We start from the raw sequence: 57671 nt of genomic DNA, 5'->3' as shown, positions 1-57671 counted from the left end.
GATCTTGAGTAATTTGTCCGTGCAGATAAGATAATTTATCAACGCCGTTAAGGCTAATAAGTTGATGAGATAATGGACATGCATAAACGCTCGACATAAAAACCTTCTTTGCAAAATAAATGAAGTGACATAATAACGCAGTTGTTACGTATGGTACAGACAAGCGCCTACTGCTGTGGGTTTATTATTTAATGAGAGATTAATAGCTGCTAAATTGCTGTGTATTTGTTAAACTCGAGTCAATTAAGTATGAGGTTTAAAATGGTTGAAATTCATAGTAAAGCACGTATTCGTTGGGCTTGTCGTCGTGGTATGTTAGAGCTAGACGTTTTGTTTATGCCGTTTGTTGAAGACGCGTACGATTCTTTAAATGCAGAGCAGCAAGCTATTTTTCAGCGTTTGCTAACTGAAGAAGACCCTGATTTATTCGCATGGTTTATGGGCCATCAAGAATGTAAAGATGAGCAGTTAAATGCCATGGTTCAACTTATTCTAGATAGAGTTCGTGTATAGATTTACTGTTACAAATAACAAAATAGACCACAAACCGATTGTGGTCTTTTTTTGTACGCTCACTTTAGTTTTGTGTTTGTTTTTAAACTCCATATTAGCCATGTTTTTTTGTGTGGTTGTTTGTTCGGTGGCAGGGCTATTTGTTTGGCGTAAAACTGTCGATTCGCATCCGGTGCAGGGGGTTGTCATTTTAGAGTCAAATTTATTTAGATTTGAAAGTGACTCACTTAAGATTCAAGGCGAAATAAGTTCTAAAAGCCGTATTATTGGCAACAGTGTGTGGCTATATATTAAAGGTTTTAGTAATAACCGTTGGCTAATTATTTCAGCCAACGGCGTTAATGAGCAAAGTTATACCCGCTTAAAGCGGGCTACGCTAAGCGCGATTAATCGCGCTGCGGATTCAAAATAGTCGGTGTTGGGTTTTCATTTTGCTCTGGGTAGTCAATCGTGTAATGCAAACCACGGCTTTCTTTTCGCTCCATTGCACTTCTTATTATTAATTCAGCAACTTGCACTAAGTTACGTAGCTCTAATAAGTTATTACTTACTCTAAAATTAGCGTAATAGTCGTGTATTTCTTGCTGTAATAATTCGACACGATGCAGCGCCCGTTCTAAGCGCTTAGTTGAGCGTACAATACCGACGTAATCCCACATAAATAATCGCAGTTCATGCCAGTTGTGAGTAATTACAATTTCTTCATCGGAGTTACTAACACGGCTTTCATCCCAATTTGGTAATACCATCGGCTCTGGTGCATGCTCTAATTTACTTAAAATGTCTTTTGCAGCGGCATGGGCAAAAACAATGCACTCTAGTAATGAATTACTCGCCATCCGATTTGCACCATGTAGGCCCGTATAAGCAACTTCACCTACAGCGTATAAGTTATCTAAATCGGTTTTGCCATTAAAGTCGGTCATTACACCGCCACACGTGTAATGTGCGGCCGGTACAACCGGAATTGCTTCTTTGGTTATATCAAGCCCTACACTTAAGCATTTTGCGTAAATAGTCGGAAAGTGCTCAATAATAAATTCTTTGTCTTTGTGGCTAATGTCTAGGTATACGCAGTTTGCACCAAGGCGTTTCATTTCAAAGTCGATTGCCCGCGCGACTATATCTCGAGGTGCTAGTTCTTCACGGCTGTCAAAGTCTTTCATAAAGCGGGTACCATCAGGGCGTTTTAGGTAGGCACCTTCGCCACGCATCGCTTCAGTAATTAAAAAGTTTTGCAGTTCAGGGTGATACAGGCTTGTTGGATGAAATTGATTAAACTCCATATTAGCTACTTTACAGCCTGCCCGCCACGCCATTGCAATGCCATCACCGCTTGATACATCTGGGTTTGATGTATAAAGGTACACTTTACTAGCACCGCCAGTTGCAAGGGCTACAAATTTAGCTGAAATAGTTTCTACTTTTTTCGCTTTTTTGTTCCACACATACATACCTTCAATGTGTGAGCCCGCTTTACCCGCGCTTTTATCTGAAATCAAATCAATTGCGTTATACTGCTCAAGTAGAGTGATGTTTTTATGTAACTTTACTTGGCTTATAAGTGTCGTTTGCACAGCTTTACCAGTTGCGTCAGCGGCATGCAAAATACGACGATGGCTGTGGCCGCCTTCTCGTGTTAAATGAAAACGCTCTTTACCTTTGCTGTCAAACTCCATATCAAAAGGCACGCCTTGGTCAATCAACCATTGTAAGCAGTCATGTGCATTACTTGCAGTATAATGAACAGCTTCCCTGTCGCACAAACCACCGCCAGCATCTAATGTATCTTCAACATGCGATTCAATACTGTCATTTTGTTTATCAAATACAGCCGCTATACCGCCTTGCGCATAAAGAGTGGAGCCTTCAGTGAGTGCGCCTTTGCTGATCACGGTAACGTTACAATAGTTAGCTAAAGACAAGGCAAGTGATAATCCAGCTGCGCCGCTACCGATAATAGCGACATCTGCAATGTGATGTTTATTTTGGTTCATGTCAGGGGTACTTTGCGGTTACAATGCCCTAATAGAGCAATATTTGTTTTCAATATCTGTAGTTGTATCATATTTGTCATATTACTACGTAGTGATTTTAATAGCTTAGTGCTGTTATTTATCAACTATTTTATATAAAAATAATATTAAGCAGAACTTTTTATTCATGTCGGGGTCAGAGTACTTGTGAACAATGGCGATAATATGAATAACAAGCAAAAATCAGACATAGGAGTACCGGCTCGAATGAGCGAGCAGGAATTAGATTTAGTGCTGGTAAAAAGGGTTCAGCAAGGCGATAAAAATGCCTTTAACCTATTGGTAAAGAAGTATCAAAACAAAATTGCAGGCTTGATCTCACGTTATGTATCGAATCAAGGTGATGTTGCTGATGTAGCACAAGAAGCATTTATTAAAGCTTATCGTGCGCTTCCTAACTTTAGAGGTGATAGCGCCTTTTATACTTGGTTATACCGTATTGCCGTTAATTGTGCTAAAAATTACTTAGTAGCGCAGGGCCGTAAACCGCCAGCAAATGATATAGATGCTGAAGAAGCTGAATTTTATGATTGTGCGGATTCGATGCGTTCAAATGCATCCCCTGAAAACCTTCTTTTAAGCGAAGAGGTGCGCGCTGTTATTTTTAATACGATTGATAGTTTGCCTGAAGATCTTAAAACCGCAATTACCCTCAGAGAAATCGAAGGGATGAGCTATGAAGAAATAGCCGTGGTAATGGATTGCCCAGTCGGGACGGTACGTTCGCGTATATTTCGTGCCCGTGAAGCAATTGATAACAAATTAAACCCATTAATAGGCGAGTCTTAGTATGACAAAAGCACACCTCAACAAGTTAGATAACGAAACGTTATCAGCACTACTTGATGGCGAGCAACATCTAACAGATGCAAAAGTTGCAGATCACGATGTCGCTACGTTTGGTCGTTATGCGTTAATTGGTGATGCAATGCGTGCTCAAAAAAATAATCAGGACATACATATTGATATTAGCGATCGCGTTGCATTAGCATTAGAAAACGAGCCTGTTTATGCTGACTTCAACCAGCCAAATACAGAGCCTCAAGCAATTACTGAAACAATGCAAGGTAACAATGTTGTTGCGTTTAATTGGCGTAAGCCGGTGGCTCAGTTAGCAATTGCAGCAAGTGTCGCGATGTTTGCTATTGTGGGAGTTAATACACTTCCTCAAAATAACGAGCAGCAAAATGAAATCCCGTTATTGCAAACCACACCTTTAACAGGAATGGCGTCTCCAGTGAGTTATTCATCTGAACCTGCGCTTGAAAATGCTGAACAAGGTTTACGCGAATTACAACAGCAACGTATTGGTGCATTAGTTTTAGAACATCAACGTCAAGCACGTGTTGCTAACTCGCTCCAAACAGCGCAAAATGATACGAAAGCGCAAGACGGAAAAAACTAATTAAATGAAAGTAATCACTTTTGTTCTGTCGTTAGCATTAAGTTTTAATGTACTTGCTAGCGACACAAATCCTGCAAAAAACCTATTACTCGAAATGGCTAATGCCGTTCATAATCGTAACTTTGATGCTTCGTTTGTTGTTGTGAAAGGTAAAACGATGGAGCCGTATCGCTGGGTCCATGCCAAACAAGGCAATACAGAACTTGAGCATTTAAGCTTACTCAATGGCGCTGGCCTTGAAATGGTTCGCGTTAATGATCAGGTGACTTATTTCGAGCCACAATCAGAACCCTATTCCCTTAAAACAGACTCGATTGCGGGTCCAATTCCTGAAGTACTATTTAAAAATATTGAACGATTAAGTGCACATTATGACTTTGTACTTGGTGGAAAAGGTCGTATTGCAGGTCGAGCGGCTCAATTAGTGCGTATTGAATCCAAAGATGAGTACAAATATAACTACTGGATTTGGCTTGATATGGAGTCGTCGTTATTATTAAAAGCGGCGTATGTTAATCATAAAGGCGAAGCGTTGGAGCAACTGCAGTTAACACATATTAGTGTTACAGAGCAGCCTGCACCTATGTTACTTGAGGTTCTTAATCGCGATTTTCCGACTCCTTTACCTGAAAGTACTATCGAAAATACAGATAGTGCAGTAACAAACTGGAAAATCAGTTGGTTACCTGATGGTTTTAAGCTATTAAAATCTGATAGACATAAATTAGATTTAAATAATGAGTTAACAGATTACTACTTGTTTTCAGATGGTTTTGTTGATGTATCGGTATTTATACAGCGCCCGTTACCAGGTAAGCGCTTAAGCGGTGCATTAACGTCTGGCGCAACGACTGTATACGTGCATAATGGTGGTAATTTTGATGTATCGGTTGTTGGTAATGTCCCGAGCATGACTGCAAAAGCAATTGCTGAGTCAGTGACTCGCGCATTATAAGCGATTCGTAAGGATTGTTATGATTGAACAAACTCTCACCATTGTGGCCTTAAATGGCCACACTGCACATTTAGAAGCACAGCAAAAACAAGCTTGCGAAGGGTGTAATGGTCGTTGTGGCTCACAAGTATTTAGCAAATTGTTTGGTACAGAAAAAAAAACACTTCCCTATAAATTTGACTCACCTGTTGAGATCGGTCAAAAGATTACCCTTTCCTTAGATGATAGCTATGTTGTAAAGCACGCTTTTGCTGTGTATATGCTTCCACTATTTTTTAGTCTCATCTTTGCATTGATTACATCAGAGTTGTTTTTATTATCTGAAGGCTGGCAAATACTTGCTGCGATTATTGGTGGAATGTTTGGCTTTTTTATAGCTAAAACACGCGTTAAATCACTTAAACACGATATAAAAGTAATAAAAATTCACCCAATTAGTATCCCTTTAACTCAAATAGATGGTGATTGACGCCAATTAAATGTAAAATTGCCGTTTTACACCAAAGTAACTTGGAAATACAGGGGACAGTGGTTTTTAAAATTATTTTATCTGGTTGAACCATTTAATTTAGTTAAGTCTAAATTATTGTTATTAAAAGAATAAATTATTTTAAACCCATCTTAAAAAACATGAGTTAAGTCTGTTACACACACGCTGAATTCATCGCATCCTAAAGTAAGTATTTTCAAGTCACTTAGGTATTCATAGTTAGTCCATTAAAATAGAAGTATAGAATCCAGTTTATGAAGCATATCCGTAATTTTTCGATCATCGCCCATATTGATCATGGTAAATCGACCCTTTCAGATCGTTTGATCCAAGTTTGTGGCGGTTTAACCGACCGTGAAATGCAAAAACAGGTTTTGGATTCAATGGATATTGAGCGCGAACGTGGTATTACCATTAAAGCGCAAAGTGTAACGTTGAATTATAAAGCGAATGATGGTGAAACTTACCAACTTAATTTCATCGATACTCCAGGGCATGTTGATTTTACTTATGAAGTATCGCGTTCTTTAGCTGCTTGTGAAGGTGCACTGCTTGTTGTTGATGCCGGCCAAGGTGTGGAAGCACAAACATTAGCTAACTGCTACACGGCTATTGAAATGGAATTAGAGGTAATCCCTGTACTGAACAAAATCGATTTACCGCAGGCAGATCCACTTCGAGTTGCAGAAGAAATTGAAGAAATAATTGGTATTGACGCACTTGATGCCGTGCAATGTAGCGCTAAAACTGGTGTAGGTATTGCCGAAGTGCTCGAAATGATTGTTAGAGATGTTCCACCGCCAGTAGGCGATAAAGATGGGCCTCTACAAGCACTTATTATTGATTCTTGGTTTGACCCATACCAGGGCGTTGTATCACTAGTGCGTATTAAGCATGGTGAATTACGCACTGGCGACAAAATAAAAATAATGTCGAACGAGCATATACATACCGCTGACCAAGTGGGTGTATTTACACCTAAGCAAACTAACACGGGTATTTTAAGAACTGGCGAAGTAGGGTTTGTTATTGCTGGCATTAAAGAGATACATGGTGCGCCAGTGGGCGACACGATAACTCATCAAAAAAATGCGGCACCACTTCGTTTACCTGGCTTTCAAAAAATTAAGCCACAGGTTTATGCGGGTATGTTTCCAATTGCATCAGATGAGTATGAATCATTCCGTGATGCACTTAACAAATTAAGCTTAAACGATGCGTCGTTATTCTTTGAACCAGAGAATTCAACGGCACTTGGTTTTGGTTTCCGCTGTGGCTTTTTAGGCATGCTGCACATGGAAATCATTCAAGAGCGTTTAGAGCGCGAATACGATATTGATTTAATTACAACAGCACCAACGGTAATCTACGAGATCGTTACTAAAGAAGGTACTTTTCAGATTGATAATCCATCTGACTTACCCGCAGTAAACGATATTGTAGAAATTCGTGAGCCGATTGTTGAAGCTAATATTTTGGTACCACAAGAATACCTAGGTAATGTTATTACTTTGTGTATCGAAAAGCGCGGTAGCCAAACAAAAATGACTTATCACGGTAAGCAAGTAGCTGTTACGTACGAGCTACCTATGGCTGAAGTGGTCATGGACTTTTTTGATAAATTAAAATCAACTAGCCGTGGTTTTGCATCACTTGATTATAACTTTAAACACTTCCAAACATCAGATATGGTACGTGTTGATATTTTAATAAACAGTGAACGTGTTGATGCACTTGCGATTATTGTTCACAGAGATGGTGCACAGTCTCGTGGTCGTCAGTTAGCTGATGCATTAAAAGAGCTTATTCCTCGTCAGATGTTTGATATTGCGATTCAAGCAGCGATAGGGCAGCATGTTATCGCACGTACCACGGTAAAACAGTTGCGTAAAAACGTAATTGCAAAGTGTTACGGTGGTGATGTAAGTCGTAAGAAAAAACTACTTAAAAAGCAAAAAGATGGTAAAAAACGCATGAAGCAAGTGGGCAATGTAGAAGTGCCTCAAGAAGCGTTTTTAGCTATTTTAAAAGTTGGTAAATAAAAACAAAGGATTATAAATGGCCGGTTACTTTTCAGTTTTATTGGTGCTATTAACCCTAGGCTCAGGTTTGATATGGTTAATAGATCACTTAATGTTTGCACCTAAAAGGCAAGCGCGTTTAGCAATAGCGCAAACGTCTGCCGGTGCTCCGTTAGATGAAGAAACAGCGGCATTAATAGCGCCAGAGCCAGTAATAACAGAAACTGCAAAGTCGATATTTCCGATGATTGCTGCTATTACTATTTTTAGATCATTCATTTTTGAACCGTTTCAAATTCCATCCGGTTCGATGATGCCTACTTTGCTTGTAGGTGATTTTATTTTAGTACAAAAATATTCATACGGTATAAAAGACCCTGTCTGGCGTACTCAGTTGGTTGAAATGGACGAACCTGAGCGTGGTGACATTGTTGTATTTAAATACCCGCTAGATGATAAAGTTGACTATATTAAACGTACAATAGGCTTGCCTGGAGATAAAGTTGTTTATCGTGATAAACGCTTATATATCCAGCCAAACTGCAATGAAGGTGAAACCCGAAAAGGTGAGCTTTTATGTAATGAATTTAACAAAATTGATTTTAAATTAATTAATGATGACGAATTTAAGCAAGGCCCGATGCCTCTTGCACGTGTAAGTGAAAATTTGACCACGGTTACGCATGATATTTTAATTAACCCACAAACACCTGAAAGAAAAGGGCGTTATTATCAGCAACCAGGTACGCCTGCAGATGAATGGGTTGTTCCTGCTGATCATTATTTTATGATGGGTGATAACCGCGACAACAGCCAAGATGGTCGCTTTTGGGGCTTTGTACCAAAAGAAAACTTGGTGGGTAAAGCTGTCTTTATATGGATGAGTTTTGAATTTGAGAATGGCCCAGATGATATTTTACCAGGATGGGTTCCAACTGGTGTTCGTTTTGAACGCCTAGGTAATATTCAGTAACAATGAAAAAAAATGTAACCGAACTATACAATAAAATTGGCTATGAATTTGCTGATCAAGGTTTACTTGAACAGGCAATGACGCATCGCAGTCATAAAGGTCAACATAATGAACGACTAGAGTTTTTAGGCGATTCTATTTTGAGCTTTGTAATAGCGAATGCGCTTTATGCTAAATTTCCTAAAGCGCGTGAAGGCGATTTAAGTCGCATGCGCTCAACGCTTGTACGTGGTCAAACACTCGCTGAATTTGGACTTGAATTTGGTCTTGGTGATTACCTGCGCCTAGGTCCAGGTGAGCTTAAAAGTGGTGGATTCCGCCGTGAGTCAACCCTTGCTGATGCTGTAGAGGCTATTATTGGCGCTGCATTTTTAGATTCAGGTATTGAGCGCTGTGGCGAACTAATATTGGCGTGGTATGAATCACGCTTGGATGCTATTTCACCAGGGCTTAATCAAAAAGATCCGAAGACCTTGCTGCAAGAGCATCTACAGGGCCGTAAGTTACCTTTGCCAGGCTATACTGTGGTTGATACACAAGGCCAAGCACACAATCAAACATTCACGGTTGAATGTATTGTTGATGGAATGGATAGCATAATTTCTGTTGGTAGCTCGCGCCGTAAAGCCGAACAAAAAGCTGCTGAAAAAGCATTGAAGATAATTAAAAATGAATCTTGATACTCTAATACAACCTCATGACGGCGATGTAGATACGTTTTGTGGCATGGTCGCTATTGTAGGACGTCCAAACGTTGGTAAATCAACTTTACTTAATGAAATCATTGAGCAAAAGGTGAGCATTACCTCTCGCAAACCGCAAACCACCCGCCATCGTATTATGGGTATTCATACCGAAGGTAAATACCAAGCAATTTATATCGATACGCCAGGGTTACATGTTGAAGAAAAGCGTGCCATTAACCGTTTAATGAACCGTGCAGCATCAAGTTCAATTGGTGACGTAGAGCTTATTATATTTGTTGTCGAAGGCACTCACTGGAATGCTGATGACGATATGGTACTTAACAAAGTATCACAAAGTGGTAAGCCGGTATTATTAGTTATTAATAAAATTGACCAAGTTAAAGACCGCGATCTTGTGTTACCGCACATGAAGTGGCTAGGTGATAAGTTTGATTTTGTAGGCATCATGCCGGTATCTGCAAAACAAGGTAAGAACATAGACTTGATTAAGGCTGAAGTAACTAAACGTTTACAGCCATGTGAATTTTACTTCCCTGATGATTATGTAACCGATCGTTCAATGCGCTTTATGGCGGCTGAAGTTATTCGTGAAAAGCTAATGCGCTTCATGGGTGAAGAGCTTCCATATTCAGTTACTGTTGAAATAGAGCAGTTTAAATGGCAAGAAAATGGTATTTGGCACATCAACGGCTTAATATTAGTCGAACGTGAAACTCAAAAGCGCATGGTTATTGGTAATAAGGGCGAAAAGCTTAAAGTTATTGGCCGTGAAGCGCGTAAAGATCTCGAAGAAATGCTTGATAATAAAGTGTTTTTAGAGCTTTGGGTAAAAGTTAAATCAGGTTGGGCTGATGACGAGCGAGCACTTCGAAGCTTAGGTTACGGTGAAGACTAAACTAAAAAGCTACCTAGTATATGGATAGCGATTTCTACACTGCCTATTTATTACATCGACGTCCTTATAGTGACTCGCAAGTAATGCTTGATATGTTAGTAGAAGGTGTTGGTCAGCTTAGAATGATTGCACGAATTAGTGGCCGCCAGGCCACTAAACACAAAGCCCAGTTACAACCTTTTCAACCCCTGCTTGTTCATTACAGTGGCAAGTACGATCTAAAGTACATCAATAAATTTGAGCTACACGGCGCACCACTTTTTTTAAAAGGTGATGAACTTTATTGCGGCTTTTATTTAAATGAGTTAACTAACCGGATTGTGCCTATAAACGAGCCTATAGAGCAGGTTTTTGAACTTTATAAAACACATTTAGAAAATTTAAACAGTGGTGCTAATTTACAAGCAGTGCTTCGTTCGTACGAATTTCAATTATTAGAACTACTTGGTTATGGAGTCGATTTTAGTTTTGACGCCAGTGGTGAGCCAATAGATGAAAAGCAAACGTATAGCTATTTCCCTGAGTTTGGATTTTTAGTGCAAGATGATAATCGCTCTGGTTTTAGTGGTTTACAACTAAATGCAATAGCAAATCATGACTTTAGCCAAACTGATGTGTTATATATGGCAAAACAATTAAGTCGATATTTGTTAAAGCCTTTATTAGGTAATAAGCCATTAAAAAGTCGTGAGCTATTTGCGGCTACTCAATAAACGTAATTTTACAGGTAAAATAATGAAAGATATTCTTTTGGGTGTAAACGTTGACCATATTGCAACGCTTCGCCAAGCGCGTGGAACGACTTATCCTGATCCTGCTCATGCAGCCAGTGTTGCTGAGCATGCTGGTGCTGATGGCATCACCATTCATTTACGTGAAGATCGTCGCCACATTCAAGATCGCGATGTTTATGTAATGGCTAAAACGATTCAAACACGGATGAATTTTGAAATTGCTGTTACCGATGAAATGATAAAAATAGCGCTTGAAGTAAAGCCTGAGTACGTGTGTTTAGTACCTGAAAAGCGCGAAGAGTTAACCACCGAGGGCGGCTTAGATGTAGCGGGTAATATAGATAAAATTAAAGCCGCAACAAAAACGCTTACCGATGCGGGTATTAAAGTATCGCTATTTATTGATGCGGATATTGCACAATTAGATGCGGCAAAAGTATGCGGTGCGCCTTATGTAGAAATACACACTGGCGCATATGCTGATGCAACAAATGATACTGATTTACACAAAGAGTTAGAGCATATTCGTGAAGGCGTGAAATATGCAGCCAGTATTGGCTTAATTGTAAATGCAGGACATGGCCTTCATTATCACAATGTAAAACCAATTGCAGCGATGCCAGAGATTTATGAGCTAAACATTGGCCACGCTATTATTGCCCGCGCAGCCATTGATGGTTTAGATAAAGCGGTTCGTGATATGAAACGCTTAATGCTTGAAGCACGTACTTAATTAACCTGAACTCTGGATAATAAATCTATCTCAAGCAGCTATTTTCAGCGCTAACTACGTTGAATTTACTTGCAATAGGCCAGCTATTGACGCGTAAGTTCGCCTTGTTTTCACTGAAAATCTCTGGCTAGAGAAAAATAAATTTAAATATCATTATGATTCAATATATTAGTAAATATCTTAACCAGAGTTCAGGTTAATTATTTTTTAAAAGACGCGCTTACTTATAGTGCGTCTTTTTTGCTTTTGTCATTAATTTTTGCATCAATCAATAAATTTTCAAGCTCATCTTGCAGTTCAAAAAGCTCAGGCTCAATATTATCTAAAGTACATTCACTTTTAAGTGATGTTTCTATTGTTTCAGCTAATGATTTAAGCTTTGGCACGCCTGTGTAGCAACATGCACCATGAAATTTATGAACGATAGTGAGTACTTGCTGGCAATCTTTGTCATCAATAGCTTTAATGAGTAAATTAAGGGTCTCTGGTACGCTTAACAACAGCATATTAAGCATTTCTAACGCGAGCTCACTTTTCCCACCTGCGCGCTGTAATGCAAGAGTCCAGTCAATACGATTACTTTCAAATGGTGCAGGGCTCTGTGGAGTATTCTTTTTACTTTTATCGCGATTGATTGGTGTTTGTGGGCTGTGATCGCTAATAATCTGTCTTAACATATCTTCATCAATTGGCTTTGTTAGGTAGCCTTTAAAGCCATCTTTAAGCAGCTGTTCTTTTTCACTATGCAGTGCATGAGCTGTGACGGCAATAATAGGGGTATCTTCATTCAATGATGATTCTTGTATTAGTTTGCATGCCGTGATGCCGTCCATAATCGGCATTTGAATATCCATAAAGATGACATCGTATTTATGACTTTTGCTCAAACTATAGGCCTGAGAGCCATTATGAGCTGTGTCCATTGCTTCAATTTGCTCTGCAAGTAAGGTGCAAATTAGTTTTAAGTTCGCATCGTTATCATCTACTATAAGCACTTTAAGTGGCAGTAACTGCTGCTCATTTTGTTCGATGTTATGAACAGGGTGATCAAGGCGGTAAGGCGCTGCCAGCACTTCACACAATTTGCGATGATTGAGAGGCTTACTTAAGCAGGCGTCTGCACCACTGCCAATAAATGCTTCACGCATATTATGCGAAACAGTATTTAGCATTAGATACAAGTAATCAGTTGAGTCGCGCACTGCTTTAACGTAGCTTTTTAGTCTTTGCATGTCATCAACAGACGCCATGTGTCCAATTAAGCAAACATCGTATTTAAACTCTTGATTTTTTATCGCATCTAAAAAGCTTGTTTCGTTAAAGCAAGCGGTAACATTGGTTTGCCATTGTGTTAATAACGACAACACTGCGTGATGCGTGTGTTCGTGAGGCTCTAAATATAAAATACGCTTACCAACAAGCGATTTACTAGGCAAATCATTTGTGAATACATGATTGGGTAATCTAAATATGCTGTTGAAAGTAAAGCATGTTCCGTTACCAGGCGCTGAGTTGAGTGTTATACGCCCGCTCATTGCTTCAACAATATGCTTGGTAATAATAAGCCCTAAGCCTGTTCCACCAAACTTACGCGTTATGCTTGAATCGGCTTGACCAAATGGAGTGAATAGAGAATCTTGCTTATCCATTGGGATGCCTACGCCGGTATCGGTTACGGCGACTAATACCGATGCGCGTTCTTCATCGAGTAATCGGTAACTTATATCGACTTTAATTGAGCCCTTTTCGGTGAATTTTATGGCATTACTTAAGAGGTTAATGAGTATTTGTTTAAAGCGAGTAGGGTCGCCAGTTAAATCATCAGGCACTTGTGAGTTTATATAGATTGATAACTCAAGCTGCTTATCGTGAGCACTTGGTGCTAGCAACGTCATTACTTCGTTAACAGCATCTCGTAATTGAAACTGAATTGACTCAAGTTCCATTGCGCCGGCTTCTAATTTAGAAAAGTCTAAAATATCGCTAATAATGGTCATTAGACTATTGGCTGAAAGCATAATTGTATCGAGGTAATCTTTTTGATGCTTATTAAGTGGCGTCTTATAAAGTTGGCGAGTAAAGCCCATTACCCCATTTAAGGGGGTGCGCAATTCGTGACTCATTTTGGCTAGAAAATCAGATTTAACACGGTTAGCATCTTGCGCTTCTTTTTTTGCCATTGTGAGCTCAATATTTTGAGTCTCGTATTGTTCTAGTGTTTCACGGTAGTCACTGGTTGCTTGATCTATGTTTTTTTGCATTTCATCTTTTTGCATCACCATAGTATGGGCAATAGTATTTAAACCTTCTCGAAGTAATTCAAACTCGCCAATCATACTCTCGTTTAGGCCGGTACTTCTTTTTCCTTCAACAAGCTTGTCGGTTGCGAGTACTAACTTATTAAGCGGCGTCATAAACATACGGCTTAATCTAAATGCTAAAATAGCGGCAAATATCAAAGATAAAATAATGACAATACCGCTCACTAGTAATGCTTGCTGTTGCCCTATTACAGCTTGGTCTTTGTTTAGCTGTAAAATAACCGTTCCTAACGGAGAGTGAAATGCAGATGGATCCCATTTTGAGTCATGGGTGGAGTGGTTAATAATTGGAGTGAAAAAAGTAACTAATTTTTCTGAAACTTGTATTTGAGTTGTATTTAAATTTTGCATCACTTTTTGATTAATCAACTTATCAAAAGAGCGGTGATAGTTGCTGGTCATTATTAATTGGTTATTATTATCAAAAATAGCTATGGATTTTACCGTTGGCGAATGTTTATTGTGCGTATAGCTAATTAAGCGACTGAGCAGTTGTTTGTTTTTTTCAAATAAGGGTTGCTCTAGCGCAATCGCAAGAGGCTCAGAAATTGTGGCGCCTTGCTGATATAAAATTTCATCAAGCTCAATGTAACGATTTATTGTAAAATAACCACCAAGCAATAATCCAATGATCACCGTCGGGATCAGGGTCAGTGTTAAAACAGAATCGCGTAAGCCTAATTTAGTCATAATGGGAACGTTTATCATTATTAGTATGTTTCGAGTATATACGTTTCAACACCTATTCTCAAAGCCTCTGCTATAGCAGTACATTTATTGTTTTAACCTATAACCATTTTAAGGTAATGCCAAATGGCACAAATTTTTAAAGCAAAAAAAAAGCCACTACAACAAAAGTCAGTAGTGCTTGATATTACTGCAATGGATCATCAAGGACGTGGTATCGCAAAATACAATAACAAAGTGTGTTTTGTAAGCGGTGCATTACCAAGTGAACAAGTAAAAGCAACGCTTGTTGATGATAAAGCACGTTATAGTAGTGCAATTACACACAAGGTTATTAAAGCAAGTGGTGCACGAGTAGCGCCTTTTTGTGAACACTATAATCATTGCGGCGGATGCCAATTACAGCATTTAGAGGCAAGCCAACAGGTTGCTGAAAAACAAACTGCGGTTAATCAGTTATTTGAAAAGTTCGCAAAACAAAAAAACTTAAACTGGCAAACCCCGTTATTAAGTAAATCAACACACTATAGGCGCAGTGCGCGTATTGCTGTGATGTTTGATAAAGCTGCTAAAAAAATGCGTGTGGGCTACAGAGCAAGCGGCTCAAAAAATATTGTAAGTATTAATCAATGTGCCGTGTTAAGTGAGGCATTCGCAGATATATTTACACTTTTTGATGATTTAATTAATCAATATAAGCCGCTGCACAGTATAAGCCACCTGCAATTGTGCGAAAGTGATGACCATAGCTTTGTTATTATTCGTCATACAAAAGTGATTTCTGATGAATTTAAAGCATTAGTAGAGCAGGCAGCTTCGCATTATAAGTATGACATTGTATGGCAAGGCGAGAGTGATGTCATTGAGCATTCGCATTTAGCAATGCCGTTTTACTATCTTGAAGAATTTAATCTTAAGTTTGAATTCGGTTTAGATAATTTTATCCAAGTAAATTCACAAGTTAACCAAGCTATGCTGAAGCAATCAGTAGATTGGCTTAATTTAAATGGCGATGAAAATATCTTGGATTTATTTTGCGGTATTGGCAACTTTTCGCTCGTGCTGGCAAAACAAGCAAAAACAGTAACAGGTGTAGAAGGGGTTACTTCAGCGGTTGCAATGGCGGCGCAAAATGCGCAAACTAACTCTATTGCAAATGCGCAGTTTCATTGTTTTGATTTAACGCAGAAAATTCAAAATGCGCTGTGGTTTAGTAAAGATTTAGATGTACTCGTATTAGATCCATCTCGTACTGGTGCAATGGCTGTATTGGAGCAGCTACCTTTAAAGCAGTTTAAAACAATTTTATACGTCTCTTGCGACCCTGTTACTTTAGCCCGTGACAGCGCTATTATATCGCAAGCAGGTTTTGATCTTAATAAAATAGGGCTAATGAATATGTTTCCTCATACAGGGCATATTGAAACTATGGCGTTATTTCAACGGAGGTAAAGCGCATTATGGTAGCTACACGTCAATCGCATCAACAAGATGAAACGGGGGATTTTGCCACTCGTCTAAAAGCACTCGGATTGTCTGCTGAAAAAGCTGAATTACTTAATCAGGCGCAAGCACTGTGTGTAAACTGCAATAACGAAAAGCAACAAAATACAGCCATTGAAATGGTTGAAATTTTGGCTGAGCTAAACCTTGATGCCGAATCGTTAGCGACTGCGTATTTAACACCGTATTTTTTAAATGATGTTGTGTCGCTCGACACCGTTGAAGAGTTGCTAGGTAATAACGTGGCAATACTTTTAACAGGTGTTGCGCAAATGGCCACAATTAGTACCTTATCGCATCAAGGTAAAGGGTCAGTTCAAGTCGATAATATTCGAAAAATGCTGTTAACAATGGTTGAGGATGTACGTGCGGTGGTTATTAAATTGGCTGAGCAGGTATGTCATTTACGCAACGTAAAAGATGCCGATGAAGAAGACCGTGTTATTGCTGCCAAAGAAACCGCTGATATTTTTGCCCCATTAGCAAATAGATTAGGAATAGGGCAACTAAAATGGGAGCTTGAAGATTTATCGTTCAGATACTTACGCCCAGATATATACAAAAGTATAGCTAAACAACTCGATGATAAACGTTTAGCGCGTGAAGCTTATATGGAAGATATGGTGGAGCAAGTTAAAAGCCGTTTGGGTGAGGCGGGTATTGAAGCTGAAGTTTATGGCCGGCCCAAGCATATCTACAGTATTTATAAAAAAATGGCGCAAAAAAATTACGAGTTTGATCAATTATTTGATATTCGCGCTATGCGAATTGTGGTTGAACGCTTGCAAGATTGCTACGGTGCGCTGGGTATTGTGCACACTAATTGGCGTCATCTTAATAAAGAGTTTGATGATTACGTTGCTACGCCCAAACAAAATGGCTATCAATCTATTCATACCGTGGTATTTGGCCCTGAAGGTAAAACGGTAGAAATACAAATTCGCACTCAAGACATGCATCAAGATGCAGAGCTAGGTGTTGCAGCGCATTGGATATATAAAGAAGGTGCACTGCCTGGACGTGGCTCCGGTTATGAGCAAAAAATAAGCTGGCTGCGTAAACTACTGCAATGGCAAGAAGAAGTCGTTGATGGTGTCGATTTAGCTGAAGAGCTTAAAAATCAAGTAGTCGAAGACCGCGTGTACATATTTACCCCAAGCGGCGATATTATCGATTTACCCCTTGGCGCAACACCGCTTGATTTTGCTTACTATATTCATTCGAACGTTGGTCATCGTTGTATTGGTGCTAAAGTGTTTGGCAAAATAGTGCCATTTACGCATCAGCTTACAACTGGAGATCAAGTAGAAATACTTACCCAAAAGCAACCTAATCCTAGTCGTGATTGGTTAAACCCTTCATTAGGTTACATCAAATCGTCGCGTGCTAGAGCTAAAATACATCACTGGTTTAAACAACTCGATCGGGATAAAAACCTCAGTGCAGGTAAAGATATTCTTGATAACGAGCTGCAAAAGCTGGGTTTAAATTATAAAGACTTAGCACCCGCGATTAAGCGTTTTAATTTTAAAGAGCTTGATGACTTAATGGTTGCCATTGGCGCGGGAGATGTGCGTCTAAATCAAATGCTTAACTTTGTTACCGATCGTACAGAAGACGAGCCGGTAATACGTTTTAAAAATCCGACTAAAGTAAGCGGCGATAAAAATGGCATTGTAGTGGATGGCGTTGGTAGCTTAATGAGTCACGTGGCTAAGTGTTGTCGTCCAGTACCTGGTGATGCAATTATTGGTTATATTACTCAAGGACGTGGTATTGGCGTACATAAAGATGATTGCGATTCGTTTAATAACTTAAAAGAGCAGCATCCTGAGCGTGTGCTTTCTGTTAGTTGGTCTGATGATATAAACGGCTCGTACGCATTGAGTATTAAAATAGAAGCCACCGACCGTTCTGGGTTAATACGCGATATAAGCTCAGTGTTAGCAAATGAAAAAGTAAACGTACTTAATATGAATGTAAACACGGTAACAGATAATCAATTAGCAATTTTTACTATGCAAATAGAAGTGCATGATTTATCGGGGACCAACCGTGTTCTTTCGAAATTGCATCAAATAGAAGGTGTTCATGACGCCAAGCGTGGTCATTAAACATGAATGATAATACAGCACTTACGCAACTTCTTAGCATAATGAAAACACTGCGAGATCCCAAAAGCGGTTGCCCGTGGGATCTCAAGCAAGATTTTAAATCTATTGTGCCGCATACATTAGAAGAAGCTTATGAAGTGGCTGACTGTATTGAGTCAGGCAACTTAGGTGAGCTTAAAGGTGAATTGGGTGACTTGTTATTTCAAATCGTGTTTTATGCGCAATTAGCCCAAGAACAAAACTTATTTGATTTTAACGATGTAATTGAGCAACTAAACACTAAACTTACTCGTCGTCACCCGCATGTATTTGGTGATAAAAAAGAGCTAACAGACGAGCAATTATCACGGCAGTGGCAAGTAATAAAAGCACAAGAACGCAGTGCTAGAGCACAAACAAAATCCCCTTCTTTTTGGCAAGATATTCCAGCTAATATGCCGAGTTTAAGTAAAGCTAAAAAAATCCAACAACGTGTGGCTTCTCTTGGTTTTGATTGGCCAACGTATCATGGTGCGCTTGATAAAGTGAGCGAAGAAGTACTTGAGGTAAAAGAAGCGATTGAGCAAGACCCGTTATCTGATCACACAGCGGAAGAGCTCGGCGACTTACTTTTTGCCACTGTTAATGTTGTACGCCATGTTAAACGAGACCCCGAACAACTGCTTCGTAGCGCTAATGATAAGTTTTCAGCGCGTTTTGAAAAGGTAAATGCTTATTTGCATGTGCAAGGCAAAAGTTTAGATACAGCCACCTTTGAAGAAATGGATCGGGCATGGGATGCGATTAAAAAATTGTAATAAAATTATGCACATTTTTTGTGCGCACATTTACTATTTTTAGCTGGATTGATAAGCCGTGTTTTGGTACAATTTCGCCCCGTCTTGATGATATACCCTTAGGCTCTTCTTTGGGTGTTATATTCCTTTTAATTCCTGATATTCTAGGGTTCGCATGAGTACAAAATTTATCTTCGTTACTGGCGGAGTTGTTTCTTCGTTGGGTAAAGGTATTGCCGCAGCTTCACTGGCCGCTATTTTAGAAGCCCGTGGTTTAAATGTTACTATTTTAAAGCTGGATCCTTACATCAACGTTGACCCAGGCACAATGAGCCCAATTCAACACGGTGAAGTTTACGTTACAGAAGACGGCGCAGAAACTGACCTTGATTTAGGTCACTATGAACGTTTTATTCGCACCAAAATGACTAGTCGTAATAACTTCACACAAGGCCGTGTATATGAAGACGTATTACGTCGCGAGCGCCGAGGTGAATACCTAGGTGCAACTATTCAGGTTATTCCACATATCACTAACGATATTAAGCAACGTGTTTACGACGGTGCTGAAGGTTATGATATTGCTATTGTCGAAATTGGCGGCACTGTAGGTGATATAGAATCACAACCGTTTATTGAAGCAATTCGTCAGATGGGAACTGAAATTGGCCGTGAACGCGCGCTATTTATTCACTTAACGTTAGTGCCATTTTTAGGCCCTGCGGGCGAAGTGAAAACAAAACCAACTCAGCACTCTGTAAAAGAATTACGCTCAGTCGGTATTCAACCAGATATTCTTATTTGTCGTTCAGATCGTAAATTGCCAAATAATGAACGTGCAAAAATCTCATTATTTACAAACGTAGAAGAAAAAGCGGTTATTTCATTACCAGATGTAGACAGCATTTATAAAATTCCAGCGCTTTTAAAATCGCAAGAGCTAGATAACTTTGTATGTCGTCGTTTCCACCTAGATCCACCAGAGGCTGATTTAGCAGAGTGGGAACAAGTACTTTATCAAGAGTCTAACCCAACAGGTGAAGTGACTATTGGTATGGTCGGTAAATACATTGAATTACCAGATGCATATAAATCGGTTAATGAAGCATTAAAGCATGCAGGTCTTAAAAACCGTTTAACAATTAATATTGAATATGTAGATTCACAAGATCTTGAAAGTAAAGGTGTTGAGTTACTATCGCATTTAGATGCTATTTTAGTACCAGGCGGCTTTGGTGGTCGTGGTGTTGAAGGTAAAATATTAGCGGCTAAATATGCCCGTGAGAACAAAGTGCCTTACTTAGGTATTTGTTTAGGAATGCAAGTTGCGCTAATTGAATACGCACGAAATGTTGCTGGCCTTAGCGATGCTAACTCAACAGAGTTTAATGCAAAATCAGCAGCACCGGTAGTAGGTCTAATTACGGAGTGGTTAGATGCAGAAGGCAACGTTGAAACACGTAGCGAAAAATCTGACTTAGGTGGCACTATGCGTTTAGGCGCACAAAAATGTCACTTAACACCTGGCTCTAAAGTGCATGAAGTATACGGTAGTGACGAAATTGTTGAGCGCCATCGCCACCGCTACGAAGTTAACAATAACTTTGTAGAGCAATTAGAAAAAGCAGGTTTAAGCTTTACTGGTTTATCGGAAGATAAAAAACTGGTAGAAATTATCGAGAATAAAGATCACCCTTGGTTTATTGCCGCGCAATTCCACCCGGAATTTACGTCAACACCACGTGATGGTCATCCGCTATTTGAAGGGTTTGTAGCCGCAGCTCATATCCATCAAAAAGCGAATTCGTAATTTAAAAGAGGCCGTGCATATTGCACGGCTTTTTTGTTTTAAGGGCTGACTAATACCAACGTTATTAAAAAAATGAGCATTGTATCGCATTAAGTAACTCACTCACTGCGTTAAAAATTACTCATATAGAACAATTATATGTCATAATTTCTGGCTTGTTATTGAGCTGTTTTCTTAGCGCTATAATAGCTCACTAATTTAATGCAATTGGTATAAACTATACAAAACATAGTAAAGTTAGTTGAAATCACCATTTTGGGAATATAGAGGAATCAAGATGTCAAAAATCGTAAAAGTAATTGGTCGCGAAATTATGGACTCGCGTGGTAACCCAACTGTTGAAGCTGATGTACATTTAGCTGATGGTTCATGGGGCCGTGCTGCAGCACCCTCTGGTGCGTCTACAGGTACTCGCGAAGCATTAGAGTTACGTGATGGTGATAAAACTCGTTATTTAGGTAAAGGCGTATTAAAAGCAGTTGGTTATATTAACAAAGAAATTGCTGACGCTTTAGCTGGTCAAAATGCATTAGAGCAAAGCGCTGTTGATAAAGTGATGCTGGATTTAGATGGTACTGAAAATAAAGAAAAATTAGGTGCCAATGCAATCTTAGCTGTATCACTTGCGATAGCTAAAGCCGCTGCACAATCTAAAAAAGTTGAGCTTTACGAACACATTGCTGATTTAAACGGTACACCCGGTGTTTACTCAATGCCACTGCCAATGATGAATATCATCAATGGTGGTGAACACGCAGATAACTCGGTAGATATTCAAGAGTTCATGGTTCAGCCAGTTGGTGCTAAAAACTTTCGTGAAGCACTACGCATGGGCGCTGAAATATTCCATAGCCTTGCAAAAGTACTTAAAGCAGAAGGTCACTCAACATCTGTGGGTGATGAAGGCGGTTTTGCACCAAATCTAGCATCTAACGAAGCTGCACTTGCTGCAATTAAAGTGGCAGTTGCAAATGCAGGCTACGAGCTAGGTAAAGACATTACACTTGCATTAGATTGTGCTGCATCTGAGTTTTACGACAAAGAAGCAAATATCTACGACCTTAAAGGTGAAGGTAAAAAGTTCACTTCTGAAGAATTTAACTTCTTCTTAAAAGATCTAACTGAGCAGTACCCAATCGTATCTATTGAAGATGGTCTTGATGAGTCTGATTGGGATGGCTTTGCACACCAAACTAAACTAATGGGTGATAAAATCCAATTAGTTGGTGACGATTTATTTGTAACAAACACTAAGATTTTAAAACGCGGTATCGACAACGGTATTGCAAACTCAATCTTAATCAAGTTTAACCAAATCGGTTCTTTAACTGAAACGTTAGCTGCAATTAAAATGGCTAAAGACGCTGGTTTTACGGTTGTTATTTCTCATCGTTCAGGCGAGACAGAAGATTCAACCATTGCTGATTTAGCAGTGGGTACTGCGGCAGGTCAAATTAAAACGGGTTCATTGAGCCGATCTGACCGTGTTGCTAAGTACAACCAATTGCTACGTATTGAAGAGCAATTAGGTGATAAAGCACCGTACAACGGTTTAAAAGAAGTTAAAGGTCAGTAATTCTATTTTATATAGAATTTGATTTTTAGTTTAGACTGTAAAATCCTCGCATAGCGGGGATTTTTTATGCCAGATACTTTACTCAAAAAGATGAGTACAAGTTGTAGGCGTTAAGCTTGCTGACGCGAGCACGCAGTGCGAAAAGAGGGTACCCACAAAAATGGCTCAACAATTAATATTTTATAACACACTTAAAGCAGGCATTGATCAGACCCCTAGGCAACTTTTTGGATTTTATATAAATTCAACGCATGTCCACCAATGAGCCTTATTATTTTTTCCCTGAACTCATCAAAACCATCCAAGCTGATTTTGTCGCCTTGCTGGAGTAGATTAATTCCCTCAAAACACTGAAAGACCCAACGTAATGTTGGGTTAGATATTTCTTTATTGATTTGATTCGCTATCGTGGCTTTTTCTTTTTTCATATTCGCTCTCATTCGTCTTTGCGCAATTGAATAAACTAACAATGAAAGTGTCATCACCATCAACAGAGCATCTATTCTACTTGGCTTTTTGATAAATAATGATGAAACAAAAAACAAGGGGTCTTTTAAAAACCTAAACCCTTTTTCTACTTCAGATTGTGCTTTGTAATGCTTAAGTAAACCTACTGGTGAAAGGGCTTCTTTATCAATATTCGTTGCTAATACGAAGCATGACTTTTGTTCTACAATCTGTTTTATTGCGGTTTCGTTTTCTTCAATTTCTGCCGTGATTTGCCATTCAATATTTTTTACTGGCGCATCTTTTTTAGGTCGCCCTTTACCTTCATAGACTTTATGCTTAATAAATTGCTGAGTCGCTATTTGATGATGCTTCATCTTTTTCGCTAATTTATCTAATGCGCGTTGTGCGTCAGTTTGACAAGCGAAACGTTGAGCTTGTAAATGGAAGAGGTCTTTTTTGATGCCTGTGTGTGCTCGCTCAACTTGTCGAACAATGCTTTTTTGTGCTCGGCTATTAGCTGCTTTTGAATAAATAATCATCCATCTTTGCTCTATCCCCATATGATCAACCTCTTCAATAACATATTGATAATTATCATCAATATTAACCCATTGGTTGGCTGCTATGGCTGTACTTATAGAGGATTTTTCAAGAGAAATTGTTGAAGGTACTAGCGTGAGAAATTGAATTTTGGTTAAAAACTCAGCATTACTTTTATGATAAAGTTTACAGTCTGCCACAAGGTATTTAGGAGCTTGGCTTTTTGTGAACTCATCAACAAGCGCCTTACTTCGCGCTTTAAAAATAGCGGTGTCTGCGCTGTTACCATCCCAGTTTTTACATGCAAGCGGGATCCCACCATCTTGGCTAACAATGATTTCTTGTACGACTTGTTTTAAATCAGGACGGTGAGCCTTGCTATAGCCATGAGTAATTTTAATGACATTTTCATCACTATCTCCATCATCAAAAGCATATTCACCTGTCAGTGAATGACTCGTTGTATCAAGTGATTCAAAGGTTTTATCAACTTGCTCTATTTCACATGCTTGTCCGGAGACTAATGAAAATAAGCTTTCACAGCCAAACTCGAAGCATTGATCGAGAGTTCTACCAAGTTTGTGACGATTAAAATGTGATGCTTGAACCCCTTCACGAAATAAATGTTCAAGAGGCAAGTTAGTAAAAAATTGAGGGCTGAGTGATAAAGGTCGATTGGCAAAACCGAGTCCATTCATGATCATGCCTTTTACAGCTTCACCGGGGGTGATTTCTTGTTTATCGTCTTGAGGTAAGTATTGATCTAAAAGGCTGACAATTTTTAAGTCTTCTATAATACCTGAAACAATACCGTGATGGTCTAACCGTTTGATTTTTAGATTCATATACACCTCAAAGTTGAGATGTTATTTTATCAAATTAAAGAGAATTAAGCGTTTAAATTAAATCGAAATTTTTGAAATTGGTCTGATCAATGTCTGTTAAAGCTGAAACTGCTGCTTTAAAATATCACCAGTAAAGCTTGTTTTTAAATAAAACCCACGGGGTAGGGTTTTAATTATTTGCCCATTAGGACCAATGGCATCGGTTACTATTTTACTATGGGCGGCTTTTGGCCGAATTTGCATTGCATCACCTAAATGACCTGATATTTCATCAACTCTACCCAGTGCAATAAGCTCCATTTGCTCTTCCCAGTCACGCTGTAATAAAGCGTCTTGTTCTGGTGTGGGCTGCCATAAAAAGCCACTGCCAATTGTTCTATCAAATGGTGCTATATCGCGCTCACTTAAAATGGGTAACCACAGAACATGGTTTAGCTTTTTACGCACACTGCTAGCATGCCATGTCATTCCTGTAACATTCACTAATGGTGTGACCGATACAAATGTTGTTTCTAGCGGTTTTCCTTTGTATGAAATTGGCAGTGTTTTTAGCTCAATGCCTAGATCTTCAAAATCAGGAAGGGGTTTAGAGCCTGCTGTCGCGCCTAAAACATATTCTATTAGTTGACCCGTCCAGCCTTTTTCTCGTAATAAATCATCCGGTGTTTTGAAATTATATTCATTCGCTAATTGGCCAAGCGTAAGCCCTGCAATATTATTAACCCGCTTTATTAGATCATTAATTGAATGTGGTTTTGTTGGTCGCATATTACTAATTTAGGTTGAATAAATACCATTGCCATGATAGCAAATCAGCTAAGCCGTGGATATCTTTGCGTTTGTGTGTTTTTTGTACATGGTGTCGGTGGTGCAATTTTGCACACGATAAAAAGTGCTCTAATTAACTTAAGTGACTGAACTGCTTTGTAATTTTGTATTTTGCTATTCATCTGTAATTAAGTCTGAATAGAGTTATAGGGATAAATACAGATGTATGAACAAGTTTATCCACAGAATCTGTGGAGAAAGTCGTTTTTTAGATCCTATATTGTGGATTTGTTTGCAAAATGAGCGTGTTTTACAAAAGTTATGCACAAGCTGTGGGTAAGCAGAGTAAAACTCGTAATAGTATTTGCCGTATTGCGGGTTATGTGGAACAATCATAAAAAATCGACTTACAAATGAGGCACTAAGGTGATTGATGCCGAAGGTTTTCGTGCCAATGTCGGAATTGTAATTTGCAATAATCAGGGACAGGTCTTTTGGGCTAGACGTTATGGACAGCATTCTTGGCAATTTCCCCAAGGTGGTGTGGATGACGGCGAAACGCCAGAACAAACCATGTACCGTGAATTACACGAAGAAGTAGGGTTGCGACCAGAAGATGTAGAAATAGTCGCAAGCTCAAAACATTGGTTACGCTATAAATTACCCAAACGATTAATCCGCCGAGACTCAAGTCCGGTGTGTATTGGGCAAAAACAAAAATGGTTTTTATTAAAATTACGTTGTGAAGACGAAGATGTAAATTTACTTAAAACTCATCATCCTGAGTTTGATGATTGGCGCTGGGTCAGTTATTGGTACCCTGTAAGGCAGGTTGTATCGTTTAAACGGGATGTTTATCGACGCGTAATGAAAGAGTTTGCTCCTTTTGCGATGCCTTTTAATAAGCGAGAACAACATAAAGATCATTGGCGAAATAAAAGGTAGTTAACTAAGAATAGAGGAGCAGAATATGCTGGCTACACTCAGAGCTATTGTTGAGTCTGTTTCGCGACAAGCGAATTTAGACAGTGCTTTAGTGTGCTTTGTGCAAATGGTGAAAGATGCCATGAAAACCCAGTGCTGCTCTATTTATTTTGCTGATTACAGTCAAGATAACTTTATACTTATGGCTACCGAAGGGTTAAACCCTGATGCGGTTGGTAAGTTTAGAATAGGTTTTACAGAAGGTTTAGTGGGCCTCGTTGCACAGCGTGAAGAGCCAATTAATATCGCATTTGCTAAATCTCATCCACGATTTAAGCTCTCCCCAGAAGTGAATGAAGAAGGTTATAATGCTTTTTTATCTGTGCCAGTAGTGCATCAAAAAAAAGTATTAGGCGTTATTGTCGTTCAACAAAAAGTCGCTCGTGTATTTAGTCAAGACGAAGAATCGTTTTTAATTACACTTTCAGCGCAACTTGCTTCACAGTTAGCTCACGCAGAAATAAAAGAAGTACTACGTCAAGAAGAGTCATCTCATCAAACATCCGTTTTAAAAGGCGTATCAAGCGCACCAGGTATAGGAATTGGACAAGCATTTGTACTACTTCCCAAGCTTGATTTTAAATCGATTGAACTGCAAAAAAATAGCGATGTAGTAGAGCAACAGCGTTTATTTACGCAAGCAGTGGCTGCTACGCGCAAAGAGTTTAATACCCTATCAATGACGTTAAGTGATTCTATTCCACAAGAAGCACTCGCGGTATTTGATGTATACCAACAACTGCTTGATGCTAAAAGTTTAGGCCATAACGTAGAAATACAATTACAACAAGGCTGGTGTGCTAAGAGTGCATTAAAAATTGTAATAGAGCGTTTAATATCGCAATTTAACGCTATGCAAGACCCGTATATAAAAGAACGTGCTGTTGATGTTAAAGATATTGGTTTGCGAGTACTACATCATCTTGTAAACACAGAGCGTGCAGTAAAAGATTACCCATCAAATACAATACTTATCGCCAGTACGGTAACGCCTGCAATGCTGGCTGAAGTGCCTAAAGGATGTTTATCGGGGGTTGTCAGTGTTAGTGGCTCGGTCAATAGCCATGCGTCTATTTTAACGCGTGCAATGGGGATCCCTGCCATTTGGGGAATAGAAGATTTACCTTTGTTGCAGTTTAATGGCAAAACGATGATTTTAGATGCGTTTGCTGGGCGTTTATATATATCGCCTTCGCAAATGCTGGTTGATGAATATACGCGGTTGCAATATCAAGACAGCTTGCTTAATAACCGTTTTTTAAAAGAGCAATACTCAGAAGCGGTGACACTTGATGGTAAGCATATTAGTTTACGTTTAAACGCGGGGCTTGAGCTTAATACAGAGCAAAGCAGCGTTGATGTTTGTGATGGAGTTGGGCTTTACCGTACTGAAGCATGGTTTATGCAAAAGGGGCAGTTTCCTTCGCAACTAGAGCAAGAAAACTGGTATCGAGAAGTCCTAACAAGCTATTACCCAAAACCAGTGGTTATGCGCACGTTAGACATAGGTGGCGATAAAGTACTCGATTACTTTAATTTTACCGAAGAAAACCCGTTTTTAGGTTGGCGCGGTATTCGTATAAGCCTAGATCATCCCGAGCTATTTTTAGATCAACTCAAGGCCATGCTTAAAGCCAATATGGGGTTGGGTAACTTAAAAATTATGCTCCCGATGATCAGTGGCACTGAAGAAGTTGATGAATCACTTGCTTTATTTGAGCAAGCCTATTTTGAACTTAGTGAAAAATACCCAGCGCAAGTGATAGAAAAGCCCGCAGTGGGTATTATGCTTGAAGTACCATCGAGCCTATTTATGATCCCTGAATGGTCTAAAAAAGTCGATTTTTGCTCTGTTGGCAGTAACGATTTAACACAATATTTATTAGCGGTTGATAGATCAAATGCACGGGTTGCACAGTTATTTAACCCATATCACCCAGCAGTGCTCAGAGCGTTAAAGCAAATAGCGTCTGATTGCGAATACCATCAGATGCCATTTAGCTTATGCGGAGAGCTTGGTGGTGATCCCGAAGGCGCTATTTTACTTATTGCTATGGGATATAGGCGTTTAAGTATGAATTTATCGTCACTCAATAAAGTTAGGTGGGTGGTCAGGCGTTTAAATGCAAGTGACATGAAAACATTACTGGCAGCATGCTTAGCCCAGTCTAGTGCAAAACAGGTATTGCGCTTAACGCGCAACTTTATGATCGAGCACGGGCTTGGTGATTTGTTTTACACTCCCAAATAATAACGTATGGTCAAATAACTTTAATACACGGATGCTATTGTTTATATAATCCTTTAATATACACATCTCCAAAGGGTATTTGAGATCACTATGTATGACTTAGGGTTGTTGGTCGCAAGCTGCGCACTACTAGGCTGTATTGTCGGTTTTTTAGCCGGTTTATTAGGCATTGGTGGCGGTTTAATTATTGTGCCTGTACTTAGCGCTATGCTGCTCTCATTTGATGTAACGTCAGCGGATCATGTACTTGTGATTGCTATTGCAACATCGCTTGCCTCTATTTTATTTACCTCAACTTCTTCAGCGCTGGCTCATCATAAAAATGATAATGTGCCTTGGAGCATTGCCCCGTGGGTTATGTCGGGAGTCGGTCTCGGTGCGCTTATTAGTGGTTTTGCGGCAAGTTTTATTCCAGAGCAAATATTACGTATAGTGTTTGCTGCAAGTGTCGTTTTTATTGCAACAAGAATGGTGCTCTCTACACGCAATAAGCCGCTGTCAGAAAAGCCACTACCAGCGGGTCCTATTTTAGGTGCGTTTTCGGCAATCATGGGTGGCTTATCAGGATTAATCGGTATTGGCGGTGGGGCACTTATCGTTCCTATGCTTAATTACTTTTCGGTTGATATTAAAAAAGCAATTGGTTGTGCCGCTGCATGTGGAATTGTTATCGCATTTTTTGGCTCTATTGGCTACATAAGTGCAGGCTGGCAGGTTACAGATTTAGAACATGGTTTTGCTGGGTTTGTGTATCTTCCAGCATTATTTGGGATTGTAATTACATCGTGGTTTGTTGCGCCTATAGGGGCTAAAGCAACACATTACTTACCTGTAAATACAATAAAGAAAATTTTCGCGGTGCTGCTAGTGGTTATCGCAATTAGAATGATTTTTAGCTAAAGGTTTATTTTTATGGCACTTGAGTTTCCTCAAATTGATCCAATTATTTTTTCAGTTGGACCGCTAAGCGTGCGCTGGTACGGATTAATGTATTTAATAGGTTTTGCGTTTGCAATGTGGTTTGCTAACCGTCAAGCATCAAAACCAAACTCTGGTTGGACTAAAGACCAAGTCAGCGATTTACTCTTTTATGGCATGTTAGGTGTAATACTTGGCGGGCGTATTGGTTATGTGCTGTTTTATCAGTTTAGTTATTTTATAGAAAACCCACTGTATCTATTTAGAATAGATCAGGGAGGGATGTCGTTTCATGGCGGAACGTTAGGCGTGATCACTGCGGTTGCTATTTTTTCGTGGACGCGTAAAAAATCACTTCTTCAAGTCGGCGATTTTGTTGCACCATTGGTCCCAGTCGGATTGTTAGCTGGGCGAATTGGTAACTTTATTAACGGTGAGCTGTGGGGGCGAGTTTCAGATGTGCCATGGGCAATGGTATTTCCAACCGGCGGTCCTCTTGCGCGTCACCCATCGCAGCTCTACGAAGCGTTTTTTGAAGGCTTAGTATTGTTTTTAATAATGCTGTGGTTTATTAAAAAGCCTCGCCCAGCAGGTAGTGTCGCGGGTGTGTTTTTACTAGGTTATGGCGTGTTTAGGTTTTGCATTGAATATTTCCGTCAGCCGGATGCGCAGTTAGGATTATTTGCCGACTTTATTTCAATGGGGCAAATACTTTCACTTCCTATGATAATAGGTGGTTTAGGCTTATTAATTTGGGCATATAAACAACCACCACAAGTAACGGCAGCTAAGGCATAACAAGAAAAACATGAAACAATATTTAAAATTATGTCAGCGCATCGTTGACGAAGGACAGTGGGTAGAAAACAAACGTACGGGCACACGTTGTTTAACCGTTATTAATGCTGATTTAGAATACGATGTTGCTAATAATCAATTTCCGATGATTACCACGCGTAAAAGCTACTATAAAGCGGCGATTGCTGAGTTATTAGGTTACTTACGTGGTTACGACAGTGCCGAGCAGTTTCGTGATATCGGTTGTAAAACATGGGATGCTAACGCAAACGATAACAAGGCATGGCTCAATAACCCTCACCGTAAAGGCGAGGATGACATGGGCCGAGTGTATGGCGTACAAGGTCGTGCTTGGCAACGACCAGATGGTTCAACGCTTGACCAGCTTGCTAAAGTAATTAACAACTTAAAAAACGGTATCGATGATCGCGGTGAAATAATTTCGTTTTATAATCCCGGTGAATTTGAGCTGGGTTGTTTGCGCCCGTGTATGCATACGCATACGTTTTCATTACTTGGTGATACGTTATATTTAACGTCGTATCAGCGCAGCTGTGATGTGCCACTTGGCCTAAATTTCAATCAAATTCAGTGTTTTGTATTATTAGCGCTAGTGGCTCAAATTACTGGTCATAAAGCGGGTAAGGCTTACCACAAAATTGCCAATGCACACATATACGAAAACCAACTTGAGTTAATGCACGATGTACAGCTAACACGAGAACCGTTTGCGTCACCTCAGTTAAAAATAAATCCAAAAATTAAATCATTAGAAGATATCGAAACGTGGGTAACACGAGACGACTTTGAAGTCGTTGGTTATCAATGCCACGAAGCAATTCAATACCCATTTTCAGTATAATAAAAGATTAAGGAAAACATAATGAAAGCAGTGATCCCAGTAGCGGGCCTTGGTACTCGCATGTTACCAGCCACAAAAGCAATTCCTAAAGAAATGCTTCCTGTAGTAGATCGTCCTTTAATTCAGTACGTAGTAAACGAAGCCGTGAGTGCAGGTATTAAAGAAATAGTATTAGTAACGCATTCAAGTAAAAATTCAATCGAAAATCACTTCGATACCAGCTTTGAATTAGAGGCGACTTTAGAAAAACGTGTTAAGCGGCAACTACTTGCCGAGGTGCAAGCCATTTGCCCTAAAGACGTAACAATAATACACGTACGCCAAGGTGAAGCTAAAGGTCTTGGGCATGCAATTAGCTGCGCCGCGCCTATTATTGGTGATGAACCGTTTGTGGTTATATTACCGGATGTAATTATTGATGATGTAGAAAGTAATCTTAAAAAAGACAACCTTGCTGAAATGATTACGCGCTTTAAAGAAACCCAGCATAGCCAAATTATGGTAGAGCCTGTGCCAATGGCGCAAGTGAATCAGTTTGGTGTGGTTGATTTAGGAGATGTTGATTTACAACAAGGTGAAAGCTCACCTATTTTGAATATGGTAGAAAAGCCACCGGTTGACGAAGCACCATCAAACTTAGCTGTTGTAGGGCGTTATGTATTAAGTAAAAATATTTGGCCGTTACTGGCAAAAACTCCGCAAGGTGCGGGCGATGAAATTCAGCTAACAGATGCTATTGCAATGTTAATGGAACACGAAAAAGTAGACGCATACGCAATTAAAGGCCGTAGCCATGATTGTGGAAGCAAAATTGGCTATTTAAAGGCAACTATTGAGTTTGCCCTTCGTCGTGATGAATTTGCTGGCGAGTTGAGAACATTTATTAAAACATTGGTAAAATAATGTCTTAATTTAAAAAGCGCCAAACATGGCGCTTTTTTTATTATTAGCACATAACATTAAACGTCTTATACCAATCTGCTTATATATGGGGTCTATTTAACGTTAAAAAAATTACGCTTGTTCTAAATAAAAAATTTTTAACGACGTTATAGTGCAATTTAATTCGTTAAATTGATCAAAGATTTATGCAGTTTGGTATTAGTATCTGGCTGGCTTGGCAAAACCTGACTAACGGCATTAAATTTTCAATATGAAATACTTCATGCCTCAATTTTCCTGACACCATATTTAAATGTAATTGCACGATAATACTAATCACAATGTTATTGGCACTTTTTTTGCTTTAAATTGGTACGTTTACGCTGGGTGGAAAAGCAATTGAAATTTATATTATACATATCACTTTTATTACTTTTTCTTGGTGGGTGTAGTAGCCAAACTGATGATGTTTCTGAGCTAGATGATGTCGTTCGTATGGAGCAAATAAAGCCTTATTTAGATCAATGGGATAATAATAAAAGTAAAATCAATAGACTCAGTGAGATAGAAGGTGATTTACTGATGTTGATTAAAGCACTTTCAATGCAAACTAATTTAGATACACTCCCAGATGAAATGCGCACTGAGGTTAATTTAGTGCAGCATAGCGCCGTAGAGAAAAAAACCAATACGCTGAGTAACACAGGTGTTATTGAGGAAGATATTGCGTCTATGTATGGGGTTAAATTAGGAAGTTATTTAAAGCAACAAAGCGCATCAAACACGGTTGTTAAATTAAAACAAAGTTATCCTAATATATTTAATGTATTTCAATACCGAGTACAAACAGAGTCTAAAAGTAATACGCAGCTTTATAAGTTGATTGCTGGACCATTTAAAAATAAACAAGATGCATACTATTTTTGTAAAATTATTTCGCGAATTAACTTATCTTGTAAATTATCTCCGTTTGAGGGAATAATAATTTAAGCAAAAAGTTTAATTATTTACGCTTATTGATAAAATATACCGATAAATACTAAATTTATAATGATATTGGTCGATACTTAATCTAACCTGATTGTTATGGTTACGTAAGTTAACAACTAATAGGAATATCTATGAATCAATCAATTAAAATAGCCTCAATTGCTACTGCACTGTCACTAATCTCACTTAACGTGTCAGCTGAAACTGCGAGCTTTAACGCGGGCGTAAAAGTACAAAATGCGTTTACTTTTACTAAAACAGCAGACTTAGACTTTGGAACGATACGCGCTACCGCTGATACAGCGGCGACAGAAACAGCCACTTTAGTTTTAGCTGCAAACCCAGCAACCGCTGCTACAACAGCATCTACTGATGCGACAGCAGCAGAAATTGCAGTATTAGCTGCGGGCTCACCGGCTTCGTTTTCAGTATCAGGTGTTTCACCATTTGCTACGCTTAGCATTACCGGTACCGGTATTACAGGTGCAATTTCACCAGTAACCGCACCTGCAGGAACGGCTGGTTTTACTCTAGGTACGCCAACGTATTATGTACTTACAGGCGCTACACCTAACAGCGTAGCGACAACGACCATCCAAGTTGACTCAACAGGTGCTGCAACATTTAATGTAGGCGCAACGCTTACTACAGACGCTACAACGCCAGCTAGTGATTATATTGACGGTGATTATAGTGGTACATTCACATTATTACTGGATTATTAAGAAATATTGCCTGCTTTAACACGCAGGCATTTTTATGATAAAGCCTATCTTACTACTAAGTGCGTTTTATAGCGTAAACGCACTTTCTCAGGTAACCGTTTTAGAGCCACTTAGCTTTGGCACAATTGTGGTTGTTGAAAACACACCAAGCAGCTCAGTCACATTACTACCAAGCGGTACTAGCTCTGGAACAAATATACACATAATGCGAAATGGATACCCTGCAGAACTGCTATTTGAGGGATTTGGGGCACGCGTTCAAATAAATATTACAGACTCAGGAGTTCACCAACCGCTTACTCGAATCAATGGCGGGACAGCGTTTACACTTGATAATATAATTTATGCTAATTCGATAGTCACAAATGCCTATGGCATGGCCACTTTAAAAATAGGTGGACAACTAAGTGCTAGCGGCGATGGTCAGCTTTACTTAGATGATAATTATTCAACAACCGTTGAAATAACAATTGCCTATTAAGAGAAATAATCACAATGAAGTTATTAAAGTTTTTTATTTTAGTCGTCTATGGCTGCCAGTTATTAATTAGTTTTTCGAGCCATGCAGATTTACTTATTTCCCCTACAAGGGTGTCTTTTGATGAACGCCAAAGAGTGGCTAAAGTAATCGTAATAAATAACGGTGATGAATACAGAACTTACCGTTTGTCATGGCAAGAAAAAACCGCTAAACCAGAAGGGGGGTATATTACTCACCCTAGCGATCAGATAAGTCCTACTGCGCTTAGTAGCATGGTGCGCATGAGTCCATCACAAGTGCGATTAGCGCCAGGGGAGCGTCAAATAGTTAAACTTGCCTTACGTAAACCCAAAAACTTAGCAGATAAAGAGTATCGCTCGCATTTATTATTCCAAGCATTACCAAACGAAGATAAAAGCAAATCGACAAAAATGGGCATTAAAATCAACATGATTTTAAGTTACTCAATACCCGTTATTTTGCGCCAAGGTGCAATACAGCCTCAAGTTAGTATTGAGGCAATCGAGCTGGTAAAAAATGAGCAAAATAACGCGCTGCTTGTATCACTAGCACGAAAGGGTAACTACAGCGCTTTTGGTAAAGTAGACGCTTTTTATAAAGCAAATAATGCGAGCGAAGAGATTAAGGTATCTATGCTAAGTGATTACAGTATTTACGCTGAAGTACCTTTAGCTAAGCTAACACTCAACTTCTTTGAAAAAAATGTAATTAGTGGTGCTGGTAAATTACGGATTGTATATTCAGGCCTTCGAGAGTATCAAGGTGTAATATTTGCAGAAAAAACCGTTAATCTAAACGCTAATTCAGTGGGATTACTAAACTGATTTTATTCAAACGTTATACATTAGTTATTGGCTTAGTACTTTTTGTATTAGGCTTTGCAGCACATGCAACGCAAAATAAAACCGATGTTTTGTATAACACTCTGTTTAACATTGAAAAAAAATGGGAAAAAGTAACCGAAGAGCAAATTAATGACATTGCTAAAGTAAATACAGGTTCTATTACAAATGACTTTGAAGCGCAAAATATGGGGATCCCAGTAGGTGAACTGTTGTTTTTCTCAGCGTATTTACGCAAATATTATTTAGGCGAGTTAATTGCTATAAAAAGCGAAAATGGCGCATGGATTGAACTAAATAGCGTGTTTGAGCAGCTTAATTTTGCAATCACTGTTAATAACGAAAGTTTAACTGCAAAAGGTTGGTTTATTTCCCCTAATAATCAATTTGAGATGAACCTAAATGAGCAAAAAGTATTTGTTAATGGGGTGACTTACTCACTCAATGAGCAAGATTATTATATTGATGCTGGCGATATATTTATTGATTATGAGCAGCTTAATGCGTGGTTTGCATTAAAGCTTAAACTTGATTTTAATTCTTTAGAGCTGTATTTAGACCCTCAAGTGAAACTACCCATTGAACAAAAGCTACAACGAGAGCAGCGAAAGTTTAATGCTAGCTTAGATCACTTAGTCCCTACCTTGCCTTGGAAAGCGAGCCCTTATCAAGCAAGTTCAAACCCCGTGGCCGATTTACAACTTAGTTACTCTGCTACCAAAAATAATACTTCCTTAAACTACTCTATTTTAGGCTCGCAAGACTTAGCTTATGTTAATGCTGAATATTACCTAGCAGGAAGAGAAGGGAACTTAATTAGCGACTCTCGTTTGTCGTTTAGTCGGCAAGACACACACGCTAGCTTACTTGGGCCTCTTGGCGCTACAAATGTGCAGTTTGGTGATGTACTTGCTACTCAAATAGGCAGCAACTTTAGCAGTTATTATGCGCGTGGCATTAAGATTAATAACAAACCGCTATACAAAAAAGTAAATAACAATCAAATAAATCTAACGGGCGCTGTTCAAGCCGGTTGGGATGTTGAGCTTTATCGAAATAAAATATTGATAGATCAACAACTGAGCTTACCTGACGGGCGTTATTTGTTCGAAAATATAGATTTACTCTTTGGTGCAAACACCTTTGAATTAATTTTTTATGGCCCGCAAGGCCAAGTAGAGCGAAAAGTTGAAGAATACTTAGTTGATGGCAATAGCTTAGAAGAAGGTGAAGGTTTTTACGAAGTCTCACTCACTCAAGAAGGTGAGCAATTACTTAACCATTCAACATCAGTTAATGCTCAGGATGGGTGGTTACTGTCAGGGCGTTATGAGCGCGGGATCACTGATAATTTATCGGTTTATTCTGGGCTATCTACGCTTAGTAGCGACGATGGTGACGACGAACATCGCTATGCGCTTGGTTCAAATTTGAGCATTTTTAATAAAGTACTCGTTAACTTAGACTATGAACAAAACAATAATCGCGAAGACGAACTCGAAATTGCAGTTAGAAGTGAATTTGCAGAGCAATCAGTGCGTTTTAGCATGCGTAAAGCATCACAGCTTTTAAATAAAAACCTCAAAGATGGCCCTCTCGATGACTCAAGTACTTACGAGTTATTTGTATCGGGTAATGTAATGCAAAATGAATATGGCCGTTTAAGCTATCAAAATACTGCGTCACATATCACTAACGACACACAAGACAATGTATTAAGGTTGGGTAATATTTTAAATTACTCAATTGCAGGGTATTCATTTAATAACAGTTTACAGTGGGCCGATAACGATCGATTTTTTGGCAGTAGCTTGTTACAAAAGCGTTTTGGCCGAATTAGCACGCGTTTAGGAGTTAACTACTCTTTAGAGCCTGAGGGGGAAATTACAAGCTACGAAACCGAATTTAGCCGCTCGCTTTCTCCCAATTTACAAGCAGAGCTAAAATTAACTCACCAGTTAGATGATAATATTAAATACGCTGAACTTGGATTAAATTGGCAGGCTAAATTGTTTAGCATTAATAGTAATTTTAATTACGACAGTGAAGATAACTGGCGTGTTGGTTTATTTGGCCGCTTTAGTTTGGGCTACGACACTGTAAATAATGATTACTTTTTAAATCGGCGTAGTTTGGTTCAGGCCGGCTCACTTATGGTGCATGTATACCTCGATAACAATAATAACGGTATATTTGACCAAGATGATGAAAATATTGAAGGCGTTAAAGTAAAAGGGCTACAAAATTATCGTACAGGCCTTAGTGATGAAAACGGTATTGCTTTGCTCTCCGGTATGCCCGCTAATTTAACTACCGATATTGTTATTGATACAGATAGCTTGCCTGATCCCTTTTATATTGCAGCCACAGAAGGATTTTCAATCACCCCACGTGCAGGCTTTGTTGAATACATGGAAATACCATTAAATAATAGCAGTGAAATAGAAGGAACTGTTTACAAGCAAACTGGCGATACCAGTGAAATTGAGCCTTACGCAACCGTTAAGCTTTTAGATAAAACGGGTAAAGAGGTTGCGCAAACTCAAGCTGCCTACGACGGCTATTATTTATTTACTGACTTACGCCCAGGGCAATATAAAGCAGTCATTGATGATGAGTTTAAAGAGCGAAAATCACTAAAAAACACACAACAGATACAGGTTGATTTATCAGCAAAAGGGGATGTGTTAGTTGGCGTTGATTTTACGTTAAAAGAAAAAGCACAAACGCAGGGCTATATTGCTAATATTGGTGACTTTTCGTCATTAGCAATACTTAAAACATACTATCAATTGATTAAAAAAAATGTATCGGGCGTTGTAAAACAGAGCCCTTTTTATGTGAAAGATACCGTTTTAAATCGCTACGTATTAGCGCTTGCTTACGATAAAACAGAGTCTGTGATGCTCAAAGATGCGTGCCTAAACATAGCCGAAAAAGGATTAAGTTGTACTGTGCAGGCGCAGCGTATTAACCACTAATGGCATAACTTAACCTGAACTCTGGATAATAAATCTATCTCGAGCAGCTATTTTCAGCGCTAATTGCGTTGAATTTACTTGCAATAGATTCGCTATTGACGCGTAAATTCATCTTGTTTTCACTGAAAATCACTGACTAGAGAAAATAAATTTAAATATCACCATAATTCAATATGTTAGTAAATCTCTTAACCAGAGTTCAGGTTAACTTAAAACAATTCATAGGAAATAATAACATGCTAAAAAAACAGTTAATGAGTTTGTTAGGCCTAACTTTAATAATGTTGTCGGGGTGTAGCAGTACTGCTGAGCCACAAAAAAAAGTAGCCCCGCAGCTCAATAACCAAGCGGAAGTCGTTATTACTTCTGATGAGTTGGCTGAGCTTAAAGCATCAGCAAAGCAGTGGCAGCAAGCCAAAGCCGGTGTTGAGCGTTTATTGGTTATAGAGCAAGACCTAAAGCTATTAATAAAACAACTAACCTCAGTAGCACAAGAGCAGCAATCAGCAGCCGCTGCGCAAAAAAGTGAAAGTAAAATAGCGATGAACAGCTCGCTTAATCCAGAACCAATAGCTCCACCGGCCCCCATACAGCCAACAAAAGCACAGCCAATAAAGGTGCAGCCTCTCTTCGCGCTTCAGGTTGCCTCGGTAACAGATCAAACCCGATTACCACAAAGCTTTGCTAAAATAAAAGCGACGGCACCCACTATATTTTCAGGTAAAGTCGCTGCGAATGTCGAAAGTGTCAACGTAAATGGCACCACGTTTTATCGGCTAAAGCTTGGTGCATACATAAAGCAGGAAAACGCCGCTAAAGATTGTAATAAACTAATGCAATACCAAGTCATGTGCATTGTTAGCCACTACACAGAGCAATCATTAAAAATGTAAATCGGCATAGTAATTGCTTTGTAATTGTCATGTTTTTAGAGGATGGCAACTATGCGCCTTTTACTACCCTTATTATTTGTAAACTTAACCGCATGCAGCTTAACGCCAGAGCCTGAGCCGAGTATAAGTACCGACGCGGCAAAAGCAGCGATGGCTCCTTATACCGTAAACCAATATGTGAATAACTTGAGTATTCAGCTCAGCCACATAAAAGAGCCTTATAAAAGCACTGCATTTATAGCGGTAACAAGTTTTTATTTAGCTGACGCACTGGATTCAAAACTTGCCGATGGGCAAGGCGCAGGTTTAAGCCAGCAAATTCAAGAAAGCCTTATCACGCAGTTTACGCAGCTAGGCTATAACACCATTGAATACCGACTTGAAAATAGCCTTAATTTGTCCAGCAATGCCGATTCTATTTTAAGTCGAGATATTAGCCGGTTACAGCAACGTCAGAATATTGACTTTGTGATCACCGGTACATTAACACGCCAGCAGCATGCCTATATTGCTAATGCCCGCATGGTAAATGTAAAAACGGGCCACGTTGTCTCTGCCGCCACAACAGAAATTCCAATTAATGTAATGTGGGGCAATGAAAAAATACAACAACGCGGTGATTACATATACCGTAGTGAATACTAATTAGGAGCCAATATGAAACGTTTATTATTAACTTTATTTTTGCCACTGGGCTTTGGTTGTACACAAGCAATAAACAACAGTACGCAGATAACAGACGATGCTCCGGCGTTTTTTGAGCCACAACGTGCTGTTGCAGCACCGAGTGAAAATGGCTCAATGTATCAAAGTAATATTGCTGTTATGAACAAACAAAGCCAAATAAATACCAATATACGTAAAAACATTAATCATTATGTACGTGGCATCATGCAGGATATGGCTGAAAACCTACAGTACGTAAACACAAAAACGCCGCTAGCAGTTTCAAGTTTTATATTTTTAGATCATGATTATAACGATGCTACTTTGTTAGGTAATCAAATAGCCGAAAGCTTTATGCACGAGCTGCATAATTTTGGCGTCCCCGTTATTGATTTTAAAACCACTGACTACATGCGCGTAACGCCAAGCGGAGATTATGTATTTAGCCGTGATTATTTAGAGCTTAATCAAGATCAAAACTTTAGCTATGTATTAGCGGGCACCTTGGTTAACCATCAAGGCGGAGTACTGGTCAACGCACGAATAGTCGGGCTTGAAAGTAAAGCGGTTGTAGGCTCAGCGCAGGGCTTTATTCCACAACCTGTGATAGATGCACTCAATAGTAGTCGTAGCAAAGATGGCTTGATGCTCAAACAAGCAAGTAAGTGAGGTTACTGATGACTAATCTAGTTAAGAAACTTATTTGTATAGCGGGCGTATCCCTATTAATTTCGGGGTGTAATTTATTACAAAGCCAGCCAAATAAAGTCACAACAGAAACGCAGCAAAGCACCACTAATAATTACGATTTTAGCCAAATGCTACAACAAGTTGAAAACGATAAAGTAGATGAGTACAAAGACTCAAGTCAGTTTATCCCAAGTAAACATCATAAAATACTAGCCAATTATGTAGAACAAATGGCGCTCGATTTAACAGAAACAATGCGTATTGAGCAAGGTATATCAATTGCAGTTGCATCGTTTGTTGATTTAGATGCCACGCTTAAAACAACGAACCAACTAGGTAATCAATTATCAGAAACGTTTATGCACCAACTGCAAAAATTTGGGTATAACACGGTAGACTTTAAAACAGCAGATTTGATTACGGTAAACAATCAAGGCGACTTTGCTTTTTCGCGTGATACGTCAAAACTGGCAAAAAATAATATCGCGAGTCATATATTATCAGGTACATTGATTTATCGTGAAAATGGCGTGGAAGTCAATGCGCGTGTAATTAATGTTCAAAGCAAACGTTTAGCGGCCAGTAGCCGAAAATTAATACCACTGTATGTACTAAATAAAGAAGATATATACTTATCAAGCAATTAACTTCATTCGGTGCTTGATATAAAAAACCAGATACCGTTATAATTCAACTCATTAAGCACACCGCTTTGTGGCCTCTTAGTTAAATGGATATAACGGCCCCCTCCTAAGGGGCAGTTGCAAGTTCGATTCTTGCAGGGGCTACCAATTAAATCAATGAGTTACGAATTTTAGCTTCTTCTTTTTAATTTCTGTGTAGCACATATGTAGCAGAGTAAATTGAAGTTTAAGAATTTAGCGCTGTCCTTTTTTATTAAAGTACCCAAATTACATTCAGGCTGTTTTGTGCCATGAGCAGACATTGAAGATTCTTAATGTATGAAGCCAAAATTTGATCCCATTAGCTTTATGTAACTTGCCTAATAATATAGTCAATTTCATCACATCGAGTCAAAGTGTTGATAAAGCTTGAACCTCTTGGCAATATAACCTCTTGAATATCTATAGAATAATCATCAGAGTATAAAGCTATATCACGGCCATTCAAATGTTCAATTTTAAACAAAATGCACTCAGGATCTGCCATTGTAATCTCATTAGGAAATTTCAATGTACTTAAATAAGCTTTTTCAAATACTTCTTCATAACTATCTAATTTTTCCTTTTCTTCAAGTAGAGGTAAAGTCCATCTAAAAACATATTTCCCTCGGTAAATTGGGAGATTTTTAATTGCTGAATCTATTAATTTAATTATAAAATTATTCGTATCACCATCCCGTAGAGCCTTATTTATCTCCTTGTATAATGGTGGGTGACAAAGCGTATATGCGTAGAGTGCAATGGCCTCATCTTTTATTAATTTAACTTCTTGATTTACCTTACTATGGTTTAATTGCACCATATTCCAGAACTGATCATAAGTGGCTACTTTGAGTAGCCTTTTTAAACTAGACTGCATTACTTGTTAAATATTCTCTAAAAGCATCTATTGAGCTTGGACGATGTTAATTACCAACATTGGGTTTATGTTTAATTGAAAACTAGAAACAATGACAGATATGTTTATTTAGTAAAGACAATATATTTAGAACAAACCTGCTATTTTTCCAACAAGGCCTGAAATTATAGCTATGATAACAACAACAGACCATAACCAATGATCTCTCACGTACTCAATGAGCGCTTTAGGGTGAATTCCATACTGATCTTGCCAAGAAGCATTGGTGATTAAAGAACCATCAATAGTTCTTTCAAATATATTCGACATACAATCAATTTTCCGTAACGTCGAACGATGTAATTGAACATATTCCCCAGCCTCAAAAGCATCCGCCTCTTCCTTTCCGGTCAAAGCATCTTTATCAGTTATTTTGTTTAATTCGACAATAGCTAGAAATCGACCTGCTTTACTGTGACCCACGTACTGGCGACCAAATAGTGATATAAGTGCTCGAGCCAAGTCAGTTTTTTTGTCGTCTTGTATTTTGTACGGGTCGCCACCTAGAGCTTGAAATCTATGTTCAATTGCTGAAAAACCATATGCGCCATCACGCATATTCCAATGAACAAAGTGAAAAGTCTGCCTGTATTTTATGAATTCAAAAAACTCTTCAAGCATTTTTTTTTCAAGTTCATCGTATCGAGCAGGTATATCATTTATTGAGATATCACTTCGTTCTGCAATTTTATGAACAGAGAAACTTTCTGTTTGAGCTGTTTTTAAATTTCTAACAGCAATAGATGTAACTCTTGGAGTTCTTCCATCTTTAATGTCATAAAACGACTCACAAGAATAGTGTATCAGTAGAACCTGATCCGATTTTTCGTACAAGGAAATCATTTCTTGCCGTGTTTCTTTCCTTTTTTTTATTCTTAGCAGCTCAGAGGCCATCTAAATTCCCTTATATTTTTAACTACTTATTCTATGTCATTTTAGCAGTACACGAGACTGTAGAACGACGGTGTCGCATACTTAAATAATTTCACCAACAATTACCAATGTAAACAATATATTAAAATATATCAAAGAATACGGTATGCTATTCGTTAGCAAAACGACGATTAATAATATTATCGAACAGAATTAGGCTTCTACTCATCAAAAGAGCTCAAAGCTAAATATGAAAGCGAGAGTGATTGTTATTTTATTCAGTACAGTTATTTACAGAACTCCAAGTAAGACCCTTTTTGCCATTCTGGCAATGATAAGCTAAAGGTAATTTTTTTGCTTAATCTGGTGTTTGATAAGTGCTAAAGCTCAATAGTTAGCTTTAGCTAATAACAATGACACCCATTCTAATTTTTGCACTTTGTGAAACGAAGTACTAGTCTTTGTTTAGTGCAAAAACCAGCAGGGTGTCACATGGCTATCGCAAGAAAGCGTCAAGTAAGTTTGGTTGATACAAAGTATTATCACTGTATATCACGTTGTGTTCGGCGTGCTTTTTTGTGCGGTGAAGACTATTTTACTGGTCAATCTTACGAACACCGCAGAGGGTGGGTTGAAGACAAACTGCTTGAGTTAGCTAAGATATTTTGTATAGACGTCTGTGCTTATGCTGTTATTAATAACAATGACACCCATTCTAATTTTTGCACTTTGTGAAACGAAGTACTAGTCTTTGTTTTAATAACAATTAATAACAATGACACCCATTCTAATTTTTGCACTTTGTGAAACGAAGTACTAGTCTTTGTTTAGTGCAAAAACCAGCAGGGTGTCACATGGCTATCGCAAGAAAGCGTCAAGTAAGTTTGGTTGATACAAAGTATTATCACTGTATATCACGTTGTGTTCGGCGTGCTTTTTTGTGCGGTGAAGACTATTTTACTGGTCAATCTTACGAACACCGCAGAGGGTGGGTTGAAGACAAACTGCTTGAGTTAGCTAAGATATTTTGTATAGACGTCTGTGCTTATGCTGTTATGAGTAACCACACCCATTTAGTCCTGTATGTTGATGATAAAAAAGCGAATAGGCTGAATGATAAAGCGATTGTTATTCGCTGGCACAAGCTGTGTAAGGGCACTGTACTTACGCAAAAGTACATACAGGGTGAGAAGCTAAGTAAAGCTGAACTTATCTTTTTTAATCAAACAGTAAAGGAATACCGAGAACGCCTATCAATTATTAGTTGGTTTATGAGGTTATTAAATGAAGACATTGCGCGCAGAGCAAACAAAGAAGATAACTGCACAGGTAGGTTCTGGGAAGGGCGGTTTAGGTCACAAGCACTTCTTGATGAAGCCGCATTGGTAGCTTGTATGGCGTATGTCGACTTAAACCCAATCAGAGCTAAAATGGCTAACACCCCAGAAGAATCTGACCATACCAGCGCCCAACTACGCTTAACATGTGCAATGGAAGGAAAACAACCAAAACAACTTCTCCGCTTTGCAGGCATGCCACGTCAAATAATGCCAAAAGGACTCCCGTTTGAGCTTAAATCGTACCTTGAACTTGTTGAATTAACAGGGCGTTGTATACGAGAAGATAAACGCGGGTATATTAAAAGTACACACTTACCCTTACTCGAAAGGGTTAATGTTTCCCCTGAAAACTGGTTAAAACTCACCACACAATTTACGCGCGTATTTCATGGTGCAGTAGGGAGACCCACTTCACAATCAAGTTACTGTGAAAACTTAAAGCGTAAACGGCGAACAAATATTAGCAACTGCGAAAAGCTACTGGCATAAATTAAAAACCATTCAATAAAAGTTAAAACTGCAATTATGCAGTCATTTTCATGCGCGTAATTTAGGTTTAAGAGTGATAATGACTTATTTAATGTGTGCTTTGTGAATAATAATACAAAAAGAGGTGAATTCTTGGTCAAAAAAGTAAATTTAATGACACAATACTATTTGTACAACTAGAGTGGCTGTCCTGTTTAATCATGTTCAATGTGCCATTATTTTGATCTGCTTACTTGGTATACATTATTATGCTCGACGTGAAATAATTCTGAAGAAAACAGATGAAAACTTAGCTACAAACATTGTACAAATTGCATTTGTTTTTTCAGTATTATTAACCTCACTTACAGTCACTATAGTCTGGGCTATAACGGAATCGGCAAGTGTTAGCTTATTTATAGTTTTGTTTGTTGTTTTTTGGAGCAACATACATGGTTTGCTTAAAATATGGAGAGATAAGAGGTGCGACTAGTTAAGCCTCTTTGTACTATGGGTATCATACTTTTTAGTCAGTCTGCAGTTGGGGGGGATGTATATTTTGATGTGGGCAAAGCGACTCCTTATCTTAATGTTTGCTCCTTGAAAAATAATTTATTTGAGAGTAACACTGTTGTCGATTTTACTAATGATATACTAAGTAAAATTTATCACTCATCTGAAGAGTCAAAAAAGAAAGTTGTTGCTTTAGGTGCTAATGAATACTTTGATCAGCTAAGTTATCAATCTGCGCTTGGTGTTACTCAAGAGTATGAACTGTATACTTTGCCAAGGTGCGAGCGCTTTGCAGTCAATCTTTTAATGAAGCTATGCCCTGATAAAGCGAGTAAATTATCAATCCCAATATCAGGGGCTACATGTGAAAAAGCAAAGCGGTATTTTTAATAAAAATTATCGCTCTTGTTACATATTCTCAAATTCTGCCATTACTAATTGCTCTACTTTATTGCGGCTGGCAATCATTGTCTCAAAATCTGTTTTAACACTTTCTAAAACAGCGGGCGGATTAATGCGCTTGATTCTTTCAAATTGAACGGCTTCGGTTTCATCATATGCAAGTATTGCTAAGGTGACTTTGTTACGATTAATGCCGTTTGTAAACACGCCTTCGGTGTCGAGACGAATTAACACACGTTCTAATGCTTGTAACCATTGTTGCCAGTGCTGTTGTGATTGTTCATCAGTTACACTGAAATCTGTATCATTGAGTTCATAGCAAGCTTCTTCAGTGCTGGTAAAGTATTCAGAGTAGGTTTCAAGTGAAGGAAAGTCATCCGGATTCCATTTTGCCAATAAAAAGTCATCCTCTTCGTTATCGTATTCTTCTTCAAAGACTTCTTTTAAATCGGATAAAGTATTAAACATTGGCAGCAGGCTGTAGCTTCCAGTGTGATAAAACCCGAGTACATAAAGATCGTGACCGTGATCGTGTACAATTTTAGTGAATCCTGCTTTCGCATCTAAATATAGGGTTTGTTCAAAGTTTTCTATATTGTTCATCAAAATAATAACTCCTTTTAAGTGGGTTATTATTCTATAAATATATGAGGTGTTTTGCGAGGTCTATGTTTTACATAATAGCCAGAACACGCCCCAGCTATTATGGTGTTATTGACTAACCATCACTTGTAATTGTATTAATTAATTCACTTAATACCGTTTTGGCTTGGTTTGTTTCTACTTGGCAAGTACCTGCATTTAAATGCCCGCCACCATTGTATTTAAGGCACAGTTCGCCAACATTGGTGTTTGAACTGCGGTTAGTGATTGATTTACCAATCGCGTACACAATATTTTGCTTTTTAAGCCCCCACATTTTATGAATCGAGATATTGCAGTTAGGGTACATGGCATAAATTACAAAGCGGTTGGTGGCATAAATAGTTTCTTCTTTAGTTAAATCAAGCACTACTAAATTGTTATGGACTGCAGCGCAGCGGCTTATTTGTTCTTTTGCCTGTTGATTATGTTCGTTATACAAAGCAACGCGTTCGGCTACGTCTTCCATTTGTAGTATTTTCTCAATGCTTTGATCTTTGCAGGCGTCAATGAGTTTCATCATTAATTGGTAGTTTGAAATTTTAAACTCGCGAAAACGACCAAGGCCAGTGCGTGCATCCATAATAAAGTTCATTAATACCCAATCTGTTGGGTTTAATATTTCGTCTTTTGAAAACTGAGCTGCATCACCTTTGTCTACCGCTTCCATCATTTCTGTGGAAATAGTTGGAAACTTTTCTACGCCGCCATAGTAGTCATACACAACACGAGCAGCCGATGGGGCGAATGGGTCGATAATATGGTTTTTAATGTCGCTTGAGTTACGAACGGTTTCGCTTAGGTGATGATCAAATGCAATGTGGCAGCCTGCAACGTAGGGGAGGTTAGTGGTGATATCGTTTTCGGTAATATCTATTTTCCCATCTTGCATGTCTTTTGGGTGAACAAATACAATGTCGTCTATTAGGTCTAAGTCTTTGAGCAGTACGGCGCATACTAGGCCATCAAAATCGCTGCGAGTGACTAGTCTAAATTTATTATTGGGCATGGCTGTTCCATTTTTTTAATTGAGATATCAATTGAGTGTAACAGCTAATATTTTTTTTGAGAGATCTGCTTAAAAAAAACACACAAAAAGCCAAAGTAAACACTTTGGCTTTTGTTAGAGCGTGTCTATGTGGTAAATGGTTTATGCGCCAGGGCCACATTCCATACAGTGGTTAATAATATCAGGGCCAAATTTAAGTTTGGCGTTTAGGTCGCGCAGTGCGGTGCGTAACCCTTCTTCGATAACAGGGTGGTAGTATGGCATATCGAGCATTTGTGGTACGGTCATTTTATTTTGAACGGCCCATGCTAGTAAATGTGCAATGTGCTCTGCTTGTGGACCAATAAACTCAGCACCTAAAAATAAACCAGTGCCTTGCTCTGCGTAAACACGCATGTGGCCTTTATTTTTAAGCATTACTCGGCTACGGCCTTGGTTTTCAAAGCTGACTTCACCTACTTCAAAACAACCACATTCACCTAAGCGGTCGGTGATGTTTTTGTAGCTTTCGCCTACCATTGCTATTTGTGGGTCGCTAAATACCGCTGCAATTTGAGCTCTACGCAAGCCTATTCGTACATCTGGAAAGCGCCCTGCATTTTGTCCTGCAATAGTACCTTGATCAGATGCTTCATGTAGCAGTGGGATCATGTTGCTAGCGTCACCCGCTATAAATATGTTTGAGTCGCCACATTGCATAGTGCGTGCATCGGCAATGGGTACGCCACGTTCATCAAGCTTAATGCCGGTGTTTTCAAGCCCAAGCTTGTCTACGTTAGGTACTCGGCCTGTGGCTGCAAGTACGTAGTCAAACTGTTCGGTGTGTTTCTCACCTTGTTTGTCGGTGTAAGTTAGCTGTGCTTTGTCGCCAACTTGCATCATGTCAGATACGTTTGAGTCGGTATCTACAAAAAATTCTTGAGCAAAAACTGTGTTTGCGTAGTCTCTTACTACAGGGTCGGTAAGTGGGCCAATTGCGCCGCCTACACCAAATAGTTTTACATTTACGCCTAGTCGGCTAAGTGCTTGGCCAATTTCTAGACCTATAACGCCTGGGCCAAATACAGCAACAGATTCTGGTAGGTCATCCCAATCAAATACGTCGTCGTTTATAACCAGTTTATCGCCAAAATTATTAAATACGCCAGGGTATGAAGGGCGAGAGCCCGTTGCTATTACAAAGCGCTTAGCGGTAATAATTGTATGATCGTCGATTTGTACGCGATTAGCGTCTAAAAATTGTGCGTAACCACGAATTTTATCATCATCGGGTAATTCATCTACGGCTTCCACTACAAATCCAGCAAAGCGATCGCGTTCACTTTTAACGCGTGCCATAACTGCCTTACCGTCAATGATAGGCTTTGAGCTATGTACACCAAATGCAGGGGCCATTTCAATTGAATGAGCAGCTTCCGCTGCGGCAATCAATAATTTGCTTGGCATACAACCAACACGGGCGCATGTTGTGCCGTAAGGGCCTGATTCAATCATTAATACGTTTTGTGTAAACTGTTTAGCATTACGATAAGCACTTAAACCAGCAGTACCAGCACCTATAACAACAACATCGGTTTGCAATTCTTTCATAGCGTTTTCCTTTAATAAACAGAGGCTTTAAAGCCCCTGTTAATTTTTACTTAATTAAGCAAAGTATTTTTCTAAATCGTCTGAACCGCCAATGTGTTTACCACCAATAAATATTTGTGGAACAGTCTCACGACCAGATATTGCTTTAAGACTTGTTAGTGATGCGCCTGAGCCCATCGTGATCTCTTCGTATGCGAAGCCTTTTTCTGTTAGTAGCGCTTTCGCTTTTTTACAGAATGGACAGCCAGGTTTAGTAAATATGCTTACAGGCTCTGGTTTAGCTTGCTTAGGGTTAATGTAGTCAAGCATTGTATCTGCGTCAGATACTTCAAACGGGTCGCCTGGTAAATCTGGTTCGATGAACATTTTGTCAATCACACCATCTTTAACTAGCATAGAGTATCTCCAGCTGCGCTTACCAAAGCCTAGGTCGTTCTTGTCTACTAACATACCCATGCCGTCAGTAAATTCGCCGTTGCCGTCTGGTAATAAAGTAATGTTTTGCGCTTCTTGATGCTCAGCCCATGCATTCATTACAAAGGTATCGTTTACTGATAAACATACTATTTCGTCAACGCCATTTTGCTTAAGTACACCCGCTAATTCGTTGTAACGTGGTAAATGAGTTGATGAACATGTTGGTGTAAATGCACCTGGTAGTGAAAACACGACAACGGTTTTACCTTTAAAAATGTCATCAGTTGTTACTGATTTCCATTCGTCATTTTGACGAGTTGCAAATGTAACGCTCGGGATTGTTTGGCCTTCAATATTGTTTAACATAGTTTTTGTTCCTCTTGATTTGTTGATAGCCATTATGGCGAACAATTAAATATAGTTCCAATCGTTTGTTTGTATTAAACTGATAGCTATAAACTATCACGTAGAGCTGAATATGAACTTAAAAGACTTTGAATACGTAAAAGCAATAGCGCACTATAAGCATTTTCGCAAAGCTGCTGACGCCTGTTTTGTAAGTCAGCCTACATTAAGTGGTCAAGTAAAAAAACTCGAAAATGAGCTTGGCGTTACTTTGTTTGACCGTTCAACTAAGCAGGTTACCTTAACAGTAAAAGGCGCTCGTTTATTGACACAAATAGAGATTATTTTAGAGCAAACGCAAATACTCAAAGAACTTGCCGCTACGTCTAACGAGCCACTGCAAGGCAAGTTGACCATAGGTATTATTCCTACCATTGCGCCTTATTTATTACCTACGTTATTAACATCGATGAAAGCGGCGTTTATTGATAGCCAGTTTTCGTTTATTGAAATGCAAACGGCCACTATTCTTGAGGCCCTTAATAGTGGTCAGCTCGATTTTGCAATTTTAGCCGATGTGCCAGAGCTTAAAAATTACCATACTGTTAATTTATACAAAGAAGACTTTTTGGTTGCTGTCTCGCACGACAATACGTTATCAAAGCATAAAAAAGTATCACTCAGTGACTTACAAGATTGCAGCCTGTTAATGTTAAGTGATGGCCATTGCTTTAAAGATCAAGCCCAAAAGTTTTGTTTTTCTGCCGGTGTTGACGTATCTAATCAGTATCAGGGGAATAGTTTAGAGACTTTACTTGCGCTGGTGGCTATGGATGACGGTATTACATTTGTTCCAAAGTTGGCGTGCACTGAACGTATAGGAATTGATTATTTACCTATATTTCCTAATCAGCAGCGGAATGTGGTGTTTGCATGTAGAAAACATTATCCGCATTTATCGGGCGTTGAACAATTGGGTGAGTGGCTGTCGGCTCACCCTAATTTAAAAGCTAAATTGACTAAAAAAATTAATTAAAATATTTAAAGGTCTTGGCTGATTATTTCTACTACATCGTTAATTTGCACGCCTGGCAGCGGTTTATCATCAATACTGACCGCAATAGCGGTTTGTTGATACAGCTGCTCTACGCGAATTGTATTAAGAGTAGTCACCGTATGGGGCATAATATTACCTGCAGCATCAGTTAAATAATTATGATGTGCAATGCTTAGCATTTGGCCTTTTTTTAGACCATGCGCCTTGCCTAAATTAATAACGACTTTACCGTTTTCCATATGCATTATTTTACCTTGTGTAGGTAGGCATGCCATAGCAGCTTGAATATCGTAGCTTATAGATTGGTTTATATTATTAATATTTTGTCCATAAGCCGACTGCCAAAATTTATCACTATTAACATCGACTATGGCTGTTTTTTTAAATGGCCATACCGCTTGGCTATGGTAGCTGTTTTGCCAAAGTTGTTCGTAGGTAGTGCCGTCAAACAGGACAAGTTCAATGCTGTAACTACGTTGATAGCTTTCGTCTTGCCAAAATGCGTAATCGCTATTTAATTTGTCGCTAGCTGATAAGTTAGTTATTTGGCTAAGTAGAACGTATTGTGCATTACTGCGAGAAGCGATTTCTTCTAGTTGCGCGTTTGAGTAGTCATGCTGCTGAGAAAAGTATTTATCAACTTTAATCGCATTCTTGTAATAGGCTACAGGTACTGCGCTCATTTTTGACTTTTGTAATGAGGTAAAAATATTTTTGCTAACGGCTTTATTTATGTCAAATATTTGACCCAGTCTAGCTTGCTCGCGATGATTAAGCTGACTTTGTGTTACGGCTACAAATTTATTAAAACTGCTTTGTGGGCAGTGCTCTGTTTGAGAAAAAATATCGAGACGTAGTGTAATTGCAAATTTATTGCTGTATTGATTTTCGCTAACAAGTTCAATTTTTTGTATTTCGCCGTGGCTGCTAATTTTTAGCTGATCTTGCATTAACACGCCATCTACTAAGGTTTGCACCGAGCTAACCCGTGCGCCAGAGAACACTAATGCTTGTGTAATCGCATCTTTTATAGCGGCTGATTTGGCAGCGCTCGTATCACCATTTTGAACGTTCGCATGGCCCGTTGATTCATACCACTGCGCTTTAGTAAAAGGGGAGAACGTTAATAATGCCGTTGCACTTAACCCTGCAAATGCCAATGATAAAAACGACTTCATACTTTTACTCCCATTAAACTTTAGCTAGTGTATTGGTTAGAGCAAGGACTGTACCAATATTATGTCAAAGCCTAAAACAACACTATAAATGGCATTAAACGTGCATAAGTTAGGTTAATTAATATTTAAGGGCTAGGTACTATGCGCGTAATTACATTACTTATTACACTTGGCTGTTTAACCTTAAGTGGTTGCAGTAGCGTTTTTGATAAACATGTTGAATATAAATATGTAGAGCCAAATAATTACCCAACTTTAAAAGCAGTAGGGTACGCACCCATTAGCTTGCAACAGGGAAATAATAGCTCACAAAAGCAATTGATGGCTATTAAAGCCTCAAAATTAGAGGCTTACCGAGAGTTAACAGAGCAAGTTTACGGACAACAAATTACCGCAGGCACCACGGTTGAAGGCTCAATAGCAAAAGATGATTACTTACAAAGTAAGGTACATGGCATTATTAAAGGTGCACAAATCATAAAAACCTATGCAGTAAACGATACATATATAACAGAGCTTGAGCTTAATATGAAACGCGTACACGATTTATACATAGGTGAGATTAAACCACGTGAAGTTAAAAAAGTGACTTATTACTAGGGCGTGTTGACCTTTCGTGATTGATTTTGCAGCTGTATGTTTGGTTTTTAGGCAAGGCTGAGCCTGTGAAGTGTGGTGTTCCCCATAAATAGGCGATAACTCGGCATAGATGCCAAACATGTGCTGCCCTCGGGTTTCATCTTAGAAGGGTTACTCATGTTGTTTACTGGTGTATAGAATGGATCGCCTGCAGCTTTGTTCAACTTTTATCTGCTTTATTAGGTTACAAATATCACGCCGCAATTAACACTTATACCAATCGGCATAAGTACTTGAATGATTGAACGAATTAAATTCCCCCATAACGTTGTTAAAACAGACATTGATCAGACCAATTTCAAAAATTTCGATTTAATTTAAACGCTTAATTCTCTTTAATTTGATAAAATAACATCTCAACTTTGAGGTGTATATGAATCTAAAAATCAAACGGTTAGACCATCACGGTATTGTTTCAGGTATTATAGAAGACTTAAAAATTGTCAGCCTTTTAGATCAATACTTACCTCAAGACGATAAACAAGAAATCACCCCCGGTGAAGCTGTAAAAGGCATGATCATGAATGGACTCGGTTTTGCCAATCGACCTTTATCACTCAGCCCTCAATTTTTTACTAACTTGCCTCTTGAACATTTATTTCGTGAAGGGGTTCAAGCATCACATTTTAATCGTCACAAACTTGGTAGAACTCTCGATCAATGCTTCGAGTTTGGCTGTGAAAGCTTATTTTCATTAGTCTCCGGACAAGCATGTGAAATAGAGCAAGTTGATAAAACCTTTGAATCACTTGATACAACGAGTCATTCACTGACAGGTGAATATGCTTTTGATGATGGAGATAGTGATGAAAATGTCATTAAAATTACTCATGGCTATAGCAAGGCTCACCGTCCTGATTTAAAACAAGTCGTACAAGAAATCATTGTTAGCCAAGATGGTGGGATCCCGCTTGCATGTAAAAACTGGGATGGTAACAGCGCAGACACCGCTATTTTTAAAGCGCGAAGTAAGGCGCTTGTTGATGAGTTCACAAAAAGCCAAGCTCCTAAATACCTTGTGGCAGACTGTAAACTTTATCATAAAAGTAATGCTGAGTTTTTAACCAAAATTCAATTTCTCACGCTAGTACCTTCAACAATTTCTCTTGAAAAATCCTCTATAAGTACAGCCATAGCAGCCAACCAATGGGTTAATATTGATGATAATTATCAATATGTTATTGAAGAGGTTGATCATATGGGGATAGAGCAAAGATGGATGATTATTTATTCAAAAGCAGCTAATAGCCGAGCACAAAAAAGCATTGTTCGACAAGTTGAGCGAGCACACACAGGCATCAAAAAAGACCTCTTCCATTTACAAGCTCAACGTTTCGCTTGTCAAACTGACGCACAACGCGCATTAGATAAATTAGCGAAAAAGATGAAGCATCATCAAATAGCGACTCAGCAATTTATTAAGCATAAAGTCTATGAAGGTAAAGGGCGACCTAAAAAAGATGCGCCAGTAAAAAATATTGAATGGCAAATCACGGCAGAAATTGAAGAAAACGAAACCGCAATAAAACAGATTGTAGAACAAAAGTCATGCTTCGTATTAGCAACGAATATTGATAAAGAAGCCCTTTCACCAGTAGGTTTACTTAAGCATTACAAAGCACAATCTGAAGTAGAAAAAGGGTTTAGGTTTTTAAAAGACCCCTTGTTTTTTGTTTCATCATTATTTATCAAAAAGCCAAGTAGAATAGATGCTCTGTTGATGGTGATGACACTTTCATTGTTAGTTTATTCAATTGCGCAAAGACGAATGAGAGCGAATATGAAAAAAGAAAAAGCCACGATCGCGAATCAAATCAATAAAGAAATATCTAACCCAACATTACGTTGGGTCTTTCAGTGTTTTGAGGGAATTAATCTACTCCAGCAAGGCGACAAAATCAGCTTGGATGGTTTTGATGAGTTCAGGGAAAAAATAATAAGGCTCATTGGTGGACATGCGTTGAATTTATATAAAATCCAAAAAGTTGCCTAGGGGTCTGATCAATGCCTGTTAAAATTTTTATTTAGAATAATAAAATTTTAATCTTGAAAGATCACCACGCCCCAATCGAGCATAAAAAAGCCCCACTAATAATATTAGTAGGGCGCTTACAGGTTTAATTTTACGCTTTTAAGTTATGCACTAACTTATTATCAGTATTAATTACGCTACCACCTTGGTCATAGGTCATAGAAGAGGGGGCACCAATCAAAATTTCTTTTAATTGTTTTACGCTAAGTTGGGCTTGATGTGCCGCATGTGCGTTTACATCATTTTGCTTTTGGCATTGCTCAAGTTTTTTGCGTATGAGTGTAATTAAATCTTTAACATTTGATGATTGCTCATCATTACTTGCTATTAGTGTATTTAATTCTTTATCGAGAGAACTTAGCTTAGTTAAAAAAGACATTTTTTGTTGGGCAATTTCTTTTAAACCTTCACCACGTCGCGATGCTATCGAATTAAGTTCTTCGTTCAATAAGTCATGTAAAGAATCCAAGCAATCAACTTGTTCATTAAGCTTAATTGTAATTAAACCGTTATGATCAGCCATACACGTCAAACTCAAAATCAGCTAAATTTTTAGCAAGCTTTTCGTTATCAATTTGGTACTTACCTTCAGTGATTGCTTTTTTCAACTCAGCCACTTTGTCACTATCAAAACCAGTCGACTGTTGCGCTTTGTCTTGAAGTGTTTTTAATTGTTGAGCTTGTGGTGTTATGCTTACCGAGTCGCTTGCAGCTTTAGGTGAAGCAGACTGAGCCACTTGTGTATTTGTATTATCTCTTTGTAAATCAACTTTTTGCTGTTTAGTGTTAGTTAAAACACTTGCTTGTTGATTACCTTTATTAACTTGATTGACCATAATAATAAACCTGTATATTACCCAACTATGCTAAGTTATCGGCATATCCATAGGATACTTTAGTATAAATTTATATTAAATATTCACTTGTACGGACTCTACACCATCTACTCGTGCATTTAAAACTTTACCTGTTTTTTTGTTCTTAACATTTATTTGCTCACCAAGTATTCCATCTTCTAAAGCAATACCTGAGGTTTTTACTCTAAGTCCTTTAATATTAGCATAAATAGTGACAGGGTCGCCTTTACAGACCATACATATTTGATTCAATAATACGGGCGTGCCGCTTCTTATATTTCGCTTACTGCGACTGCCAATAAGTACTTTTAGATCATCTAAGTATTGCGCTCTAATAAAATGCGTGGGTTTCATCTCAATGGTGAGGTGAGAGCTTGTTATAATTTCACCTCGCGCTAAATTTGTGCTCGTGACCACAACTGGCGCCATTTCGACTATTCTAACGTGTACGTATTGTGCCCAGCTTTGCGCATCGTTACATTTTATCTGTAGTGTAACTTGGCGATTAAAGGGGGGATCGCTAGGAATTAAAAGCTCAGGCTCCGTGTTACAGGTACGATCTGGTATGCGACTATCCAGTGGTAAAGCACTTAAGTCTAGCTGCGTATCGTTTGAAATATTAATTTGAGCTGCAACATAAGATATAGCCATCTCCTGCAGTAAATCTTTATCAAAGACTTTGGCTTGTACAGAGAATACTAAACTGAGGCTAGCAACAAAATAAAAAACACTGTATCTTCTGATTTTTTTTAACAAACTCATAATGTTTCGACTATGCTTATGGTTTCAAACAGGGTATAAATATTTTGCGTCAAAAAAAAGACGCTCCCGTGATGTTATGTAAGCTTTATAAACAGAAAGCAATTATCATTCCGTAATACTTGTTTTCTTTAGGAGATTTGAATGGCAGGCATTTTAGACTCAGTAAACCAGCGCACTCAGTTGGTTGGGCAGAACCGCCTAGAATTACTATTATTTAAGCTCAGGGGTAGGCAGCGTTTTGGTATTAACGTATTTAAAGTGAGAGAAGTGCTTCAATGTCCTCCACTAACGAGTATGCCAAAGTCTAATCCTTATATTCGTGGTGTTGCTCATATTCGTGGTCAAACTATCTCAGTTATTGATCTGTCTATGGCTGTGGGTGGACGCCCAATCGAAAATATTACAGACAGTTTTATAATAATCGCTGAATATAACCGAACAGTACAAGGCTTTTTAGTTGGCGGTGTAGAGCGTATCGTAAATATGAATTGGGAAAAAATAATGCCTCCACCATCAGGTGCAGGGCGCTATTCATATTTAACAGCGGTAACTGAAATAGAAAATGAGCTTGTTGAAATACTTGACGTAGAAAAAATACTTAATGAAATTTGCCCTGTGAATACAGAAGTAAGCGCTGAAGTTGCAGAAAGTGGTGACATGCAAAAAGATTTAGGTGAGCGAATTATTTTTATTGCTGATGACTCCGCTGTTGCACGTAACCAAGTTAAAAGAGCGCTAGAGCCTTTAGGTGTTCAAATAGAGCTTGCCAAAAATGGTAAAGAAGCACTCATTCGATTAAAAGAAATAGCAAAGCTTGATTGTAAAAATGATATTACGGAACGTGTTGCGCTACTTATATCTGATGTAGAAATGCCAGAAATGGATGGATATACGTTAACCGCAGAAATAAAAGCAGATCCTAAGCTTGCTCCATTGCATGTTATTTTACATACTTCTTTAAGTGGTGTTTTTAACCAAGCAATGATTGAAAAGGTTGGTGCAGATGATTTTATTGCGAAATTCAACCCAGATGAACTAGCTACAGCAGTTAAAAAATGGGTTCATTGTGATTAATCTGAATAGGTGTCATTAACTTGAATAATAAAGATTTGCAGCAAGGTGAATACGATCAATTTCGTTTGTTTTTAGAGCAACAGTGCGGCATTGTTTTAGGCGAAAATAAACAGTACTTAGTTAAAAGTCGGCTCGCCCCGTTAATGGCTCGATTCAATGTAGAATCTTTATCGCAATTAGTTAGTAAGACGCTTGGTCCACATGAGCGTCAACTTCGTGCTGCTGTCGTTGATGCAATGACAACCAACGAAACATTGTGGTTTAGAGATCAATATCCATTTGAGCTTCTTCAAAGTAAGCTGTTCCCAGAATTTAAAGATTTGAAGCGGCCATTAAAAATTTGGTCTGCGGCCAGCTCTTCAGGGCAAGAACCTTATTCTATTGCGATGTCTGTGTCTGAATATCAATCTAAACAGTCCAATGCGTTACGTATGGGGGCTCAAATCATTGGCACTGATATTTCTAATACTATGCTGGATATGTGTAAAAATGGCGAATATGACGCCCTTGCTTTAGCACGAGGGCTTTCAGCTGAACGCCGCAAAAAGTTTTTTAAAGACAGCGGCAATGGCATGGCACAAATAAATGATACGGTTAAAAAACAAGTGAGCTTTAGGCACCTAAACTTACTTGATTCTTATGCGTTAATGGGTAAGTTTGATATTATTTTTTGCCGTAATGTGCTGATTTACTTTGCACCTGAGATAAAAGCTAAAATTATTAAACAATTTGCTCAGGCACTTAATCCAAAAGGCTACCTATTTTTGGGCGCATCGGAGTCGATGACCGGATTGAGTGATGAATTTGATATGGTACGCTGCAATCCCGGAATTATTTACCAAAAGAAAGTTTAATGTTCTCCTCTTCTATAAAATGACACTTTCAGTGTCATTTTTCTTTTAAATACATCCCCTTATAAAAATAGCTTTGTTGCTTTTATATATGGCTTATTTTTTGCTTTATATAAGACAAGTCAATTTTTTGGAGATGGTCATGGCTATCAGTTTTGATAAAGCATTAGGTTTGCATCCGCAAGCGATGTTAATCCGTTCAAAA

The 57671-nt window shown here is 38.7% G+C and carries 55 protein-coding genes, 1 tRNA gene and 1 pseudogene (2 of these 57 cut by a window edge); 42 read left to right on the top strand and 15 right to left on the bottom strand.

Going from position 1 to position 57671, the window contains the following annotated elements:
* Positions 1-97, bottom strand: partial view of a tRNA-modifying protein YgfZ gene (gene ygfZ / locus PALI_RS12830; RefSeq protein WP_193156090.1) — the 5' end (the start) only. Its footprint begins 815 nt before the window's first position; 97 of the gene's 912 nt are visible here — the first part of the coding sequence; it begins with the start codon at positions 95-97; the stop codon falls past the left edge of the window.
* A gap of 164 nt (positions 98-261) precedes the next feature.
* Here ygfZ and PALI_RS12825 point away from each other — a divergent pair, with 164 nt between their 5' ends.
* Positions 262-513 carry an FAD assembly factor SdhE gene (locus PALI_RS12825; protein WP_077537158.1) on the top strand — a complete coding sequence of 84 codons (252 nt, stop codon included), beginning with the start codon at positions 262-264 and terminating at the stop codon, positions 511-513.
* A gap of 100 nt (positions 514-613) precedes the next feature.
* Positions 614-925, top strand: coding sequence for a hypothetical protein (locus PALI_RS12820; RefSeq protein ID WP_193156152.1), 312 nt, complete (start codon positions 614-616; stop codon positions 923-925).
* On the opposite strand, the gene nadB is transcribed toward PALI_RS12820, so the two are convergent.
* A complete protein-coding gene (nadB, locus tag PALI_RS12815; protein ID WP_193156089.1) occupies positions 900-2510 on the bottom strand; it encodes an L-aspartate oxidase in 1611 nt (536 codons plus the stop codon). The two genes, PALI_RS12820 and nadB, sit on opposite strands and share 26 nt — an antisense overlap.
* 246 nt (positions 2511-2756) lie before the next feature.
* Here nadB and rpoE point away from each other — a divergent pair, with 246 nt between their 5' ends.
* The 10 genes from rpoE (at position 2757) to pdxJ (ending at position 11462) form a co-directional block, all read left to right on the top strand.
* Entirely contained in the window at positions 2757-3338 is a 582-nt protein-coding gene (gene rpoE, locus PALI_RS12810; protein ID WP_077538947.1) for an RNA polymerase sigma factor RpoE, read from the top strand.
* 1 nt (position 3339) lies between these two features.
* The gene (locus tag PALI_RS12805; protein WP_193156088.1) at positions 3340-3954 is read left to right on the top strand and encodes a sigma-E factor negative regulatory protein; all 615 of its coding nucleotides are present in this window, start codon (positions 3340-3342) and stop codon (positions 3952-3954) included.
* A 4-nt stretch (positions 3955-3958) separates the two neighbouring features.
* Positions 3959-4909: a MucB/RseB C-terminal domain-containing protein gene (locus PALI_RS12800; protein WP_193156087.1), complete on the top strand. Its 951-nt coding sequence runs from the start codon at positions 3959-3961 to the stop codon at positions 4907-4909.
* A gap of 19 nt (positions 4910-4928) precedes the next feature.
* Positions 4929-5378 carry a SoxR reducing system RseC family protein gene (locus tag PALI_RS12795; RefSeq protein WP_193156086.1) on the top strand — a complete coding sequence of 150 codons (450 nt, stop codon included), beginning with the start codon at positions 4929-4931 and terminating at the stop codon, positions 5376-5378.
* A 275-nt stretch (positions 5379-5653) separates the two neighbouring features.
* Positions 5654-7441 (top strand): translation elongation factor 4, encoded by a 1788-nt coding sequence (lepA, locus tag PALI_RS12790; protein ID WP_077537164.1) that lies wholly within the window; start codon positions 5654-5656, stop codon positions 7439-7441.
* Between the two features lie 16 nt (positions 7442-7457).
* A complete protein-coding gene (gene lepB, locus PALI_RS12785; protein ID WP_193156085.1) occupies positions 7458-8393 on the top strand; it encodes a signal peptidase I in 936 nt (311 codons plus the stop codon).
* Positions 8394-8395: 2 nt separating this feature from the next.
* Positions 8396-9073 (top strand): ribonuclease III, encoded by a 678-nt coding sequence (rnc, locus tag PALI_RS12780; RefSeq protein WP_182703277.1) that lies wholly within the window; start codon positions 8396-8398, stop codon positions 9071-9073.
* Positions 9063-9995 (top strand): GTPase Era, encoded by a 933-nt coding sequence (gene era / locus PALI_RS12775; RefSeq protein ID WP_182703276.1) that lies wholly within the window; start codon positions 9063-9065, stop codon positions 9993-9995. Before rnc ends, era begins: the two co-directional genes overlap by 11 nt.
* Positions 9996-10015: 20 nt before the next feature.
* Positions 10016-10708, top strand: coding sequence for a DNA repair protein RecO (gene recO, locus PALI_RS12770; RefSeq protein ID WP_077537168.1), 693 nt, complete (start codon positions 10016-10018; stop codon positions 10706-10708).
* Positions 10709-10730: 22 nt separating this feature from the next.
* On the top strand, positions 10731-11462 hold the full coding sequence (pdxJ, locus tag PALI_RS12765) for a pyridoxine 5'-phosphate synthase (RefSeq protein ID WP_193156084.1): 732 nt from the start codon (positions 10731-10733) through the stop codon (positions 11460-11462).
* A gap of 224 nt (positions 11463-11686) precedes the next feature.
* Here the strand turns inward: pdxJ and barA are convergent, their stop codons facing one another.
* Positions 11687-14473, bottom strand: coding sequence for a two-component sensor histidine kinase BarA (gene barA / locus PALI_RS12760; protein ID WP_138586626.1), 2787 nt, complete (start codon positions 14471-14473; stop codon positions 11687-11689).
* Between the two features lie 123 nt (positions 14474-14596).
* Here barA and rlmD point away from each other — a divergent pair, with 123 nt between their 5' ends.
* From rlmD to eno, 5 genes are all read left to right on the top strand, one after another.
* The gene (gene rlmD / locus PALI_RS12755) at positions 14597-15922 is read left to right on the top strand and encodes a 23S rRNA (uracil(1939)-C(5))-methyltransferase RlmD (protein WP_193156083.1); all 1326 of its coding nucleotides are present in this window, start codon (positions 14597-14599) and stop codon (positions 15920-15922) included.
* Positions 15923-15930: 8 nt separating this feature from the next.
* Positions 15931-18087 carry a GTP diphosphokinase gene (gene relA / locus PALI_RS12750; protein ID WP_193156082.1) on the top strand — a complete coding sequence of 719 codons (2157 nt, stop codon included), beginning with the start codon at positions 15931-15933 and terminating at the stop codon, positions 18085-18087.
* A gap of 2 nt (positions 18088-18089) precedes the next feature.
* On the top strand, positions 18090-18884 hold the full coding sequence (gene mazG, locus PALI_RS12745; protein ID WP_193156081.1) for a nucleoside triphosphate pyrophosphohydrolase: 795 nt from the start codon (positions 18090-18092) through the stop codon (positions 18882-18884).
* Positions 18885-19038: 154 nt separating this feature from the next.
* Complete coding sequence (locus PALI_RS12740) at positions 19039-20673, top strand: CTP synthase (protein ID WP_077537174.1); 1635 nt, start codon at positions 19039-19041, stop codon at positions 20671-20673.
* A gap of 277 nt (positions 20674-20950) precedes the next feature.
* On the top strand, positions 20951-22249 hold the full coding sequence (gene eno, locus PALI_RS12735; protein ID WP_193156080.1) for a phosphopyruvate hydratase: 1299 nt from the start codon (positions 20951-20953) through the stop codon (positions 22247-22249).
* A 215-nt stretch (positions 22250-22464) separates the two neighbouring features.
* Here eno and PALI_RS12730 read toward each other — a convergent pair whose 3' ends face one another.
* Positions 22465-24084, bottom strand: coding sequence for an IS1634 family transposase (locus tag PALI_RS12730; protein WP_193154366.1), 1620 nt, complete (start codon positions 24082-24084; stop codon positions 22465-22467).
* Between the two features lie 96 nt (positions 24085-24180).
* On the bottom strand, positions 24181-24852 hold the full coding sequence (mutH, locus tag PALI_RS12725) for a DNA mismatch repair endonuclease MutH (protein WP_077537176.1): 672 nt from the start codon (positions 24850-24852) through the stop codon (positions 24181-24183).
* A gap of 426 nt (positions 24853-25278) precedes the next feature.
* On the opposite strand from mutH, the gene rppH reads away from it, so the two are divergent.
* From rppH to PALI_RS12645, 16 genes are all read left to right on the top strand, one after another.
* A complete protein-coding gene (gene rppH, locus PALI_RS12720; RefSeq protein ID WP_077537177.1) occupies positions 25279-25797 on the top strand; it encodes an RNA pyrophosphohydrolase in 519 nt (172 codons plus the stop codon).
* Between the two features lie 25 nt (positions 25798-25822).
* The gene (ptsP, locus tag PALI_RS12715) at positions 25823-28087 is read left to right on the top strand and encodes a phosphoenolpyruvate--protein phosphotransferase (RefSeq protein WP_182702515.1); all 2265 of its coding nucleotides are present in this window, start codon (positions 25823-25825) and stop codon (positions 28085-28087) included.
* Between the two features lie 90 nt (positions 28088-28177).
* Positions 28178-28987, top strand: a complete 810-nt coding sequence (locus PALI_RS12710; protein ID WP_193156079.1) for a sulfite exporter TauE/SafE family protein — start codon at positions 28178-28180, stop codon at positions 28985-28987.
* Between the two features lie 12 nt (positions 28988-28999).
* A complete protein-coding gene (lgt, locus tag PALI_RS12705; protein WP_193156078.1) occupies positions 29000-29803 on the top strand; it encodes a prolipoprotein diacylglyceryl transferase in 804 nt (267 codons plus the stop codon).
* A gap of 10 nt (positions 29804-29813) precedes the next feature.
* The gene (locus PALI_RS12700) at positions 29814-30665 is read left to right on the top strand and encodes a thymidylate synthase (RefSeq protein ID WP_193156077.1); all 852 of its coding nucleotides are present in this window, start codon (positions 29814-29816) and stop codon (positions 30663-30665) included.
* Between the two features lie 21 nt (positions 30666-30686).
* Positions 30687-31568 carry a UTP--glucose-1-phosphate uridylyltransferase GalU gene (gene galU / locus PALI_RS12695; RefSeq protein ID WP_193156076.1) on the top strand — a complete coding sequence of 294 codons (882 nt, stop codon included), beginning with the start codon at positions 30687-30689 and terminating at the stop codon, positions 31566-31568.
* A 378-nt stretch (positions 31569-31946) separates the two neighbouring features.
* Positions 31947-32537 carry an SPOR domain-containing protein gene (locus tag PALI_RS12690; RefSeq protein ID WP_193156075.1) on the top strand — a complete coding sequence of 197 codons (591 nt, stop codon included), beginning with the start codon at positions 31947-31949 and terminating at the stop codon, positions 32535-32537.
* A gap of 131 nt (positions 32538-32668) precedes the next feature.
* Positions 32669-33262, top strand: coding sequence for a DUF4402 domain-containing protein (locus PALI_RS12685; RefSeq protein ID WP_077537184.1), 594 nt, complete (start codon positions 32669-32671; stop codon positions 33260-33262).
* Positions 33263-33296: 34 nt separating this feature from the next.
* Complete coding sequence (locus PALI_RS12680; RefSeq protein ID WP_193156074.1) at positions 33297-33743, top strand: DUF4402 domain-containing protein; 447 nt, start codon at positions 33297-33299, stop codon at positions 33741-33743.
* 14 nt (positions 33744-33757) lie between these two features.
* Positions 33758-34588, top strand: coding sequence for a fimbrial biogenesis chaperone (locus PALI_RS12675; RefSeq protein ID WP_193156073.1), 831 nt, complete (start codon positions 33758-33760; stop codon positions 34586-34588).
* A gap of 89 nt (positions 34589-34677) precedes the next feature.
* On the top strand, positions 34678-37587 hold the full coding sequence (locus PALI_RS12670; protein WP_193156072.1) for a hypothetical protein: 2910 nt from the start codon (positions 34678-34680) through the stop codon (positions 37585-37587).
* 236 nt (positions 37588-37823) lie between these two features.
* Positions 37824-38480, top strand: a complete 657-nt coding sequence (locus tag PALI_RS12665) for an SPOR domain-containing protein (RefSeq protein ID WP_193156071.1) — start codon at positions 37824-37826, stop codon at positions 38478-38480.
* A 51-nt stretch (positions 38481-38531) separates the two neighbouring features.
* Positions 38532-39125: a FlgO family outer membrane protein gene (locus tag PALI_RS12660; protein WP_193156070.1), complete on the top strand. Its 594-nt coding sequence runs from the start codon at positions 38532-38534 to the stop codon at positions 39123-39125.
* Positions 39126-39137: 12 nt separating this feature from the next.
* Entirely contained in the window at positions 39138-39815 is a 678-nt protein-coding gene (locus PALI_RS12655; protein ID WP_193156069.1) for a FlgO family outer membrane protein, read from the top strand.
* Between the two features lie 8 nt (positions 39816-39823).
* On the top strand, positions 39824-40483 hold the full coding sequence (locus tag PALI_RS12650; protein WP_138586590.1) for a FlgO family outer membrane protein: 660 nt from the start codon (positions 39824-39826) through the stop codon (positions 40481-40483).
* A gap of 69 nt (positions 40484-40552) precedes the next feature.
* Positions 40553-40627, top strand: a tRNA-Arg gene (locus PALI_RS12645).
* 199 nt (positions 40628-40826) lie between these two features.
* Here PALI_RS12645 and PALI_RS12640 read toward each other — a convergent pair.
* On the bottom strand, positions 40827-41378 hold the full coding sequence (locus tag PALI_RS12640) for an ADP-ribosyltransferase (protein WP_193156068.1): 552 nt from the start codon (positions 41376-41378) through the stop codon (positions 40827-40829).
* A gap of 126 nt (positions 41379-41504) precedes the next feature.
* Entirely contained in the window at positions 41505-42311 is an 807-nt protein-coding gene (locus tag PALI_RS12635; RefSeq protein ID WP_193156067.1) for a hypothetical protein, read from the bottom strand.
* A 471-nt stretch (positions 42312-42782) separates the two neighbouring features.
* On the opposite strand from PALI_RS12635, the pseudogene PALI_RS12630 reads away from it, so the two are divergent.
* The 3 genes and pseudogenes from PALI_RS12630 to PALI_RS12620 all read left to right on the top strand — a co-directional run.
* Positions 42783-43004: pseudogene (locus PALI_RS12630) on the top strand (Mobile element protein); the annotation flags it as partial.
* 140 nt (positions 43005-43144) lie between these two features.
* Positions 43145-44119 (top strand): transposase, encoded by a 975-nt coding sequence (locus tag PALI_RS12625; RefSeq protein ID WP_193156065.1) that lies wholly within the window; start codon positions 43145-43147, stop codon positions 44117-44119.
* Between the two features lie 579 nt (positions 44120-44698).
* Entirely contained in the window at positions 44699-45001 is a 303-nt protein-coding gene (locus tag PALI_RS12620; RefSeq protein ID WP_193156064.1) for a hypothetical protein, read from the top strand.
* An 18-nt stretch (positions 45002-45019) separates the two neighbouring features.
* Here the strand turns inward: PALI_RS12620 and PALI_RS12615 are convergent, their stop codons facing one another.
* The 4 genes from PALI_RS12615 to PALI_RS12600 form a co-directional block, all read right to left on the bottom strand.
* Positions 45020-45616, bottom strand: coding sequence for a DUF4303 domain-containing protein (locus PALI_RS12615; protein WP_138586414.1), 597 nt, complete (start codon positions 45614-45616; stop codon positions 45020-45022).
* A 115-nt stretch (positions 45617-45731) separates the two neighbouring features.
* Positions 45732-46664 (bottom strand): DHH family phosphoesterase, encoded by a 933-nt coding sequence (locus PALI_RS12610; RefSeq protein WP_193156063.1) that lies wholly within the window; start codon positions 46662-46664, stop codon positions 45732-45734.
* 141 nt (positions 46665-46805) lie between these two features.
* The gene (locus PALI_RS12605) at positions 46806-48254 is read right to left on the bottom strand and encodes a dihydrolipoyl dehydrogenase (protein WP_193156062.1); all 1449 of its coding nucleotides are present in this window, start codon (positions 48252-48254) and stop codon (positions 46806-46808) included.
* 54 nt (positions 48255-48308) lie between these two features.
* Complete coding sequence (locus tag PALI_RS12600; protein WP_077537196.1) at positions 48309-49037, bottom strand: glutathione peroxidase; 729 nt, start codon at positions 49035-49037, stop codon at positions 48309-48311.
* A gap of 112 nt (positions 49038-49149) precedes the next feature.
* On the opposite strand from PALI_RS12600, the gene PALI_RS12595 reads away from it, so the two are divergent.
* Positions 49150-50052, top strand: coding sequence for a LysR substrate-binding domain-containing protein (locus PALI_RS12595; protein WP_193156061.1), 903 nt, complete (start codon positions 49150-49152; stop codon positions 50050-50052).
* A gap of 5 nt (positions 50053-50057) precedes the next feature.
* Here the strand turns inward: PALI_RS12595 and PALI_RS12590 are convergent, their stop codons facing one another.
* Positions 50058-51251, bottom strand: a complete 1194-nt coding sequence (locus tag PALI_RS12590) for a flagellar assembly protein FlgT (protein ID WP_193156060.1) — start codon at positions 51249-51251, stop codon at positions 50058-50060.
* Between the two features lie 141 nt (positions 51252-51392).
* On the opposite strand from PALI_RS12590, the gene PALI_RS12585 reads away from it, so the two are divergent.
* Both PALI_RS12585 and PALI_RS12580 read left to right on the top strand, forming a co-directional pair.
* Positions 51393-51851, top strand: coding sequence for an LPP20 family lipoprotein (locus PALI_RS12585; RefSeq protein WP_182702497.1), 459 nt, complete (start codon positions 51393-51395; stop codon positions 51849-51851).
* Between the two features lie 412 nt (positions 51852-52263).
* Positions 52264-53883: an IS1634 family transposase gene (locus tag PALI_RS12580; protein WP_193154366.1), complete on the top strand. Its 1620-nt coding sequence runs from the start codon at positions 52264-52266 to the stop codon at positions 53881-53883.
* 130 nt (positions 53884-54013) lie between these two features.
* Here the strand turns inward: PALI_RS12580 and flgN are convergent, their stop codons facing one another.
* The 3 genes from flgN to flgA form a co-directional block, all read right to left on the bottom strand.
* A complete protein-coding gene (gene flgN, locus PALI_RS12575; RefSeq protein WP_077537200.1) occupies positions 54014-54445 on the bottom strand; it encodes a flagellar protein FlgN in 432 nt (143 codons plus the stop codon).
* A complete protein-coding gene (gene flgM / locus PALI_RS12570; protein WP_077537201.1) occupies positions 54438-54758 on the bottom strand; it encodes a flagellar biosynthesis anti-sigma factor FlgM in 321 nt (106 codons plus the stop codon). The genes flgN and flgM overlap by 8 nt, the downstream gene beginning before the upstream one ends.
* Before the next feature lie 75 nt (positions 54759-54833).
* Positions 54834-55541, bottom strand: coding sequence for a flagellar basal body P-ring formation chaperone FlgA (gene flgA / locus PALI_RS12565; protein ID WP_138586409.1), 708 nt, complete (start codon positions 55539-55541; stop codon positions 54834-54836).
* A gap of 141 nt (positions 55542-55682) precedes the next feature.
* Between flgA and PALI_RS12560 the strand changes: the two genes are divergently transcribed.
* From PALI_RS12560 to flgB, 3 genes are all read left to right on the top strand, one after another.
* Positions 55683-56615, top strand: coding sequence for a chemotaxis protein CheV (locus PALI_RS12560; RefSeq protein WP_193156059.1), 933 nt, complete (start codon positions 55683-55685; stop codon positions 56613-56615).
* Between the two features lie 20 nt (positions 56616-56635).
* A complete protein-coding gene (locus PALI_RS12555) occupies positions 56636-57469 on the top strand; it encodes a CheR family methyltransferase (RefSeq protein ID WP_138586407.1) in 834 nt (277 codons plus the stop codon).
* A 139-nt stretch (positions 57470-57608) separates the two neighbouring features.
* On the top strand, positions 57609-57671 hold the 5' portion of the coding sequence (gene flgB, locus PALI_RS12550; RefSeq protein WP_077537205.1) for a flagellar basal body rod protein FlgB. Its footprint extends 348 nt past the window's final position; the window shows 63 of its 411 coding nt (coding positions 1-63); the start codon lies at positions 57609-57611; its stop codon lies off the right edge, out of view.

It is taken from the genome of Pseudoalteromonas aliena SW19 (assembly GCF_014905615.1).
Lineage (GTDB): Bacteria > Pseudomonadota > Gammaproteobacteria > Enterobacterales > Alteromonadaceae > Pseudoalteromonas > Pseudoalteromonas aliena.
Note: the sequence above shows the minus strand (reverse complement) of the source record. Positions and strands in the feature narration are given on the sequence as shown.

Coding starts and splice junctions, on each gene's coding strand:
- PALI_RS12825 (WP_077537158.1), top strand. CDS start 262: ATGGTTGAAATTCATAGTAAAGCACGTATTCGTTGGGCTTGTCGTCGT.
- PALI_RS12820 (WP_193156152.1), top strand. CDS start 614: ATGTTTTTTTGTGTGGTTGTTTGTTCGGTGGCAGGGCTATTTGTTTGG.
- nadB (WP_193156089.1), bottom strand. CDS start 2,510: ATGAACCAAAATAAACATCACATTGCAGATGTCGCTATTATCGGTAGC.
- rpoE (WP_077538947.1), top strand. CDS start 2,757: ATGAGCGAGCAGGAATTAGATTTAGTGCTGGTAAAAAGGGTTCAGCAA.
- PALI_RS12805 (WP_193156088.1), top strand. CDS start 3,340: ATGACAAAAGCACACCTCAACAAGTTAGATAACGAAACGTTATCAGCA.
- PALI_RS12800 (WP_193156087.1), top strand. CDS start 3,959: ATGAAAGTAATCACTTTTGTTCTGTCGTTAGCATTAAGTTTTAATGTA.
- PALI_RS12795 (WP_193156086.1), top strand. CDS start 4,929: ATGATTGAACAAACTCTCACCATTGTGGCCTTAAATGGCCACACTGCA.
- lepA (WP_077537164.1), top strand. CDS start 5,654: ATGAAGCATATCCGTAATTTTTCGATCATCGCCCATATTGATCATGGT.
- lepB (WP_193156085.1), top strand. CDS start 7,458: ATGGCCGGTTACTTTTCAGTTTTATTGGTGCTATTAACCCTAGGCTCA.
- rnc (WP_182703277.1), top strand. CDS start 8,396: ATGAAAAAAAATGTAACCGAACTATACAATAAAATTGGCTATGAATTT.
- era (WP_182703276.1), top strand. CDS start 9,063: ATGAATCTTGATACTCTAATACAACCTCATGACGGCGATGTAGATACG.
- recO (WP_077537168.1), top strand. CDS start 10,016: ATGGATAGCGATTTCTACACTGCCTATTTATTACATCGACGTCCTTAT.
- pdxJ (WP_193156084.1), top strand. CDS start 10,731: ATGAAAGATATTCTTTTGGGTGTAAACGTTGACCATATTGCAACGCTT.
- barA (WP_138586626.1), bottom strand. CDS start 14,473: ATGACTAAATTAGGCTTACGCGATTCTGTTTTAACACTGACCCTGATC.
- rlmD (WP_193156083.1), top strand. CDS start 14,597: ATGGCACAAATTTTTAAAGCAAAAAAAAAGCCACTACAACAAAAGTCA.
- relA (WP_193156082.1), top strand. CDS start 15,931: ATGGTAGCTACACGTCAATCGCATCAACAAGATGAAACGGGGGATTTT.
- mazG (WP_193156081.1), top strand. CDS start 18,090: ATGAATGATAATACAGCACTTACGCAACTTCTTAGCATAATGAAAACA.
- PALI_RS12740 (WP_077537174.1), top strand. CDS start 19,039: ATGAGTACAAAATTTATCTTCGTTACTGGCGGAGTTGTTTCTTCGTTG.
- eno (WP_193156080.1), top strand. CDS start 20,951: ATGTCAAAAATCGTAAAAGTAATTGGTCGCGAAATTATGGACTCGCGT.
- PALI_RS12730 (WP_193154366.1), bottom strand. CDS start 24,084: ATGAATCTAAAAATCAAACGGTTAGACCATCACGGTATTGTTTCAGGT.
- mutH (WP_077537176.1), bottom strand. CDS start 24,852: ATGCGACCAACAAAACCACATTCAATTAATGATCTAATAAAGCGGGTT.
- ptsP (WP_182702515.1), top strand. CDS start 25,823: ATGCTGGCTACACTCAGAGCTATTGTTGAGTCTGTTTCGCGACAAGCG.
- PALI_RS12710 (WP_193156079.1), top strand. CDS start 28,178: ATGTATGACTTAGGGTTGTTGGTCGCAAGCTGCGCACTACTAGGCTGT.
- lgt (WP_193156078.1), top strand. CDS start 29,000: ATGGCACTTGAGTTTCCTCAAATTGATCCAATTATTTTTTCAGTTGGA.
- PALI_RS12700 (WP_193156077.1), top strand. CDS start 29,814: ATGAAACAATATTTAAAATTATGTCAGCGCATCGTTGACGAAGGACAG.
- galU (WP_193156076.1), top strand. CDS start 30,687: ATGAAAGCAGTGATCCCAGTAGCGGGCCTTGGTACTCGCATGTTACCA.
- PALI_RS12685 (WP_077537184.1), top strand. CDS start 32,669: ATGAATCAATCAATTAAAATAGCCTCAATTGCTACTGCACTGTCACTA.
- PALI_RS12680 (WP_193156074.1), top strand. CDS start 33,297: ATGATAAAGCCTATCTTACTACTAAGTGCGTTTTATAGCGTAAACGCA.
- PALI_RS12675 (WP_193156073.1), top strand. CDS start 33,758: ATGAAGTTATTAAAGTTTTTTATTTTAGTCGTCTATGGCTGCCAGTTA.
- PALI_RS12665 (WP_193156071.1), top strand. CDS start 37,824: ATGCTAAAAAAACAGTTAATGAGTTTGTTAGGCCTAACTTTAATAATG.
- PALI_RS12660 (WP_193156070.1), top strand. CDS start 38,532: ATGCGCCTTTTACTACCCTTATTATTTGTAAACTTAACCGCATGCAGC.
- PALI_RS12655 (WP_193156069.1), top strand. CDS start 39,138: ATGAAACGTTTATTATTAACTTTATTTTTGCCACTGGGCTTTGGTTGT.
- PALI_RS12650 (WP_138586590.1), top strand. CDS start 39,824: ATGACTAATCTAGTTAAGAAACTTATTTGTATAGCGGGCGTATCCCTA.
- PALI_RS12640 (WP_193156068.1), bottom strand. CDS start 41,378: ATGCAGTCTAGTTTAAAAAGGCTACTCAAAGTAGCCACTTATGATCAG.
- PALI_RS12635 (WP_193156067.1), bottom strand. CDS start 42,311: ATGGCCTCTGAGCTGCTAAGAATAAAAAAAAGGAAAGAAACACGGCAA.
- PALI_RS12625 (WP_193156065.1), top strand. CDS start 43,145: ATGGCTATCGCAAGAAAGCGTCAAGTAAGTTTGGTTGATACAAAGTAT.
- PALI_RS12615 (WP_138586414.1), bottom strand. CDS start 45,616: ATGAACAATATAGAAAACTTTGAACAAACCCTATATTTAGATGCGAAA.
- PALI_RS12610 (WP_193156063.1), bottom strand. CDS start 46,664: ATGCCCAATAATAAATTTAGACTAGTCACTCGCAGCGATTTTGATGGC.
- PALI_RS12605 (WP_193156062.1), bottom strand. CDS start 48,254: ATGAAAGAATTGCAAACCGATGTTGTTGTTATAGGTGCTGGTACTGCT.
- PALI_RS12600 (WP_077537196.1), bottom strand. CDS start 49,037: ATGTTAAACAATATTGAAGGCCAAACAATCCCGAGCGTTACATTTGCA.
- PALI_RS12595 (WP_193156061.1), top strand. CDS start 49,150: ATGAACTTAAAAGACTTTGAATACGTAAAAGCAATAGCGCACTATAAG.
- PALI_RS12590 (WP_193156060.1), bottom strand. CDS start 51,251: ATGAAGTCGTTTTTATCATTGGCATTTGCAGGGTTAAGTGCAACGGCA.
- PALI_RS12585 (WP_182702497.1), top strand. CDS start 51,393: ATGCGCGTAATTACATTACTTATTACACTTGGCTGTTTAACCTTAAGT.
- PALI_RS12580 (WP_193154366.1), top strand. CDS start 52,264: ATGAATCTAAAAATCAAACGGTTAGACCATCACGGTATTGTTTCAGGT.
- flgN (WP_077537200.1), bottom strand. CDS start 54,445: ATGGCTGATCATAACGGTTTAATTACAATTAAGCTTAATGAACAAGTT.
- flgM (WP_077537201.1), bottom strand. CDS start 54,758: ATGGTCAATCAAGTTAATAAAGGTAATCAACAAGCAAGTGTTTTAACT.
- flgA (WP_138586409.1), bottom strand. CDS start 55,541: ATGAGTTTGTTAAAAAAAATCAGAAGATACAGTGTTTTTTATTTTGTT.
- PALI_RS12560 (WP_193156059.1), top strand. CDS start 55,683: ATGGCAGGCATTTTAGACTCAGTAAACCAGCGCACTCAGTTGGTTGGG.